This window comes from Phenylobacterium sp., assembly GCF_041920015.1.
Classification (GTDB): domain Bacteria; phylum Pseudomonadota; class Alphaproteobacteria; order Caulobacterales; family Caulobacteraceae; genus Phenylobacterium.
Genome location: NZ_JAYRST010000017.1, coordinates 1 through 50,221, shown reverse-complemented (window position 1 = coordinate 50,221; position 50,221 = coordinate 1). Strand labels below are relative to the sequence as shown.

49 protein-coding genes are annotated in these 50,221 nt (G+C 69.4%); 27 read left to right on the top strand and 22 right to left on the bottom strand.

Going from position 1 to position 50,221, the window contains the following annotated elements; genetic code table 11:
• Positions 1-399 precede the first annotated feature (399 nt).
• Together tldD and ACE3TL_RS05840 are read left to right on the top strand one after the other, a co-directional pair.
• Positions 400-1,830, top strand: a complete 1,431-nt coding sequence (gene tldD / locus ACE3TL_RS05845) for a metalloprotease TldD (RefSeq protein ID WP_374577784.1) — start codon at positions 400-402, stop codon at positions 1,828-1,830.
• 130 nt (positions 1,831-1,960) lie between these two features.
• Positions 1,961-4,012 (top strand): TonB-dependent receptor plug domain-containing protein, encoded by a 2,052-nt coding sequence (locus tag ACE3TL_RS05840; RefSeq protein WP_374577783.1) that lies wholly within the window; start codon positions 1,961-1,963, stop codon positions 4,010-4,012.
• A gap of 97 nt (positions 4,013-4,109) precedes the next feature.
• On the opposite strand, the gene ACE3TL_RS05835 is transcribed toward ACE3TL_RS05840, so the two are convergent.
• The gene (locus ACE3TL_RS05835) at positions 4,110-5,912 is read right to left on the bottom strand and encodes a peptide MFS transporter (protein WP_374577782.1); all 1,803 of its coding nucleotides are present in this window, start codon (positions 5,910-5,912) and stop codon (positions 4,110-4,112) included.
• 214 nt (positions 5,913-6,126) lie between these two features.
• Here ACE3TL_RS05835 and ACE3TL_RS05830 point away from each other — a divergent pair, with 214 nt between their 5' ends.
• The gene (locus ACE3TL_RS05830) at positions 6,127-6,624 is read left to right on the top strand and encodes a DUF427 domain-containing protein (protein WP_374577781.1); all 498 of its coding nucleotides are present in this window, start codon (positions 6,127-6,129) and stop codon (positions 6,622-6,624) included.
• Between the two features lie 33 nt (positions 6,625-6,657).
• Here ACE3TL_RS05830 and ACE3TL_RS05825 read toward each other — a convergent pair whose 3' ends face one another.
• Complete coding sequence (locus ACE3TL_RS05825) at positions 6,658-8,016, bottom strand: glutamate--cysteine ligase (protein ID WP_374577780.1); 1,359 nt, start codon at positions 8,014-8,016, stop codon at positions 6,658-6,660.
• Between the two features lie 101 nt (positions 8,017-8,117).
• A complete protein-coding gene (locus tag ACE3TL_RS05820) occupies positions 8,118-8,843 on the bottom strand; it encodes a 16S rRNA (uracil(1498)-N(3))-methyltransferase (RefSeq protein ID WP_374577779.1) in 726 nt (241 codons plus the stop codon).
• Between the two features lie 47 nt (positions 8,844-8,890).
• Here ACE3TL_RS05820 and ppk2 point away from each other — a divergent pair, with 47 nt between their 5' ends.
• Together ppk2 and ACE3TL_RS05810 are read left to right on the top strand one after the other, a co-directional pair.
• Complete coding sequence (ppk2, locus tag ACE3TL_RS05815; protein ID WP_374577778.1) at positions 8,891-9,661, top strand: polyphosphate kinase 2; 771 nt, start codon at positions 8,891-8,893, stop codon at positions 9,659-9,661.
• A gap of 1 nt (position 9,662) precedes the next feature.
• Positions 9,663-10,862, top strand: a complete 1,200-nt coding sequence (locus ACE3TL_RS05810) for a winged helix-turn-helix domain-containing protein (protein WP_374577777.1) — start codon at positions 9,663-9,665, stop codon at positions 10,860-10,862.
• On the opposite strand, the gene ACE3TL_RS05805 is transcribed toward ACE3TL_RS05810, so the two are convergent.
• From ACE3TL_RS05805 to ACE3TL_RS05790, 4 genes are all read right to left on the bottom strand, one after another.
• The gene (locus ACE3TL_RS05805; protein ID WP_374577776.1) at positions 10,859-11,659 is read right to left on the bottom strand and encodes a hypothetical protein; all 801 of its coding nucleotides are present in this window, start codon (positions 11,657-11,659) and stop codon (positions 10,859-10,861) included. The genes ACE3TL_RS05810 and ACE3TL_RS05805 overlap by 4 nt on opposite strands.
• Before the next feature lie 105 nt (positions 11,660-11,764).
• Positions 11,765-13,552 carry an ABC transporter ATP-binding protein gene (locus ACE3TL_RS05800; RefSeq protein ID WP_374577775.1) on the bottom strand — a complete coding sequence of 596 codons (1,788 nt, stop codon included), beginning with the start codon at positions 13,550-13,552 and terminating at the stop codon, positions 11,765-11,767.
• A complete protein-coding gene (locus tag ACE3TL_RS05795; RefSeq protein ID WP_374577774.1) occupies positions 13,549-15,342 on the bottom strand; it encodes an ABC transporter ATP-binding protein in 1,794 nt (597 codons plus the stop codon). Before ACE3TL_RS05795 ends, ACE3TL_RS05800 begins: the two co-directional genes overlap by 4 nt.
• Positions 15,343-15,447: 105 nt before the next feature.
• Entirely contained in the window at positions 15,448-16,245 is a 798-nt protein-coding gene (locus tag ACE3TL_RS05790) for a class I SAM-dependent methyltransferase (protein WP_374577773.1), read from the bottom strand.
• Between the two features lie 406 nt (positions 16,246-16,651).
• Here ACE3TL_RS05790 and ubiA point away from each other — a divergent pair, with 406 nt between their 5' ends.
• Positions 16,652-17,581 carry a 4-hydroxybenzoate octaprenyltransferase gene (gene ubiA / locus ACE3TL_RS05785; protein ID WP_374577772.1) on the top strand — a complete coding sequence of 310 codons (930 nt, stop codon included), beginning with the start codon at positions 16,652-16,654 and terminating at the stop codon, positions 17,579-17,581.
• A gap of 281 nt (positions 17,582-17,862) precedes the next feature.
• Here ubiA and ACE3TL_RS05780 read toward each other — a convergent pair whose 3' ends face one another.
• Complete coding sequence (locus ACE3TL_RS05780) at positions 17,863-18,279, bottom strand: MerR family DNA-binding transcriptional regulator (protein WP_374577771.1); 417 nt, start codon at positions 18,277-18,279, stop codon at positions 17,863-17,865.
• Positions 18,280-18,430: 151 nt separating this feature from the next.
• Between ACE3TL_RS05780 and ACE3TL_RS05775 the strand changes: the two genes are divergently transcribed.
• The 4 genes from ACE3TL_RS05775 (at position 18,431) to ACE3TL_RS05760 (ending at position 21,509) form a co-directional block, all read left to right on the top strand.
• The gene (locus tag ACE3TL_RS05775) at positions 18,431-19,168 is read left to right on the top strand and encodes an SDR family NAD(P)-dependent oxidoreductase (RefSeq protein ID WP_374577770.1); all 738 of its coding nucleotides are present in this window, start codon (positions 18,431-18,433) and stop codon (positions 19,166-19,168) included.
• On the top strand, positions 19,165-19,935 hold the full coding sequence (locus tag ACE3TL_RS05770) for an SDR family NAD(P)-dependent oxidoreductase (RefSeq protein ID WP_374577769.1): 771 nt from the start codon (positions 19,165-19,167) through the stop codon (positions 19,933-19,935). Before ACE3TL_RS05775 ends, ACE3TL_RS05770 begins: the two co-directional genes overlap by 4 nt.
• 96 nt (positions 19,936-20,031) lie before the next feature.
• Positions 20,032-20,580: a TetR/AcrR family transcriptional regulator C-terminal domain-containing protein gene (locus ACE3TL_RS05765; protein ID WP_374577768.1), complete on the top strand. Its 549-nt coding sequence runs from the start codon at positions 20,032-20,034 to the stop codon at positions 20,578-20,580.
• Positions 20,580-21,509, top strand: coding sequence for a fatty acid desaturase family protein (locus ACE3TL_RS05760; protein WP_374577767.1), 930 nt, complete (start codon positions 20,580-20,582; stop codon positions 21,507-21,509). Before ACE3TL_RS05765 ends, ACE3TL_RS05760 begins: the two co-directional genes overlap by 1 nt.
• A 105-nt stretch (positions 21,510-21,614) precedes the next feature.
• On the opposite strand, the gene ACE3TL_RS05755 is transcribed toward ACE3TL_RS05760, so the two are convergent.
• Positions 21,615-22,199: an HdeD family acid-resistance protein gene (locus ACE3TL_RS05755; RefSeq protein ID WP_374577766.1), complete on the bottom strand. Its 585-nt coding sequence runs from the start codon at positions 22,197-22,199 to the stop codon at positions 21,615-21,617.
• Positions 22,200-22,285: 86 nt separating this feature from the next.
• On the opposite strand from ACE3TL_RS05755, the gene ACE3TL_RS05750 reads away from it, so the two are divergent.
• Positions 22,286-22,948, top strand: a complete 663-nt coding sequence (locus ACE3TL_RS05750; RefSeq protein WP_374577765.1) for a methyltransferase — start codon at positions 22,286-22,288, stop codon at positions 22,946-22,948.
• Positions 22,949-22,964: 16 nt separating this feature from the next.
• Here ACE3TL_RS05750 and ACE3TL_RS05745 read toward each other — a convergent pair whose 3' ends face one another.
• Positions 22,965-23,249, bottom strand: coding sequence for a hypothetical protein (locus ACE3TL_RS05745; RefSeq protein WP_374577764.1), 285 nt, complete (start codon positions 23,247-23,249; stop codon positions 22,965-22,967).
• Positions 23,250-23,368: 119 nt separating this feature from the next.
• Here ACE3TL_RS05745 and ACE3TL_RS05740 point away from each other — a divergent pair, with 119 nt between their 5' ends.
• Both ACE3TL_RS05740 and ACE3TL_RS05735 read left to right on the top strand, forming a co-directional pair.
• Positions 23,369-23,716: an MmcQ/YjbR family DNA-binding protein gene (locus tag ACE3TL_RS05740; RefSeq protein ID WP_374577763.1), complete on the top strand. Its 348-nt coding sequence runs from the start codon at positions 23,369-23,371 to the stop codon at positions 23,714-23,716.
• Between the two features lie 88 nt (positions 23,717-23,804).
• Complete coding sequence (locus tag ACE3TL_RS05735; RefSeq protein WP_374577762.1) at positions 23,805-23,996, top strand: hypothetical protein; 192 nt, start codon at positions 23,805-23,807, stop codon at positions 23,994-23,996.
• On the opposite strand, the gene ACE3TL_RS05730 is transcribed toward ACE3TL_RS05735, so the two are convergent.
• Complete coding sequence (locus ACE3TL_RS05730) at positions 23,993-24,214, bottom strand: hypothetical protein (RefSeq protein ID WP_374577761.1); 222 nt, start codon at positions 24,212-24,214, stop codon at positions 23,993-23,995. The genes ACE3TL_RS05735 and ACE3TL_RS05730 overlap by 4 nt on opposite strands.
• 82 nt (positions 24,215-24,296) lie before the next feature.
• Between ACE3TL_RS05730 and ACE3TL_RS05725 the strand changes: the two genes are divergently transcribed.
• From ACE3TL_RS05725 to ACE3TL_RS05700, 6 genes are all read left to right on the top strand, one after another.
• Entirely contained in the window at positions 24,297-25,820 is a 1,524-nt protein-coding gene (locus tag ACE3TL_RS05725; protein ID WP_374577760.1) for a UbiD family decarboxylase, read from the top strand.
• Between the two features lie 31 nt (positions 25,821-25,851).
• Positions 25,852-26,868, top strand: coding sequence for a M23 family metallopeptidase (locus tag ACE3TL_RS05720; protein ID WP_374577759.1), 1,017 nt, complete (start codon positions 25,852-25,854; stop codon positions 26,866-26,868).
• Between the two features lie 89 nt (positions 26,869-26,957).
• Positions 26,958-27,353, top strand: coding sequence for an MAPEG family protein (locus ACE3TL_RS05715; protein ID WP_374577758.1), 396 nt, complete (start codon positions 26,958-26,960; stop codon positions 27,351-27,353).
• Positions 27,354-27,463: 110 nt separating this feature from the next.
• Positions 27,464-28,795: a TldD/PmbA family protein gene (locus ACE3TL_RS05710; RefSeq protein WP_374577787.1), complete on the top strand. Its 1,332-nt coding sequence runs from the start codon at positions 27,464-27,466 to the stop codon at positions 28,793-28,795.
• The gene (locus tag ACE3TL_RS05705; RefSeq protein WP_374577757.1) at positions 28,795-29,589 is read left to right on the top strand and encodes a 3'(2'),5'-bisphosphate nucleotidase CysQ; all 795 of its coding nucleotides are present in this window, start codon (positions 28,795-28,797) and stop codon (positions 29,587-29,589) included. Before ACE3TL_RS05710 ends, ACE3TL_RS05705 begins: the two co-directional genes overlap by 1 nt.
• 17 nt (positions 29,590-29,606) lie before the next feature.
• Positions 29,607-29,843 (top strand): DUF4170 domain-containing protein, encoded by a 237-nt coding sequence (locus ACE3TL_RS05700; protein WP_374532968.1) that lies wholly within the window; start codon positions 29,607-29,609, stop codon positions 29,841-29,843.
• Between the two features lie 127 nt (positions 29,844-29,970).
• Here the strand turns inward: ACE3TL_RS05700 and ACE3TL_RS05695 are convergent, their stop codons facing one another.
• Positions 29,971-30,636 carry a protein tyrosine phosphatase gene (locus ACE3TL_RS05695; protein ID WP_374577756.1) on the bottom strand — a complete coding sequence of 222 codons (666 nt, stop codon included), beginning with the start codon at positions 30,634-30,636 and terminating at the stop codon, positions 29,971-29,973.
• 86 nt (positions 30,637-30,722) lie between these two features.
• The gene (locus tag ACE3TL_RS05690; RefSeq protein ID WP_374577755.1) at positions 30,723-31,133 is read right to left on the bottom strand and encodes a hypothetical protein; all 411 of its coding nucleotides are present in this window, start codon (positions 31,131-31,133) and stop codon (positions 30,723-30,725) included.
• Between the two features lie 126 nt (positions 31,134-31,259).
• Between ACE3TL_RS05690 and ACE3TL_RS05685 the strand changes: the two genes are divergently transcribed.
• From ACE3TL_RS05685 to lpxK, 5 genes are read left to right on the top strand one after another with little or no spacing between them, the layout of a single operon-like run.
• Positions 31,260-33,032: an ABC transporter ATP-binding protein gene (locus ACE3TL_RS05685; RefSeq protein WP_374577754.1), complete on the top strand. Its 1,773-nt coding sequence runs from the start codon at positions 31,260-31,262 to the stop codon at positions 33,030-33,032.
• Positions 33,029-33,730, top strand: a complete 702-nt coding sequence (locus ACE3TL_RS05680; protein WP_374577753.1) for a lysophospholipid acyltransferase family protein — start codon at positions 33,029-33,031, stop codon at positions 33,728-33,730. The genes ACE3TL_RS05685 and ACE3TL_RS05680 overlap by 4 nt, the downstream gene beginning before the upstream one ends.
• A 31-nt stretch (positions 33,731-33,761) precedes the next feature.
• Positions 33,762-34,766, top strand: a complete 1,005-nt coding sequence (locus tag ACE3TL_RS05675; protein WP_374577752.1) for a cation diffusion facilitator family transporter — start codon at positions 33,762-33,764, stop codon at positions 34,764-34,766.
• Between the two features lie 8 nt (positions 34,767-34,774).
• Complete coding sequence (locus ACE3TL_RS05670; protein ID WP_374577751.1) at positions 34,775-36,031, top strand: 3-deoxy-D-manno-octulosonic acid transferase; 1,257 nt, start codon at positions 34,775-34,777, stop codon at positions 36,029-36,031.
• Positions 36,028-37,020 carry a tetraacyldisaccharide 4'-kinase gene (gene lpxK, locus ACE3TL_RS05665; RefSeq protein ID WP_374577750.1) on the top strand — a complete coding sequence of 331 codons (993 nt, stop codon included), beginning with the start codon at positions 36,028-36,030 and terminating at the stop codon, positions 37,018-37,020. The genes ACE3TL_RS05670 and lpxK overlap by 4 nt, the downstream gene beginning before the upstream one ends.
• On the opposite strand, the gene ACE3TL_RS05660 is transcribed toward lpxK, so the two are convergent.
• From ACE3TL_RS05660 to ACE3TL_RS05645, 4 genes are all read right to left on the bottom strand, one after another.
• Positions 37,017-38,960 (bottom strand): transglycosylase domain-containing protein, encoded by a 1,944-nt coding sequence (locus ACE3TL_RS05660; protein WP_374577749.1) that lies wholly within the window; start codon positions 38,958-38,960, stop codon positions 37,017-37,019. The two genes, lpxK and ACE3TL_RS05660, sit on opposite strands and share 4 nt — an antisense overlap.
• A gap of 77 nt (positions 38,961-39,037) precedes the next feature.
• A complete protein-coding gene (locus ACE3TL_RS05655) occupies positions 39,038-40,105 on the bottom strand; it encodes a phosphotransferase family protein (protein WP_374577748.1) in 1,068 nt (355 codons plus the stop codon).
• A gap of 97 nt (positions 40,106-40,202) precedes the next feature.
• Positions 40,203-41,477, bottom strand: a complete 1,275-nt coding sequence (gene purD / locus ACE3TL_RS05650; protein WP_374577747.1) for a phosphoribosylamine--glycine ligase — start codon at positions 41,475-41,477, stop codon at positions 40,203-40,205.
• Positions 41,478-41,535: 58 nt separating this feature from the next.
• Entirely contained in the window at positions 41,536-42,546 is a 1,011-nt protein-coding gene (locus ACE3TL_RS05645) for a 2'-deoxycytidine 5'-triphosphate deaminase (RefSeq protein ID WP_374577746.1), read from the bottom strand.
• 142 nt (positions 42,547-42,688) lie between these two features.
• Between ACE3TL_RS05645 and metZ the strand changes: the two genes are divergently transcribed.
• Positions 42,689-43,873, top strand: coding sequence for an O-succinylhomoserine sulfhydrylase (gene metZ / locus ACE3TL_RS05640; RefSeq protein ID WP_374577745.1), 1,185 nt, complete (start codon positions 42,689-42,691; stop codon positions 43,871-43,873).
• Here the strand turns inward: metZ and ACE3TL_RS05635 are convergent.
• The 4 genes from ACE3TL_RS05635 to ACE3TL_RS05620 all read right to left on the bottom strand — a co-directional run bounded on the left by ACE3TL_RS05635 (position 43,848) and on the right by ACE3TL_RS05620 (position 48,315).
• On the bottom strand, positions 43,848-44,933 hold the full coding sequence (locus tag ACE3TL_RS05635; protein ID WP_374577744.1) for a hypothetical protein: 1,086 nt from the start codon (positions 44,931-44,933) through the stop codon (positions 43,848-43,850). The genes metZ and ACE3TL_RS05635 overlap by 26 nt on opposite strands.
• A 41-nt stretch (positions 44,934-44,974) precedes the next feature.
• On the bottom strand, positions 44,975-45,883 hold the full coding sequence (locus tag ACE3TL_RS05630; RefSeq protein WP_374577743.1) for an Hsp33 family molecular chaperone: 909 nt from the start codon (positions 45,881-45,883) through the stop codon (positions 44,975-44,977).
• A 194-nt stretch (positions 45,884-46,077) separates the two neighbouring features.
• Positions 46,078-47,013 (bottom strand): ornithine carbamoyltransferase, encoded by a 936-nt coding sequence (gene argF, locus ACE3TL_RS05625; RefSeq protein WP_374577742.1) that lies wholly within the window; start codon positions 47,011-47,013, stop codon positions 46,078-46,080.
• 123 nt (positions 47,014-47,136) lie between these two features.
• A complete protein-coding gene (locus ACE3TL_RS05620; RefSeq protein ID WP_374577786.1) occupies positions 47,137-48,315 on the bottom strand; it encodes an aspartate aminotransferase family protein in 1,179 nt (392 codons plus the stop codon).
• Positions 48,316-48,539: 224 nt separating this feature from the next.
• On the opposite strand from ACE3TL_RS05620, the gene ACE3TL_RS05615 reads away from it, so the two are divergent.
• Entirely contained in the window at positions 48,540-48,941 is a 402-nt protein-coding gene (locus tag ACE3TL_RS05615; protein ID WP_374577741.1) for a YbaY family lipoprotein, read from the top strand.
• A 3-nt stretch (positions 48,942-48,944) separates the two neighbouring features.
• On the opposite strand, the gene ACE3TL_RS05610 is transcribed toward ACE3TL_RS05615, so the two are convergent.
• Entirely contained in the window at positions 48,945-49,766 is an 822-nt protein-coding gene (locus ACE3TL_RS05610) for an ABC transporter permease (RefSeq protein WP_374577785.1), read from the bottom strand.
• A 243-nt stretch (positions 49,767-50,009) separates the two neighbouring features.
• On the opposite strand from ACE3TL_RS05610, the gene ACE3TL_RS05605 reads away from it, so the two are divergent.
• Positions 50,010-50,221, top strand: a 212-nt coding sequence (locus ACE3TL_RS05605) for a GcrA family cell cycle regulator (protein ID WP_374577740.1), incomplete at its 3' end; no start/stop codon positions are given.

Genomic DNA, 50,221 nt, shown 5'->3' with positions numbered 1-50,221 from the left:
GCGCCCGCCGCGGCGGCCGCCGCCCACGTCCGCATGCCCTGAACCCTAGACTTCATGTCCCCTCGGTCTGCTTGGCCGGCCGCGCCTCGCGAAAGACGATCGCCCCCGCCGACTGGAATCGAGGCGGCGCCCCGCAAACTTGCGAGACCCCGCCCTTAAGTCGGGGTCCATACGCGCTCTCCCGAGGCTTGCCAAGACGCCAAGCCCCCCTATGGCGCAATGTCTCGGCGTCAACTGCGCGTCATGGGACCGCGGGGGACGGAAAATGGCGTAATCGGCCGATCTGTCGGCAGGTTGCCGACCTGGGCTCGCAACAACCTGCCGCATGGCCCGGCATGGGGTGACGTTTGCCCGCCAAGCCCCTATTTCTGTGGGCTCGTATCGCGAAAGCCCGAAGTGATGAACGCCCTGACCTCCGCCCCCTCGATCCTCGACTCCGCCGGCGTCGCTCCAGAACGGGCGCGCGAGATCCTCGGCGAAGCCCTGGCCGGCGCCGACGATGGCGAACTGTTCGTCGAGCGCTCGGAGAGCGAAGCCTTTTTGTTCGACGACGGACGGCTGAAGTCGGCCTCATATGATTCGTCGGAAGGGTTCGGCCTGCGGGTGGTGGCGGGCGAGACTGCCGGCTACTCGCATTCGAGCGAAGTGTCGGAGGCGGCGCTGAAGCGGGCGGGACAATCCTCGGCCCTGGCCAAGCGGGGCTATTCCGGCGTCTCGGCCGAAGGTCCGCGCGCGACCAACGCCAAGCTCTATGGCGAGGACGACCCGACCGCCTCGCCGGCTTTCTCGGACAAGGTCTCCCTGTTGCAGGAGATCGACGCCTGGATGCGCGCGCGCGATCCGCGCGTGGTGCAGGTGATGGCCAGCCTGGCGGGCGAGCGGCGGACGGTGGAGATCCTGCGCGCCGACGGCAGGCTGATCCGCGACGTGCGCCCGCTCTGCCGGATCAATGTGCAGGTGACGGTCGAAAAGGACGGCCGGCGCGAGAACGGCTTCGCCGGCGCCGGCGGCCGGGCCGGCTTCGACGCCTGGATCACGCCGGAGAAGTGGCAGGAGCAGGCCGAGGAAGCCCTGCGCCAGGCATTGGTCAATCTGGACGCCGTCCCCTGCCCGGCCGGCGAGATGGATGTGGTGCTGGGCCCCGGCTGGAACGGGGTGCTGCTGCACGAAGCCGTCGGCCATGGCCTGGAGGGCGACTTCAACCGCAAGGGCACCTCGGCCTTCTCGGGCCGCATCGGCGAGCGAGTGGCCGCGCCGGGCGTGACCGTCTTCGATGACGGCGCCCTGCCGGGCCGGCGCGGTTCGCTGACCGTCGACGACGAGGGCACGCCCACCGAACGCACCGTGCTGATCGAGGATGGCGTGCTGGTCGGCTACATGCACGACCGGATGAGCGCACGCCTGATGGGCATGGCCGCCACGGGCAACGGGCGGCGCCAGTCCTACGCCCACATGCCCATGCCGCGGATGACCAACACCGCCATGCTGGGCGGGAACCACAAGCGCGAGGAGATGATCGCCTCGACCAAGCGCGGGCTCTACTGCGCCAATTTCGGCGGCGGCCAGGTGGACATCACCAACGGCAAGTTCGTCTTCCAGTGCACCGAGGCCTATCTGATCGAGAACGGCAAGATCACCGCGCCGGTGAAGGGCGCGACCCTGATCGGCGATGGTCCGTCGGCCCTGACCCGCGTCACCATGATCGGCGACGATTTCGATTTCGATCCCGGGGTCGGGGTGTGCGGAAAGTCGGGCCAGAGCGTGCCGGTCGGCGTCGGCCAGCCCTCCCTGAAGATCACGGGACTGACGGTCGGCGGCACCAACATCTGAGGCCTGGCAAGGGATTTCGATCCCTAACCGGCTGATACATTTCGGATCTTTAATCCACCTTTCCTGGATTTAATTAGCGTCTCCCCCGGCGCGCGGGTCACTTGCGAGCGACCTTTGGGGAGTTCGTCACATGCTTGTTCCGGCCATGGCCTCGGCCCTCGCCCTGACCGCCGCCGCACAGGGCGAAGCGGCCGGGCCCGTCGCGGCCGAAGCGCCGACGTCCGCGCAGGCCGAAGGGGTCATCAGCTACCCGGCCGCCTATTTCGCCGGCGCCCAGGCGGGCAACGCCTGGGAGATGCTGCTGCGCCTGCCGGGCTTTGCGCTCGACACCGGCGATACCATCCGCGGCTTCGAGGGCGGCGGCGGCAACGCCCTGGTCGACGGCCAACGCCCCACCAGCAAGACCGACCCGCTGGACGAACTCCTGCGCCGCATCCCGGCCGCCCGAATCCAACGCATCGACCTGATCCGCGGCGGGGCGCCGGGGATCGACATGCAGGGCAAGACCGTGGTCGCCAATGTCGTGCGCAAGCCCGGAGGCGGACTGCGCGGCCTGGTCGCGGTCGCCAACAACGCGATCTACGATGGGCGCAACCACCACGGCGTCCGGCTGGAGCTGTCCGGCGGCAAGGACGGCCGCAACTGGGAAGGCTCGGCCCGCTACGGCTACGGGGCCGACGACGGCGGCGACGACGGCCCCGGCGTGAAGATCGGCCCGAACGGCGCGATCATCGAGCGGTCGCAGATCGAGTCCGAGAGCGATGGCCTGCAGAAGACCCTGACCGGCGCGTACGAACAGCCGCTGCTGGGCGGCAAGGCGCGGATCGACGGGCGCATGTTCTGGGACCACTGGAAGTTCGAGGAAGATCGCCAGATCACCGACCCGGTCTTCGAACTGCACACCACCGACGACGTCTATCTGCGCAAGGACACCGAACTGGGCGGCCGCTTCACCCGCAGTTTCGGCCCCAGGACCGACCTGGAATTCATCGGGATTCGCCAGACCCGCGACCAGGACATCACCTCCGCCTTCGCCTCGCCCGCCGAGACCGGCCGCTTCAACCTGCTGCGAGAGTCCAGCGAGACCATCGGCCGGGCGGTTGTGAAACGCCAGGTGTCCCCGGCCCTCAGCCTGGAGGTCGGCGGCGAAGGCGCGTTCAACAAGCTGGACAGCCACACCCACCTGGCCCTGGGCGGGGCGGAGGTCGAGCTGCCGGCGGCCAATGTCACGGTCGAGGAAACCCGCAACGAGGTCTTCGCCAAGGGGACCTGGCGGCCGGCCCAGGCGGTGACGCTGGAAGCCAGCCTGCGCTACGAAAGCTCTTCGATCTCGTCGGCGGGAGACGTCCAGCTCGAGAAGTCGCTGCATTTCGCCAAGCCGCGACTGGCGGCGACCTGGCAGGCCCTGCCGGACACCCAGCTTCGCCTGCGCGTCGAGCGCGTGGTCGGCCAGCTCGATTTCGACGATTTCGTCGCCGATTCCTCGCTGAACAAGGGGACGGTCACGGCGGGCAACCCCGACCTCAATCCCGAACAGGCCTGGGTGACGGAGGCGGCGGTCGAGCAGCGATTCTGGACCGATGGGGTCATCGTGGTCACCTACCGCCGCTCGGCGCTCGACGACGTGATCGACCGCGCGCTGATCTTCACCAGCGCCGGCGTCTTCGACGCGCCCAGCAACATCGGCGCGGGGACCAAGGACGAGCTGATCGTCAACCTGACCGTGCCGTTGTCGCGGCTGGGGCTTCCTGGCGCGCAGATCAAGGGCGAGGCGACCCGCCGCTGGTCGGAAGTGATCGATCCCACGACCGGGCGGGCGCGCGAAATCTCCGACCTGCGGCCGCTGGAGTGGGAGGCGACCTTCAGCCAGGACCTGCCGCGCTGGAAGGCCACCTGGGGGATCGACGTCTTCGGCGGGTGGCGCGAGACCTCCTATCAGTTCGACCGCGTCGCGACGGTGAAGCTGGAATCGGCCTGGGTTAAGCCGTTCGTGGAAATCCGGCTGCAACCGGACCTGATGCTGCGGATGGAGCTGAACAACCTGGTCGAACGCGGCATCCGCACGACCCGGAACATCTATTCCGGACCGCGGGACGTCAGCCCCCTGGCGTTCACCGACGACCGCGACCTGACATTCGGCCGGACCTTCTACGTCCGCCTGCGCAAGACGTTCGGCGCCTAGGTCGTGGAGACGATTTAGAGTCCTCGTAACCTAGTCAATGAAAGGCGGCCAGACGCTCGCGCATCCGGCCGCCTTTGGCTCCAGGCTCGCCCGGCCGTCAGGCCGTGCGGTCGGCGCTGAGGCTTTCCGGCTCGGGCCGGGCATGACCTTCGGCGGTGTTGGCGCCGTGCGCCCAGTGCTTGATGAAGAAGCTGAGCACGACGAAGACGACGCCGACGCCGACGCCGGCCCAGCCTAGCTTGTTGAAGCCGTCCATCGAGGTGGCCAGGGCCGCGGCCGGGTCCAGCACCTGGCCGCCGACCGTCTCGGCCCCCATGGCGCCGGCGATCAGTCCGCCGACGAACTGGGCGATGGAGGAAGCCAGGAACCACACCGCCATCATGAACGACACCACCGAGGCGACCGACAGCTTGGTCACTTCGGAAAGGCCGACGGGCGAGAGGAAGAGCTCGCCGGTGGTGTGCAGCATGTAGAGCAGGGCCAGTATGATGAGCGGCAGGCGATAGTTCTCGTCGGCCATGCCCTGGGCCCAGACCACGACCAGGAAGCCGAGGCCGACCTGCAACAGGCCGAAGCCGAACTTCAGCACCGGGTTCGGGTCCTTGCCGCGCGCGCCGAGCCAGGCCCAGAGGGCGGCGAAGATCGGGGCGAAGATCAGGATGAAGCCGGCGTTGAACGACTGGGTCTGGGCCGCCGAGACGCCCATCAGGTCGACGTTGCGGGCCGCGAACAGGTTGAGCGAGGTGCCGGCCTGTTCGAACAGGGTGAAGAACACCACCGAGCCCAGCACCAGCACCATGGCCAGCATCATCCGCTCGCGCTCGATCTTGTTGCACTTGGTCGCCAGGAAATAGGCGATGAAGATCAGCGACAGGACCGTGGAGATGGCCAGGGCGTAGCCGACGAGCTGGTTGTTCTGGACCAGGAACCACACCGGCAGGACGCCGAGAATCCCGCCGAGATAGATCAGCCATTCGCGGTTGATCGGACCGGCGACGCGGGCCTTGAGCAGTTCGGGATTGGGCGGTTCGCCCTTGCCTTCGAGGTAGCGCTTGCCGAACACGAAGACGACCCAGCCCAGCGCCATGCCGACGCCGGCGAGGCCGAAGCCCGCCCACCAGCCGACCGTCTGGCCGAGCAGGCCGCAGAGCACCGAGGCCCAGAAGGCGCCGAGATTGATGCCGTAATAGTAGAGGGTGAAGCCGGAATCCCGGCGTGGATCGCCCTGCGGATAGAGCTGGCCGACGATGGTCGAGATGTTCGGCTTGAGGAACCCGACCCCCATGATGATGAGCGAGACCGCCAGGTAGAAGGCGTTCTTGCCGAGGGGATCGACCTGCTTCTCCATCGTGAAGCTGCCTTCCGGCAACACGGTCGGCAAGGCGCCGCCGGCAGGAAGCCCCTTGATCTCCAGACCGCCGTTGGCGGCGGGGCCGAAGTCGTAGGCCTTGTCGCCGACCATCAGCTTGACGCTGCGCGACTCCATCCGGCCCTCGGCCGCCACCTCGTACCTCTGACCGCCATAGACCAGTTGCTGGGTGGCGGGCGTTCCCTCGACCGCCATGGTCAGGTGGCCGGCGACCAGCAGCAGGGCGCCGAAGGCCACCGCCTTGCGGGTGCCCAGATAGCGGTCGGCCACCAGGCCGCCAAGCAGCGGCAGGAGATAGACGAGGCTGGTGTAGGAGCCGTACTGCGCCCCGGCGGTGGCGTCGTCGAACAGCAGGTGCTGAGTCAGGTAGAAAATCAGGATGCCCCGCATCCCGTAGTAGGAAAACCGCTCCCACATCTCGGCGAAGAACAGGATGATCAATCCGCGCGGATGCTGTTTCAGCAACTGCAGGAGCACGGGGATGCCGGTCGCCAAGGTGATGACGATCCCCAGAAGGACTACGATGTTCATGAGGGCCTGGTGTTCCGATTGCTTGGGCGGGCCGGCGTCATATCGGGGTCGTTTCCTCCCAGCCGGGCCGATTTGGCGCGAGAAGATCACGCCGATGAAACAAGCACAAGCAATCCGCCGCCCCTGGAGCGCCACGCCCAAGCCGAAAATGGTCTAGCCAAACGGGAGCCCCGGGCCCATGTCAGGCGTTGGTTCCGGCGAAGGAGGAGCGTCCATGCTGACACCCGGCCCCGACCACCCGATCGACATCGCCCCCGCCAAGACGCGCTGGCGCGCCATGTATGGCGAGCATGTGATCGCCGATACGGGCGATGCGCTGATCCTGACCGAGGCCAGCTATGCGCCGGTGGTCTATTTTCCGCGCGCCGACGTCTCGATGGAGTATTTCTCGCGCACCGACCGGCACACGCACTGCCCCTACAAGGGCGATGCGGCCTATTACACGATCCTGATGGACGGACGATTCGCCGAGAACGCGGTCTGGACCTATGAGGAGCCCTATCCGGCCATGGAGTCGATCCGCGGGCGGCTGGCCTTCTATCCAGACAAGGTCGAGGTCTATGCGGTCGAGGACATGCTGGTCGACCCCAAGCATCCGCACGCGGCGGTGGACGAGATCGTGCAGCACACCGACAGCGGCTCGGGCGTCAGCCAGGGCGAACACTGGCCGCCCAATGTCGAGAGTCCGCCCCGCGACGGCGGGGTGGTCTAGCGGCCGGCTACCGGCCGACGACGAGCCTCGGCGTCAGTAGGCGAAGTCTTCGAAGACGTGGCGCACGTCGCCCTTCCACGGGCCGTTGTAGAGCTCCAGCAGGCGTTCGGCCGGGGTGATCCCGCGGCCCGCGATCTCTTCCAGCTCGGCGAGATGGACGGTTTCGTCGACCATGGCGGCGTTGAGGCGAGCCCGATTCTTCAGGCCCTGCTTGGCGATGGCGACCATGTCCCTGGCCACGTCCTGGACGCTGCGGCCGCCGACCTGCGCCTTGAGGCCCAGGCGGGCGACGTCGGCGCGCAGGCGCTCGTGGTCCTCGACCCGCCAGTCCTTGCAGAGATCCCAGGCGGCCGCGAGCGCGGCCTGGTCGTAGAAGACGCCCGCCCACAGGGCCGGCAGGGCGCAGAGGCGGCCCAGGGGCGCCGAATCGGCGCCGCGCATCTCCAAGTATTGCTTGAGGCGCACCTCCGGGAAGGCGGTGGTGGTGTGGTCGGCCCAGTCCTTGATCGAGGGGCGATCGCCGGGAAGCTCGTCGAGCTGGCCGTCCATGAACTTGCGGAACGAGCGGCCCGAGAGGTCGACGTACTGGCCGCCGCGCTTGGCGAAGTACATCGGCACGTCGAGCGCATAGTTGGCGTAGGTCTCGTAGCCGAAGCCGTCGGCGAAGACGAAGTCCAGCATGCCGGTCCGGTCGGGGTCGGTGTCGGTCCACACATTGGCGCGCGCGGAAAGGAAGCCGCTGGGCTTGCCCTCGACGAAGGGCGAATTTGCGAACAGCGCCGTGGCGATCGGCTGCAGGGCCAGGCTGGTGCGGAACTTGGCCACCATGTCAGCTTCGGAGCTGAAGTCGAGATTGGCCTGCACCGTGCAGGTGCGGAACATCATGTCGAGGCCGAGATTGCCGACCTTCGGCATATAGGCCCGCATGATCTTGTAGCGGCCCTTGGGCATGACCGGGATTTCGTCGCGCCGCCAGACCGGCGTGAAACCGAGGCCGAGGAAACCGAGGCCGAGCTCGCCGGCGACGGTCTTCACCTCCTCCAGGTGCTGACTGGTCTCCTCGCAGATATCGTGCATGGTCTCCAGCGGCGCGCCGGAGAGCTCGAACTGGCCGCCCGGCTCCAGGCTGACATTGGCCTTGCCACGTTCCAGGCCGATGAGGGTTTCGCCCTCGTAGACGCCTTCCCAGCCGAAGCGCATCAGGCCCTGGAGCAGGGCGTGGATGCCGGCCGGGCCTTCGTAAGGGATCGTCTCGTACGTGCCGAGCCGGAACACGAACTTCTCGTGCTCTGCGCCCACGCGCCAGGCGTCGGCGGGTTTCTCGCCGGCCTCGAACCAGCGGACAAGGTCCTCAAACGTGAGAGGTCGTTCGTCGGTCACGACGTCGGCCATCTGGTTCTCCCCTGCCCCTGGACTCCAAAACGGGCGCGATCTTTACGCCGTTCAGACAGGTGCGCGCAATTCAGGAAACCTCAAGGCGCCGCCAATCGCCCTCACGCCGCCCCCCAGTCCCCCTGGACGGCCTGCCAGAGGGTGAGCGCGCTGATCGCGGCGGTGTCGGCCCGGAGGATCCTCGGTCCCAGGGTAGCGGGCGTCGCATAGGGAAGGTTCCGCAGGGCTTCCCGCTCGGCCGGGGAAAAGCCGCCCTCGGGGCCGATCAGGATCGCCCAGGGGCCGGGCGGAGCGTCACGAAGCGCATGCAGCGCGGGCTTGGCGTCGCCCGCCTCGTCGCAGAACAACAGGCGGCGCGCGGGGTCCCAATCCTCGATCAGCCTGGAAAGCTTCACCGGTTCGAAGATGTGCGGCACGTCCAGGCGGCCGGTCTGCTCGGCGGCCTCGGCGGCGATGGCGGCCAGGCGGTCGAGGCGCGTGCGCTCGGCGTTGGTCCGCTCGGTGATCACCAGGCGCACGCGGCGCGCGCCAAGCTCGGCGGCCTTCTCGACGATGGTCTCGACCCGGGCGCGCTTGACCAGGGCGACGACGAGATCGAGGTCGGGCCCGAGGGCTTGGGAGCGCTCCTGCACGGTCGGGCGGACGATGACACCGCGCTTGCCCAGCACCTCGATCGGGGCGCGCCATTCGCCGTCACGGCCGTTGAAGACCAGCACCTCGTCGCCGACCGCGCGCCGCATGACGGAGGCGAGATAGTGGCTCTGCCCGTGGTCGAGCGCCACGGCGACGCCGGGGGCGAGGTCTGCGGTCACGTAGAGTCGGATCATGCAGGAGGTTCTAGCCCTGCGCGCACGATCAGGACTAGGTTCGTCCCATGGGAAAACCCGACAACGACAAAGACGACGCCTACGAGGCCGATCTGGCGCGGCTGCAACTGGCCCTGGTCCGCTATCAGCAAGGGGCGATGAAGAGCGGCGAGAAGGCGCTGATCATCTTCGAAGGGCGCGATGCGGCCGGCAAGGACGGCGCGATCAGCCGGATGACCGAGCACCTGTCGATCCGCGCGACCCGCGTGGTCGCCCTGCCCAAGCCGACCGAGCTGGAGACCAGCCAGTGGTACTTCCAGCGGTATGTGCCGCACCTGCCCTCCGCCGGCCAGGTCGTGATCTTCAACCGCTCCTGGTACAACCGGGCGGGCGTGGAACGGGTGATGGGCTTTTCCACCCCGGCCCAGCAGGAGACCTTCCTGCGCGACGTGCCGCATTTCGAGGAGATGCTGGTCGAGAGCGGGCTGAAGCTGGTGAAGATCTGGCTCGACATCAGCCGCAAGGAGCAGGAGCAGCGGCTGAAGGAACGCCGCGAAGACCCGCTGAAGGCCCTGAAAACCAGCCCGATGGACGACGTCGCCCAGGAGAAGTGGGACGACTACAGCGCCGCGCGCAACGACATGCTGACGCGCACCCACACGCCGATCGCGCCCTGGACCTGCGTGGTGACCGACAAGAAGAAGCAGGCGCGGCTCAACGTCATGCGCCACGTCATCAAGACCATCGCGCCCGAGGAGATCGCCGCAGAAGTGGAAGCGCCGGACCCGGACATCCTCTTCCCGTTCCAGATCGACGCCGTCGGACGGCTTAATCCCTAGGGTGGGGACGGAAACGCTCTCGGCGCGCGAGGCGCGGCGCATCGCGCTGGCGGCGCAGGGCTTCGCCGACCGGCGGCCCACCGCGCCGGGCCGGCGGCATCTGCTGAAGACCATCGAGCGGCTGGGGGTGATCCAGATCGATTCGGTGAACGTGGTGTCGCGCACCCACTACCTGCCGGCCTTCTCCCGCCTGGGCGCCTATCCACGGCCGCTGCTGGAGGAGATCGCCTGGGGCAAGCGGCGGACGCTGGTCGAATACTGGGCGCACGAGGCCTCGCTGCTGCCGGCGGCCACGCACCGGCTGCTGCGCTGGCGGATGGAGGATGCGCGGCAGGGCGTGGGGATCTGGAGGGGCGTGGCGCGCTTCCTGGGCAGTCACGGCGAGTTCATCGACCAGTGCCTGGCCGAGATCGCGGCCAGGGGACCGATGCCGGCCTCCGAACTGAGCCTGGGGGCCAAGGGCGCCGGAAGCTGGTGGGGCTGGAGCGAGGGCAAGCGGGCGCTGGAGTGCCTGTTCTGGGTCGGCGACCTGACCACCGCCACGCGGCGCGGGACGTTCGAGCGGGTCTACGGCCTGCCCGGCGAGGTGCTGCCCGAGGCGGCCAGAGGCGAGCCGCCGCCGCGTGAGGACGCGCAGCGCGAACTGATCCGCATCGCCGCCCGCGCCCAGGGGATCGCGACGGAGCGCGACCTGCGCGACTATTTCCGCATGGGCGTGGTCGAGACCAAGGCGCGGATCGCCGAACTGGTCGAGGCGGGCGACCTGACGCCGGCCAGCGTCAAGGGCTGGGAGCAGCCGGCCTATCTGCACCCCGAAGCGCGGCGACCGCGGAAGATCGCCGCCAACGCCCTGCTTTCGCCGTTCGACAACCTGATCTGGTTCCGCGAGCGGACCGAGCGACTGTTCGGAACACGGGTGCGACTGGAAATCTACACCCCGGCGCACAAGCGCGTGCACGGCTACTATGTGCTGCCCTTCCTGCAGGGCGAGGCGATCACTGCGCGGGTCGACCTGAAGGCCGAGCGCAAGAGCGGCGTGCTGAAGGTCCAGGCCGCGCACGCCGAGCCGGACGCCAACGCCGAGACGCCCGCGCGCCTCGCCGCCGAACTGCGGCTGATGGCCGGCTGGCTGGGGCTGGACCGCGTGGAGGCCGCGCCCAAGGGCGACCTCTCCGAGGCGCTGGCGGCGGCGCTGACCTAACCCTTCGGGGTCATCACCAGCCAGGGGGTGGCGGCGAGGCGGAACTCCCAGACGGCCAGGAGTTGGTCCAGGTGGCCGGCGCCCTTCAGGAAGGCGGGCAGCGGCAGGGTCTTGGGCTGGGGATCGAGGCGCACGATGTCGTGGGTGGGCGAGAAGCGCTGGACCAGCCGATCCAGCACGCGCTTGCGATAGACGTCGTGGGTTTCGACGATCAGGTTCATGCCGGCCAGGGCGGGCGAGAGATCGGGGCGCAGCAGGTCGTCCTCCGCGCCCTCGATATCGACCAGCACCAGGCAGCGGCGGTCCTTGAAGGCCTCGAAACCGTCCGGCTCGAACCGCTCGCCGATGACGACGCGATCGGCGACGCCGTTGCGGGCCGCAAGCTCGGCGCAGGCGGCGCGGGCCTTGGCCTGGATGTCGAAGGCGTGGACGGTGACGCCCGGCATCATCCGCGCCAGGCCGACGGCGTAATAGCCCTCGGCGCAGCCGACATCGATCACGCAGTCGGGCGGGTCCTGGGCGAAGCGGGCGAGGTAGGGGTGCAGCTCCGATTCGTAGGTCCCGATCAGGCGCGGCGTCAGGGCGCCTTCGGTCGCGACGGTCAGGTAGTCCATGCCGGCGAACGGCCCCTGCATGATCTTCGCGCCATGGTGGCGGACATAGGCCTCGCCGATGGCGCGCGAGCGCCAGATGGCCAGCACCCGCAGGACGAGGTTCAGTTCGCGCGGATCGGCCAGGGGCGGATCGCGCGCCAACCGGTCACGCAGCCACTGAACCACCTGCTCGACATACGACATGAACATCCCCCTGGGCCCGAAGCCCTGGGGGATGTCTAACACGGGGCGCCATCCCCGTGTCAGCGGTCAGAGACGACGGGCCGGCGCCCGGCGCTCCAACATGTCCTAGACCGCGCCCTCGGTGACGGCGTGCAGGCGGGCGTAGGCGCCGCCCTTGCTCACCAGTTCGGCGTGGCGGCCCTCCTCGACGATGCGGCCGTGGTCGAAGACCAGGATGCGGTCGGCCCCGCGGATCGTCGAAAGCCGGTGGGCGATGACGATGGTCGTGCGCCCGACCATCAGTTCCTCCATCGCCGCCTGGACCTGGCGCTCGGTCTCGACATCGAGGGACGAGGTGGCCTCGTCCAGCACCAAGATCGGCGCATCGGCCAGGAAGGCGCGGGCGATGGCCACGCGCTGGCGCTCGCCGCCCGACAGCTTCACGCCGCGTTCGCCGACCAGGGTGCGATAGCCGCCGGGCAGGCGAGCGATGAAGTCGTGGGCCCGCGCCCGCCGCGCCGCCAGCTCGATCTCGTCCTGCGTCGCACCGGGCCGCGCATAGGCGATGTTGTCGGCGATGGAGCGGTGGAACAGGGCCGGGTCCTGCGGCACCACGGCGATGGCGCGCCGCAAGGAGCCCTGGTCGACCTGGGTGATGTCCTGGCCGTCGATCAGGACGCGGCCGCCCTCCAAGTCATAGAGCCGCTGGACCAGCTTGACGAAGGTCGACTTGCCAGCGCCGGTCGGCCCGACCAGGGCGATCTTTTCGCCGGGCGCGATCCGCAGGGAGAAGTCGCGATAGAGCGGCTCCTGCGCCGACTTGTAGCGGAAGGTCGCGCGGTCGAAGACGATCTCGCCCAGGTCGCCGGCGAAGGAAGCGGCGTTCGCCGCGTCCTGGACCTCGGCCTCGGTGCGGCTGTAGCGGGCCATGTCCTCGACGTCGTCCATGCCCTTCTGCAGCATGCGGATGTTCTCGCCCACATTGCGCAGATAGCCGCTCATCAACATGAACGAGGTGATGACGAAGGCGACGTCACCGGCGCTGGCCTGACCCTGTGCCCAAAGGCGCAGGAGCAGGCCGGTGAGCCCCGCCTGGAGCCCGACCAGCAGCAGGTTGTGCCAGAGCCAGACATTGACCCCGCGCGTCCAGGTGGTCAGCGTCAGGCGCCGCCAGAGGCTGGTGATCTCTTCCATGCGCGCCTGCTCGCGGGCCTCGGCCCCGAACGCCTTGACGGTCGGGTTGGAGGTCAGGGAGTCGGCCAGGGCGCCGCCGATGCGGCTGTCCAGCGCCACCGACTTCAGGTTGGCCGGGCGGATGTACCTGGCCGAGAGCAGGATGTTCGAGGCGACATAGACGATCACCACCGCCAGGGAGAACAGGCCGACCATCGGCCAGCGCGCGATCATCACGCCCGACAGGCCCACCAGCACCAGCAGGGCCGGCCCCAGCCACATCACCAGGGCGTCGGACGCCAGGTCGTAGCCCCACATGGCGCGGCTGAGCCGGCGGACAGTGGCGCCGGCGAAGGTGTCGGCGTGCCAGTCGGCCGAGAAGGACTGGACGCGCGCGAAGCCCTCGTCGGTCATCTCCTTCATGTTGCCGGCGGCCAGCGGGTTCCAGAACCGGTTGGCGGCGTTCCGCACCAGGGCGAAGACGAGGTAGACCCCGACGAACAACGCCCAGGCCCGCCAGGCGAGGTCGGCCTGGGACGGCCCGGCCGCCACCGCGTCCACCAGCCGCCCGGCGGCCCACGGCAGGGCGAGATCGAACCCCACCGCCGCCAGGGTCAGGACCATGCAGGCCGTAAGCAGCCAGGGCCGCCGCAGCCAGAAGCTGCCGATGAAGCCGAGCACCTTGCCGTTGGAAAGGACGCGGGCCTTGGTGTCTTCGGTGTCTTCGTAATGTTCCGTCACGTGGCGGTTCCTTCGGTCACGGCATGGAGGCGCGCATAGGCGCCGCCGCGCGCGATCAGTTCGCTGTGGCCGCCCTCCTCGACGATCCGGCCCCGGTCGAAGACCAGGATGCGGTCGGCCCCGCGGATGGTGGAGAGGCGGTGGGCGATAACGATAGTGGTGCGGCCGACCATCAATTCCTCCATCGCCGCCTGGACCTGACGCTCGGTCTCGACGTCGAGGGAGGAGGTGGCTTCGTCCAGCACCAGGATCGGGGCGTCGGCCAGGAAGGCGCGGGCGATGGCCACACGCTGGCGCTCGCCGCCCGACAGCTTCACGCCGCGCTCGCCGACCGGCGTGTCGTAGCCATTGGGCAGGCGTTCGATGAAGTCGTGCGCACGGGCGCGCCGGGCGGCCAGCATCACCTCCTCCGCCGTCGCGCCGGGACGGGCGTAGGCGATGTTCTCGGCGATCGAGCGGTGGAACAGGGCCGGGTCCTGCGGCACCACGGCGATGGCCTGACGCAGGCTGGTCTGGTCGACATGGGCGACGTCCTGGCCGTCGATCAGGATGCGCCCCTCCTGCACGTCGTAGAGGCGCTGGACCAGCTTGACGAAGGTCGACTTGCCCGAGCCGGTCGGCCCGACCAGGGCGATCCGCTCGCCAGGCGCCACCACCAGGGTGAAGCGCTCGTAGAGCGGCCGCGGCTGGCTTTCGTAGCCGAAGGTGACGCGGTCGAAGACGATCTCGCCCAGCTCGCCGCGGAACGGCCTGGCGTCCGGAGCGTCCTTCAACTGCGGCTCGGTGCGCATGTAGGCGGCGACGTCGAGCATGTCGTCGAGGCCCTTCTGCAGCATCTGGGTGATCTCGCTGAAGTTGCGCATGTAGCCGGCCATGACGATGAACGAGGTGATGGCGAAGGCGACGTCGCCCGGCGAGGCGCGCCCCTGCGACCAGGCATGGACCAGGAAGCCGGTCAGGCCCGCCTGCAGAACGATCAGCAGGAGGTTCTGGCCGAAGCCGACCACGTTGAAGCGGTCCCAGGTCTTGTTCACCGCCCAGCGCCAGGCGTCGACGGTGCAGGCGAAGCGGGCCTCCTCGCGCGCCTCGGCGCCGAAGCTCTTGACCGTCGGATTGGCGCCGATGGCGTCGGCCAGGGCCGCGCCGATGTGGGAGTCGAGCGCGGTCGACCTCAGGTTCGCCGGCCGCACGTAGCGCACCGACATCAGGACGTTGTAGGCCGCGAAGGCGACGATCACGACGGCGACGAACAGGCCCGCGACCGGCCAGCGCAGGCCGAGCGAGATCGCAAGCCCGCCCAGCACCAGCACGGTCGGGATCAGCATGCCGATCAGGGCGTCCGAAGCGCTGTCATAGCCCCACATGGCGCGGCTGACCCGCCGCACGGTGGCGCCGGCGAAGTTCGAGGCGTGCCAGTCGGCCGAGAAGGCCTGGACGCGGGCGAAGCCCTCCTTGACCATCCGCGACATGATGCGGGCGTAGAAGCCGTTCATGACCCGGAACATGCTGGTCCGCGACATGTAGAAGATCAGGTAGAGCACCGAGAGGCTGGCCCAGGCGGCCCAGGCCGCCTGCGTCACCTTCTCGGGCGCGGAGACGGCGTTGATCAGGCCGCGGGTCGCCCAGGGGATCGACAGGTCGCAGACCGTCGCCACCAGGCCAAGGGCGATGATCGCCGCGAACTTGCGCGGTTCGCGCAGCCAGTGGCCGGCCATGAAGCCCAGCACCTGGCGGTTGGTCAGACTTCGGGGACGGTTGTCGTCGTCTTCGTCGTCGAAAAATTCGGTCATGGCGGAAACTCAAGGTCCGGCGCGGAGCCGGGAATGAACGGAAGAACGAGGGTGGGCGCCGGGATCGGGTGGGGAGCCCCGTCCCGGCGCCGCTGCCGCGCCCCGTCAGGCGGGTCGCAGGGCCTCGAAGTTGAGGATGCGGCTGGATCGGCCCGGCCGTTTGCCCGGCTGGTGGTCGGCGCCGACGGAGATCTGAGAAAAGCCCGCCATGGCGAGCGCCATCTCGAACTCCTTCAGGCCCCAGACACGGAAGGCCATGATCTCCAACTCGGACTCCACCAGCCGGCCGTCGCGCCAGCGTTCGTAGCGGTCGTGGGTGACGCGGCGCTGACGGACGAGGTCGATATCCACGGCCCGCCCCTCGATCCGCAGGAGGTCGCCGCTGGGCGTCGTCCAGGTGCGGATGTCGGGGCGTTCGCCCGTCAGGTAGCCGGGCGGCAGCAGGTCGATCATCAGCCGCCCGCCGGGCGCCAGGTGATCGAAGAACCGCCGCAGGACGCCCAGCGCCTCGGCGAAGTCGTCGATCAGGTTGAAGGTCCCGACCGGCACGAGAATGGCCGCGAAGCTGTGGTCGTAGGCGAAGTCCTGGAACCTGGCCTGGCGGAGCGCGGGCGACAGGCCGCGCCCGGCGCAGTGGCGGTCGCAGGCGGCGAGCATGTCGGGCGAGCCGTCGAAGCCCTCCACCTGGAAGCCGGCCTCCAGCAGGGGAATCAGCAGGCGGCCGGTTCCCACGCCCGCCTCCAGGATCGGGCCGTCGGTTCCCGCCAACCGGTCGATCCAGAAGGGAACGTCGGGGAGACTGCCCGGCGGTTTGTCGAGGTCGTAGATTTCCGTGCACATCGCCCCGTAGCGATTGGGAAGGGGCGCGTTGGGCCGGGCGTAAGCCGTATCGGCAAGGGTCATTTGGTCGTCTTTCGAGACGGACGGATTCCGCGCTCACGCGGTCGGGAATCCGAAAAGTCGGGAAACGCCAGGGAAGCGCGAAGCTTCGTGCGGTCAGGCTGGCGATGAGGGTGCAGATCGGCCCGGAAAGCGGGCCGCGGGCGACTTAGTCGCGGAACCTGCCTGCGTAGGCGATCTGGGCGACAAGCGGCATCTGCGGTCGATGATTGAATGCTGTCACGCTGATCACCTCCCCTCGCAGATGGTTGTGGCCCTCGCAAGACTTGCGGGCCGAAAGGACGACGAGAGGGACCTTGGGCGCATGATTTCACCCTGTCAATGCCGATGACCGGCGTTATTTCATCCACATCGCTCGGTTGCGCGCCGAGAGTGGCCGCGGAGCCACAGCCGGGGTAAAGCCTGCCGCATGACCGCCCAGCTTCCCGACGCCGCACCCAGCAACTGGGTGGACCGTTACGCGCCGCCGGCCCTGCAGCCATGGCTGAAACTCGGCCGCTTCGACCGGCCGGCCGGGATTTGGCTGCTGATGCTGCCCGGCTGGCAGGGGGCGGCCCTGGCTGCGGCGATGGCCGGGTCCCTGCCCGATCCCTGGCTGCTGGCCAAGGTGCTGGCGGGGGCGGCGCTGATGCGGGCGGCGGGCTGCGCCTTCAACGACGTGGTCGACCGCGACATCGACGCCAAGGTGGCGCGCACGGCCATGCGGCCGGTGGCCAGCGGCCAGATCAGCGTCAAACAGGCCTTTGCGTTCATGGCCTTGTGCGGCCTGGCCTCGCTGGCGATCCTGCTGACCATGGGGCCGCTGGCCATCGGGCTGGGCGTCGCCTCGCTCGCCCTGGTCGGCGCCTATCCGTTCATGAAGCGGATCACCTGGTGGCCGCAGGCCTGGCTGGGCCTGACCTTCAACTGGGGCGCGCTGCTGGCCTATGCGGCCGCGACCGGCCGGGTCGACCTGCCCGCCCTGCTGCTCTACGCCTCTGGGATATTCTGGACGCTCGGCTACGACACGATCTACGCGATCCAGGACCTGGAGGACGACGCCCTGGTCGGGGTGAAGTCGTCGACGCGGCGGCTGGGGGCGGGCGTGCAGAAGGGCGTGCTGATCTTCTACGTGCTGTGCTTCGCCCTGGCCCTGGCGACGGCCTGGGCCGGGAAGCTGGGGCCGCTGTTCCTGCCGCCGGCGGCGCTCTATGGAATGCACCTGTCGCGCCAGGCCGCCCGCGTCGACATCGCCAACGGCCCGCTGGCCCTGGCGCTCTTCAAGTCCAACAGCCTGGCCGGACTGCTGCTGTTCCTGGCGCTGGCCGCCGGGATGTGGAAGGGCGCCGGCCTGGCCTAGATGCTCCCGCAAAATCCTTCCTGACTGGCCGGACGATCGCCTATGGCGAAGATGTCACCAGTCCTTCTCCCCTTGCGGGAGAAGGTGGGCCCGCGGAGCGGGGTCGGATGAGGGGTCAGCGGCGCTTGCCGGCTCAGAACGGCCGAGATTGCTCCTGATGGAGAGGCTGAACACCCCTCATCCGTCAGGCTTCGCCTGCCACCTTCTCCCGCAAGGGGAGAAGGAAGCTTCGCTCGGGAACTCCATATGCGATAGCCTTGCCCGAAGGGGAGGAACGGGGTCTAGCCGAAGGCGGCCTTGCCGGCCTGGGCGGCGAGCTGTTCTTCCAGGCGGGCGCTGGCCGTGTGCAGTTCGGCGATCGCCTGGTCGATCTCCTGGCGCTGGGCTTCGAAGGCGGCGATCCGCTCGCGGTACTTGCGCAGGGCGTGGGTGTTCTGCGCCACCAGGCCGTCGTCACGGTCGTAGAGGTCGAAGATGTCGCGGATCTCGGCGAGCGACAGGCCCACGCGCTTGCCGCGCAGGATCAGCACCAGCCGCGCGCGGTCGCGATAGGAATAGACCCGCGCCTGGCCGTCGCGCGCCGGAGAGAGCAGTCCCTGCTCCTCGTAATAGCGCAGGGCGCGCGGCGTGGTGGAGAACTCGCGGCAAAGCTGGGTGATGGTGAAGGTGCTCGCCGGACGGCGAAGCTTCTGAAGCATCGTTTCCTCCCGAGGTTCCGGCGGGCGTCTGTTTACGCGCCCGTCACCCTGCAACCCAACGCCTGGCTTACGTGCGCGTCAAGTGTGACGTGGGGTCAGCCTTGTGGCCCGGCGGCGCCCGCGGAAGGATGCCGGAAAACGGGAGGCAGGCGTGGCGGGAGACCTGGATTTCAGCGGCAAGACCGTACTGGTCGTCGGCGGCTCCAGCGGGATCGGCAACGGGATCGCGCACGGCTTCCGGGAGCGCGGCGCGCAGGTGCATGTCTGGGGCACGCGGAGCGATCCGGCCGACTACGACCCGGCCGAGGGCTCGGACCTGGCGGGCCTGGTCTACGCGAAAGTGAACGTGGCCGACCGCGGGGAGATCGAGGCCCATGTCCCGCCGTTCGACCGCCTCGACGTGCTGGTGCTGTGCCAGGGGACGGTGATCTACAAACGCGGCGAGTTCGCGCCGGAGGGCTGGGACCGCGTCATGGCGGTCAATCTCGACAGCCTGATGGCCTGCGCCGCCAAGTTCCACGACATGCTGGCCGTCGCCCAGGGATCGATCGTCATCGTCAGTTCGGTTTCGGGCTTCCAGGCCAACCGCGGCAACCCGGCCTATGCCGCCTCCAAGGCCGGGGCGGTCAGCCTGACCAAGACCCTGGGCCAGGCCTGGGCGGGAGACGGCATAAGGGTCAACGGCCTGGCGCCGGGGCTGGTCGACACCAAACTGACCACGGTCACCACCGAACATCCGGACCGCCTGCGCGGGGCGATGGCGCGCATCCCGGCCCGCCGCCTGGGCCAGCCGTCGGACATGGCCGGAGCGGCGCTGTTCCTGGCCTCGCCCCTGGCGGCCTATGTGGTCGGCCAGACCCTGGTCGTGGACGGAGGGCTCAGCCTGTGAGCCGGTTCAGCCGATCCCTGAAGGGCAGCCGCGTCCTGGTCACCGGCGCAGCCTCCGGCATGGGGCTGGCCACCGCGCGGGCCTTCGCCGAGGAAGGCGCGCATGTCGCTCTCACCGACCACCTGATCGAGCCGGTCGAGGAAGCCGCCGACGCCCTGCGCGACCAGGGCCTCTCGGCGCGGGCCTGGAAGCTCGACGTCGCCGACGCCGCAGAGATCGCCGCCACGGTCAGGAAGATCGGCGAGGCACTGGGCGGGCTGGACGCGGTGGTCAACAACGCCGGCGTATCGGCTTTCTCGCCCATCGATTCCGACAGCTACGAGGCGGTGTGGGACCGGGCGATAGCGGTGCTGCTGACCGCGCATCAGCGGGTGATCCGCGCGGCCCTGCCGTTCCTGCGCGCCTCGGCCGCGCCGCGCATCGTCAACATCGCCTCGACGGAGGCCCTGGGCGCGACGGCGATGGACAGCCCCTATGCGGCCGCCAAGGCGGGCGTCACCGGCCTGACCCGCGCGCTGGCGGTCGAGCTGGGCCGCGAGGGGATCACCGTCAACTGCATCTGCCCCGGCCCGATCTCCACCGGCATGACCGCCGGCATCGCCGACGACCAGAAGGCGGTGTTCGCCAGGCGACGCACCGCCCTGCTCCGCTATGGCGAGCCGGAGGAGGTGGCGCACATGACCTTGAGCCTCTGCCTGCCGGCGGCCTCCTACATCACCGGCGCGACGATCCCGGTCGACGGAGGCCTGATGGCCCGCAACGCCTGAGGCATTGACGCTCATATTTGTATGACATACAAACAGCGCATGACAAATGTGCGCTCCCTGGCTGACATACGTCCGGCGCGCGAACCGGGCCGACGGATGCGCTCGCGGCTGCTGGACGCGGCGGTCGAGCTGTTCAAGGACAAGGGACCGGCCGGGGTTTCGGTGGCGGACATCGCCGCGGCGGCCGGGGCCTATCCCAGCCAGATCACCTATTATTTCCGCACCAAGGAGGCGCTGTTCGTCGAGGCGGCCTGCCGCGAGGTGCTCTATGTCGCCCGCCGCGCCGAGGAGGCTGCGGCCGGCGCCGCCACCGGCCGCGACTACAACCGCCGGCTGGTCGAGGCGGTGGTGGGCGCGCCGGGCCTGGCGCTGTTCGTCGAAGCGCTGTCGCTGGTGCGCCGCCGCCAGGATCTGGCCCCGCTGATCGAACGCACCTTCGAGCGCCTGCACGCCCAGGGCGAGCGCGCCTATGCCGAGACGCGAGCCCGGCGCGGCTGGAGCGGCCATGCCGACACCGCCGCCACCGCGCGCCGGTTCTGGACCCTGGCTCTGGGCCTGGCCTTGCGCGAAGGCGCCACCGGGGCGACCACCGCCGAGGAGGTCGAGGAGATGCTGAGGCTGCTGCAGCACGGGGAGACCGCCTGATGGCCGCCGCCGCCCGCCTGGACCCCAAGGACTATTTCACGCCGGAGGAATGGGCGCCGATCTCCACACGCTCGTGGTGGAAAGGCCCGGCGATGATCACCCACGCCTGGGCGACCATCATCGCGGCCGGCGCGATGGTGGTGGTCTGGCCGCTGACCCTGCCGCTGGCGGTGATGATCATCGGCGCGCGGCAACTGGGCCTGGCGATCCTGATGCACGACGCCGCCCACGGCGCTTTGCACAAGAACCTGAAGCTCAACGATTTCATGGGCGAGTGGCTGACGCCGGGCGGGCTCCGTCGCTATCGCCCCTATCACCTGTCGCACCACAGGTTCGCCCAGCAGTCGGAGGACCCCGACCTGGTGCTGTCGGCGCCCTTCCCGATCACGCGGCTCTCCCTGCGTCGCAAGATGATCCGCGACCTGACCGGCCAGACCTTCTTCAAGCAGCGCTTCGGATCGTTCGTCGCCAGGCTGAAGGCGCGTAAGGCCGGCGAACCGCTGGCGCCGATCGTCTTTGCGGAGATCAAGGCCAAGCGCCGCTGGCTGGCCTTCGGCGCGCTGGTCACCGCCGCCGGCGCCCCCTTCGGCCTGTGGTGGCTGTGGCCGGTGCTGTGGGTGCTGCCCCAGGCGACCTGGCTGCCGCTGGTCACGCGCCTGCGCAACATCGCCGAACATGCCTGCATCGCGGTGAACGAGCCCGATCCGATGCGCCAGGCGCGCACCACCCGGGCCGGCGTCATCGAGCGCCTGCTGATCGCGCCCTACTATGTGAACTATCACTGCGAGCATCACATGTTCATGCACGTGCCTTGCTACAACCTGCCCCGGGCCCATCGCATCCTGGCGCGCAAGGGCTATGCCGAACGGATGCTGATCGAGCCGAAGGGCTACCGGCAGGTGCTGGCCCTGGCCTCGTCCAAGGCCTAGAGCCCTTTAGGGTTTGGTGGAATCACCAAACCCTAAAGGGCTCTAAATCAAGCATGTAGAGCGCGTTCGGGCGGGCGAACCGCCCACACTTCGCCCTAACGCGCTCTAGCCGGCGCGCTTGCGCAGGGCGCGGACCTGGAGGCCGAGCGCCAGCAGGGCCGCGCCGAAGACGATCGCATAGACCCCGAGCCACCAGGTCAGCACCACCGCGCCGATCAGCGGGGCGAGGAGCAGCGCCAGGCCGAACAGCAGCGAAATCAGGGCCGAGGCGATCAGCCAGCCGCGGCCGGCCACCGGCTCGCGCCGCATGGCGACGGCCAGCTTCACCCCGCCGGCGAACAGCGACCAGACGGCGAGGATCACCGCGAACACCGCCATGCCCAGGCCCGGATAGACGAAGATCGCCACGCTGGCGGCGATGCTGGCCAGGCCCTCCAGGGCGACAAGGCCCCAGGCGTGACGCTGGCGCGAGGCCTTGAAGGCGCTGACGATGGCCAGCAGGCCGTCGGCCATCAGATAGATCGAGAAGACGATGACCAGGGACAGCGCCGTGGTCACCGGCGAGAACACCGCCAGGAGACCGAACCCGACCCCGATCAGGCCGCGCAGCACGATGGCCTGCCAGGCCACTCCGGCGATGCGGGCGGCGAACAGCGGGTTCGGCGCCTTCAATCCCTGGTCGACGCTCATGGTCCGGGCCTCCGTTTCCGGAGTAATGGCCGCACCGCGCCTATGGTTCCGCTTTGCCCGCGCGGCGGCCATGCTATGGGTCGGCGGTGATCATCCAGTCCCTGGAAGGCCGCCAGGCCTTCATCCTTGAAAACACCCGCGTCCAGTCCCCGCCCCATACGCCGGAACTCTCGCTGCACCTCGCCGACGAGGTGACGCCGATCTGGCGCATGACCGAGGAGGCCCTGGCCGAGATCGGCCTGCCGCCGCCGTTCTGGGCCTTCGCCTGGGCCGGCGGCCAGGCCCTGGCGCGCTACATCCTCGACCACCCGCAGGAGGTCGCCGGCAAGCGGGTGATCGACTTCGCCTCCGGCTCGGCCATCGTGGCGATCGCCGCCCTGAAGGCCGGGGCCGGGCACGTGCTGGCCGCCGACATCGATCCGTTCTGCGGCGCGGCGGCGGCGGTGAACAGCGAGCTGAACGGCGTGCGGCTGGACTTTACCGACCAGGACCTGCTGGACGCTCCGCCGCCGGAGGTCGACGTGATCCTGGCCGGCGACATCTGCTACGAAAAGCCGCTGGCGCAGAAGGTCATGGACTGGCTGGCCGCGGCGCACGTACGCGGAACCCGCGTGCTGATCGGCGATCCGGGGCGCAGCTATTTTCCGCGGGTGGGGCTGGAGAAGCTGGCCGAATACCAGGTGCCGACCACGCGCGAGCTGGAGGACCAGGAGGTCAAGAAGACGGCGGTCTGGACCCTGCCGTCCTGACGCGCGGCGCCCCGGGTCAGGCCAGTTGGGCGATGGTGGTCGGATCGCAGGAAGCGGCCAGGATCAAGCCGGCCCGCTGCTGGGCCATGCCCATCAGGCTCTCGCCGGCCCTCGGCTCCAGGGCCGTGGCGTAGCAGGCCTCAGCCGGGCGGCTCATGACCCCGAGCAGGCCGATGACGTCCTGTTCCAGGATCCAGGTTTCGGCGGCGATTTCGTCCGGCGAGGGCTGGACGCCGAGCTGGCCGATCGCAAGGGCTGCGATCACGGCCAACGACACCGCCATGGCGTCGATGGTTCGCATGTCTAGTATCCCCTGCCGCCGATATAGCGAGACCTTGGGTGCAGTGCAACATGGGCGGGCGCACGAACCACGATTGACCTGCCCGCATTGGGGCGCAAGCTGTCGCGAAGGGAGCCGCCATGACCCAGGACGAGATGCGCGCGATCATCCTGAGCTTCCCCGGCGTGGAGGAAGGGACCTCCTATGGCCGTCCCGCCTTCAAGGTGAAGGGCAAGTTCTTCACCCGGCTGCGGGCCGAGGACGAGAGCCTGGTGCTGATGGAGGTCGGCCCCGACGAGCGCGAGATGCTGATGGAGGCCGAGCCGGCGATCTTCCACATCACCCCGCACTACAAGGACTATCCCAGCGTGCTGGCGAGGATCGAGACCCTGCATCCCGGCTCGCTCTACGGCCTGCTCGAGCGCCGCTGGCGCAAGATCGCGCCCAAGGCGGCGGTCAAGGCGTTCCAGCCTGCGAAGATATCTTGAAACGGAGATGGCGCGGACCGGCGCCCCGGGCGATGGTCCGTGCGTTCGATACAGCAAGACCTCGAAAGCCCCCTCGCAGGAGATCGCCATGACCGCCGCCGCCAAGCCGCTCGCCCTCTTCGAGTTCGAGGAGACGGAGGAGGCCTATCTGCTGACGGTCGCGGCCGAAGGCGGCCAGCCGCTGGTGCTGGAGGTCACGCCCGACCAGATGGACGCGATCATCGACGCCCTGAACGAGGTGCTGGGCGGCGACGACGAGGACTTCGACGAAGACGACTAGAACTCGTCTTCCATGGCCGAGCGGAACTGCTCGAATATCTCAGCCGCGCGCTCCTGCGGCAAAGGTTCGGCTTCGGGTTCGGCCTGAGGCGGGGAAGCGCCGACGACTCGGCCTGCCACCGCGCCGCCCTGCACCAGCAGCAGTTCCTCGCCCGCCTCCAGACCGGCGAGCAGTTGGGCGATGCGGGGCGGAAGGTCGTCGAGGTCGATGCGTTTCATGGCGCCCCGAAATTACAGGGCCGGCGCAGGTGACACCAGCCCGGCCCCGCCCTAGACCAGCCTTCAGACGAATGGAGCGCGCATGGCCTATCGGTCGCTGAGGGATTTCATCGCCAAGCTGGAGACCGCCGGCGAACTGGTGCGGGTGAGCGAGCCGGTCTCCAGCGTGCTGGAGATGACCGAGATCCAGCGCCGGCTGCTGGCCCAGGGCGGGCCGGCGGTGCTGTTCGAAAACGTGATCCGCGCCGATGGCGAACGCTCGTCCATGCCCTGCCTGGTCAACCTGTTCGGAACGGTCAAGCGCGTGGCCATGGGCGTGACCCTGGAAGGCCAGGAGCGGACCACGGCCTCCGAACTGCGCGAGGTCGGCGAACTGCTGGCCTTCCTGCGCAGCCCCGAACCGCCGCGCGGCCTGAAGGACGCCTTCGACATGCTGCCGCTGGCCAAGACGGTGATGTCGATGCGGCCGGCCACGGTGAAGAAGGCCCCCGTGCAGGAGGTGGTCTGGACCGGCGACCAGATCGACCTTTCCAAGCTGCCGATCCAGACCTGCTGGCCGGGCGAACCGGCGCCGCTGATCACCTGGCCGCTGGTGGTGACCAAGGGGCCGTCCGAGGAGCGCGAGGACGACTACAACCTCGGCATCTACCGCATGCAGGTCCTGGGCAAGGACCGGACGATCATGCGCTGGCTGGCCCATCGCGGCGGCGCCCAGCATCATCGGCGCTGGAAGGCGGCCGGCAAGCCCGACGCCCTGCCCGCCTGTGCGGTGATCGGGGCCGATCCCGGCACCATCCTGGCGGCGGTGACGCCGGTGCCCGAGACCTTGTCGGAGTATCAGTTCGCCGGGCTGATGCGCGGCGCCAAGGTCGATCTCGTGCCCGCCAAGACCGTGCCGCTGCTGGTGCCGGCCCAGGCCGAGATCGTCATCGAAGGCCACGTCATGCTGGACGAGTACGCCGACGAGGGGCCCTATGGTGACCACACCGGCTATTACAACTCGGTCGAGCCGTTCCCGGTGTTCAAGGTCAGCGCCATCACCATGCGCAGGGACCCGATCTACCTGACCACCTTCACCGGCCGTCCGCCGGATGAGCCGAGCGTGCTGGGCGAGGCGCTGAACGAGGTGTTCATCCCGCTGATCCGCCAGCAGTTCCCGGAGATCGTCGACTTCTGGCTGCCGCCGGAGGGCTGTTCCTACCGGATCGCCGTGGTCTCGATGAAGAAGGCCTATCCGGGCCACGCCAAGCGCGTGATGATGGGCGTCTGGAGCTATCTGCGCCAGTTCATGTACACCAAGTGGGTGATCGTCGTGGACGACGACATCGACGCCCGCGACTGGAAGGACGTCATGTGGGCGCTGTCGACCCGCATGGACCCGGCCCGCGACATCACCCTCGTCGAGGGCACTCCCATCGACTACCTCGACTTCGCCTCGCCCGAGAGCGGGCTGGGATCGAAGATTGGCCTGGACGCCACCAACAAGTGGCCGCCCGAAACCCATCGCGAATGGGGCCAGAAGCTGGGCATGGACGAGGCGACGGTCGCGGCGGTCACGGAAAAGTGGTCTCGCCTGGGCCTGCCGGGCGACGGCGAGCCGGTATAGCCGTGCGGCGGGGGGCGATAAGGAGACGCGCTTGAAGTTCGCCCCGATCCTGCTGGCCGGCCTCGCCGCCGCCTGCGCTCCACCCGCTTCCCAAGCCCAGAACCCGCAGCCCGCGGCGACCGCGAAGGCCCCCGCCGGGCTGCAACTGGACTTCCCAGTCGCGTGCCAGATCGGCGCGACCTGCGAGGTGCAGAACTATGTCGACCGCGACCCAGGCCCAGGCGTTCAGGACTATCGCTGCGGCTCGAACACCTACGAGGCGCACGGCGGGGTCGATATCCGCGTGCCCGACATGGCCGCCCAGGCGGCGGGCGTCGAGGTGCTGGCCGCCGCCCCCGGCCGGGTCGCGCGGCTGCGCGACGGCGTGCCCGACATCTCGGTGACCGTCCGCGGAAAGGCGGCCCTGCAAGGCCAGGACTGCGGCAACGGGATCGTCATCGACCACGGAAACGCCTGGGAGACCCAGTACTGCCACCTGGCCCAGGGCAGCCTGAAGGTGAAGGTCGGCGACCAGGTCGCGGCGGGGACGCCGATCGCGCGCATCGGCCTGTCGGGCAACACCGAATACCCGCACCTGCATCTGACCGTGCGCAAGGACGGGGCGATGGTCGATCCCTCCGCGCCCGAAGGCGCCTGCGATCCGGCCCGCAACGGCCCTGGCCTGTGGTCGCCGCCGGCGGCCCAGGCGATGGCCTACAAGAGCGGCGCGGTGCTCAATACAGGCTTCGCCGGCGCGCCGGTCGGCATGGCCGCCATCGAGGCGGGCGGCGTGGCCGGGCCGACCTCGGCGAGCGCGCTGGTCGCCTACGTCCGCGCGATCAACCTGCATGGCGGCGACGTTCAGGAACTGACCCTGAAGGGCCCTGGCGGCGAGGAGCTGGTTTCGAGCACGCAGCCGGCCCTGGACCGCGCCAAGGCGCAGTACTTCATGATGGCCGGCAAGAAGGCCCAGGCGAACGGCTGGCCCCCGGGCCGGTACGTGGCGACCTATACCGTCAGGCGCGGCGGCAAGGTCGTCATCTCCAGAACCTTCGAAACCACGCTCTGAACGCAGGGGCCAAGCCCGCCCTTGCCCTTTTTGACAAAACCAAGTCCAACTGCGCCTCTTCGCCGGGGGGCGACGAGGGACAACTGAGCATGGACGCCGCCGGCCACGCCGCGGCCCTTTGGGTCGGGCTGCATCTGATCCTGTTGCTGGTGCTGTCGCTGCTGGTGGTGCGCCAACGGCAGAGGCACAAGGTCGCCCTGGGCGACGGCGGCGTGCCGGAACTGGCCCAGGCGATCCGGGCCTTCGGCAACGCCACCGAATACGTGCCGGCCGCCATGATCGGGATCGCGGTGCTGGCCCTGGTCCAGGCCCCGCCGCTGGCCATCCACCTGACCGGAGTGCTGCTGTTTGCGGGCCGACTGCTGCACGGTTTCGGCCTGTCGCGCAGCGGCGGATCGTCCTTCGCGCGGTCGATCGGCGTCACCCTGACCTGGCTGGCCTATGTGTTCGCCAGCGCCGCCCTGCTCTTCTACGCCATCACCTAGAGCCCCCTGAGTTCAAAGAATCGACCCTGTTCATCCCAGTCGGCTTGATTCAAGCCAACCGGGACAGGGTCTGGCTTGCCGCGGGCCGCGCATCCCGCCATATGGTCATGATGGAAGAGAGCCTGTTAGCCGATGTGGTCGCCGCCGCGCTGAAGGCCGGCGCCGACGCCGCCGAAGCCGTGGGCGCGCAACGCGCCGCCCTGGGGATCAATGTCCGTCTGGGCGAACTGGAGGAGGTCGAGCGCGAGGAAAGCCGCGACCTCGGCCTGCGGGTGTTCATCGGCCAGCGCCAGGCGACCGTCTCCGGGTCGGACATTTCGCCCGAAGCCCGCGCCAAGCTGGTCGAGCGCGCCGTCGCCATGGCGCGGCTGGCGCCGGAGGACCCGTTCGCCGGGCTCGCCCCGCAGGATCGGCTGGCCAAGGGGCCCTTCCCCGAGCTCGACCTCTACGATCCGCACGAGGCCACGCCGGAGTCGCTCGAGGACGTCGCCCGCGCCGCCGAGGATGCGGCCCGCGCCAACCCCAAGGTGACCAATTCCGAAGGCGGGTCGGCCTCTGCCTCCTCCTCGCACTGGCGGCTGGTCACCTCGACCGGGTTCTCGGGGGTTTACCAGGCCTCGGCCTTCTCGATCATGGCCTCGGTCGTGGCCGGCGACGGCGAGGTCATGGAAAGCGGCTATGACGGCCGTTCGGCCCGTTGGCGCGCCGACCTGCCGGCGCCGCAGTCGATCGGCGAGGAGGCCGCCCGCCGCGCGGCCCAACGGCTGGGCGCGCGCAAGATCGACTCCACCACCGCGCCGGTGATCTTCGAGAACCGCGTGGCCATGTCGCTGGTCGGCCCGCTGATCGGCGCCATCTCCGGCCCGTCGATCGCCCGCGGCACCTCGTTCCTCAAGGACAAGCTGAACACCCAGGTGTTCGCCAAGGGCGTGAACGTGGTCGACGACCCGCACAAGGTCCGCGGCCTCGGCTCCTCGCCCTTCGACGACGAGGGGGTGACGAACCGGCGCTGGGCGTTGATCGAGGACGGAGTGCTGACCACCTGGCTGATGAACTCGGCCTCGGCCCGCCAGCTCGGGTTGGAGACCACCGGCCACGCCTCGCGCGGGTTGGCCGGCGCGCCGGGGGTGTCGACCAGCAACCTCACCCTGGAGCCGGGTTCGCGCTCCCAGGCCGAACTGATCAAGGACGCCGGGAGCGGCCTGCTGATCACCTCGATGTTCGGCCCGTCGCTGAACGGCAACACCGGCGACTGGTCGGTCGGCTGCTCGGGCTTCTGGTTCGAGAACGGCGAACTGGCCTATCCGGTCACCGAGATCACCGTGGCCGGCAACCTGATCGACATCTATAGCCGCCTGATCCCAGGGTCGGACCTGGAGATCCGCGGCTCGGCCAACGCCCCGTCGCTGCTGGTGGACGGCTTGGCGATCGCCGGTCGCTGATGACGGACGCCGCCGAGGACCTCGCCCTCATCGTCCAGGCGGCGCACGCAGCCGGCGAACTGGCCCTGAAGCTGCGGCGCGCCGGCCTGACGACGGCGTATAAGGAAGGCGATTCGCCGGTCACCAACGCGGACCTGGCGACCGACGAGCAGATCAAGGCGACGTTGCGGGCCGCGCGCCCCGACTACGGCTGGCTGTCGGAAGAGACGCACGACGATCCCGCCCGCCGCGCTCGGCGACGGCTGTTCGTGGTCGACCCCATCGACGGCACCCGCGCCTTCATCAAGGACCGCCCCTGGTGGGCGGTGTCGGTCGCGGTGGTGGAGGATCAGCAGCCGCTCGCCGGCGTCGTCTTCGCGCCCGATCTGGACGACACCTACGCCGCGCGAGCCGGAGGCGGCGCCACCCTGAACGGGACGGCGATCAGCGCCTCGCAGCAGGACACCGTCGAGGGTTGCGGCATGGTCGGAGACCCGCGGATGTTCGCCCATCCGGCCTGGCCGACGCCCTGGCCGCCGATGCGGATCGAGCCGCGCAACTCCACGGCCCTGCGCATGTGCCTGATCGCCGCCGGCGCCTTCGATGCGACCCTGGCCCTGGCGCCGAAATTCGACTGGGACCTGGCGGCCGCCGACCTCATCGCGCGTGAGGCCGGCGCCTTCGTCGGCGACCATCGGGGCCGCGGATTTGCCTATAATGGCCGCAAACCCGCGCAGCCGAGCCTTGTCTGCGCCGCCCCGCGCCTCGCCCCATTGATCCTGGAGCGCGTCCGGCATATCGAACTGCCGAACTGACCGGATTGGGGAACACCATGCCCGAAAAACAGCTTCTTCACCTGGTGATCGGCGGCGAACTGGAGGATTTGGAGCACAACAGGTTCCGCGACCTCTCAAAGATCGACCTGGTCGGCGCCTACGCCAGCCACGCCGAAGCCCTCGCCGCCTGGCGGCGCAAGGCCCAGGAGACGGTCGACAACGCCCTGATGCGCTATTTCATCATCCACGCCCACAAGCTGCTCGATCCGGGCAAGGACGGCGAAGCAGGCTAAATGCCGTCAGACGCTCCCCGTCTGGGGGAGCTGTCCGCAAAGCGGGCTAAGGGGGCTTCCAGCTTAGCAGTCCCCCTCCGTCTCGGCGCTGCGCGCCGATCCACCTCCCCCAGCGGGGGAGGATCTGTTATTCGCGTTTCAGGATGCCTTCGGTCAGCAGGCGGCCCCACATCTGGGCGCGGAAGTCGGCCTTGATGGCGGCTTCGTCATAGGCGTCGCTGTCGACCCATTCGAGGAAGCCCTGCCCCTTCGGCTCGCCCTCGGCCAGGTAGCGCTCGAAGGTGTAGTCGAGCACGCCGGTCTTGCCCTGCTTCACATGCAGGTAGCGGATGTGGAGCTGGTCCATCGCCTCGCGGATCGGCACGCCCTTTCGGAAGTGCATGTAGAACACACTCATGATGCCCGCCCGGTCAGCACCAGACTTGCAGTGCATCAGGGCCGGATATTCGATGGTCTCGAACAGTTCCTTGGCGCCGTGCACGCGCGCGCGGCTCGGCACCTCGCGCGAGGTGATGGTGAAGTCGACCATGGTCAGGCCCAGGCGCCTGCAGGCGTCCTTCTCCAGCGCGTGGAAACTGGCGTCGAAGCCCCCGCGCAGGTTGATGACCGTCTTGATCCCGCGCCGCTTCCATTCGGCGAGCTGGTGCGGCCAGGGCTGGTTGGTGCGCACCAGCTCATCGCTGATCCAGTGGGCGTTGGAAAAGCCCAGGCGCAGATAGGCGTGGTCCTTCCAGAGATAGTCCAGATAGGCCGCGGTGCGCCCCTTGGGCGTGGAGAGGTCGAAATCGGCCAAGGGCGCTTCCTGCATCAGGCGGCCTAGATAGTGGCTTGTCCGCGCAGGTGGAAGACGGCGCGGCGAGCGGCCTCAAACCACGAGCTTCAGGCCGCGGGCTTCAGAACCGCCGTAAAGCCCGCCACCTTGCCGCTGGAGGGCGTCAGGGCGCAGGTGAAGGTGAAGTCGCGCCAGGCCGCGCCCGAGCGCACCTGTCCCACGCCCGTCAGGCTGCGCTTGCTGACCAAGGTGAGGGTCGTCGGATCGTCCGTGCCCAGGAACACCTTGTCCGCGCCAGGGGACTGGCGCCGCAGCGCCGGCAGGGCGGCCGGACGGCAGATGAATTCGGCGACCTTCTTGGCGTTGCTCCAGCCGCTGGCGAGGTTGCGCTCCTCCGGGCTTTTCAGGCGCGAGATCACCTTTTCGACCACCGCCTTCTGCGCTGGCGACAGCGGCGGTTCGGCCGGCGTCGCCGGTGCGGTGCCCGCCATGGCCAGGGCAAGAGCGACTGCCAACATGATCTCGCCTCCTATCTGCAAGGCAGGCTTACCATATTCATCGCGGCCGTGGGACGCCCGCAGCCCGCCGGCCGGGCCAAGACGCCCGCTTGACTTCCCCCGCCCGACAGCCGACCCCAAGGACCGATGGACGAACCCGCCGAACAGCTTTCCACACGCGCCGTGATCGGCCGCATCGCGCGCATCTATATGGCGCCGCGGTGGAAGGGCTGGACGGTGGCGATGATCGCCGCTGTGGCCGTCGCCTATCTGTCCGCCGCCCTGATCCAGATCCTCGAGCCGGCGATCAACGACCTGCTGGTCAACCACAAGCCCGGAACCCTGCTGGCCATCCCGCTGACCATCGCGGCCCTGGCCATCGGCCGGGGCCTGGCCCAGGTGATCCAGGCCAGCCAGGTCAACCGCATCGGCAACGAGGTGGTCGGCCAGGTACAGGTGCAGTTGTTCGGCAAGCTGGTCCGCGCCGACCTCGCGCGCCTGCGCGCCGGGCACACCGGCTCGTTCGTCTCCTCGGTGCTCTACGACGCCGGCCTGATCCGCGAGGCGGCGACCGCCGGCATCATCAACTACACCCAGCACCTGCTGACCGTGATCGGCGCGGTGGTGGTCATGGTCGGCAACGACCCGTGGCTGTCGCTGGCCCTGGTGGTCGCCGCCCCGCTTTCGACCGCGATCATGCGGCGCTTCTCCAAGCGCACGGTCAAGGCGACCAAGGGGGCGATGGCCGAGACCTCCGCCCTCTCCACCGCCATCATGGAAAGCCTGGACGGCGTGCGGGTGGTGAAGATCGAGAACCGCGAGGCCTATGAGGAAGACCGCGTCGCCGAGGTGGTGAGGCGCCGGCAGAAATTCCTGGTCAAGGGCGCCAACGCCCGCGCCCGCGCCGCGCCCGCGACCGAGACGCTGATGACCCTGATCACCGCCGCGGTCATCGCCTATGCCGGCTGGCGCTCGCAGTCGGGCGGGATGAACGTCGGGGCCTTCGTCGCCTTCATCGGCGCGCTCGGCCTGGCCTCGCAGTCGCTGCGCCAGATCGCCAACCTGCAGACCGTGATGGCCGAGGGCGTCTCGGCCGCCCGCCGGCTGTTCGCCGCCCTGGACGTCGAGCCGGAAGTGCGCGAGCGCGAAGGCGCGGCCGACCTCGTCATCACCGAAGGCGCCATCGCCTTTCAAAATGTCGGCTTCGCCTACGGCCAGGAGGACCGCCCGGCCCTGCAAGGGGTGAACCTGGTGGTCCGCAAGGGCGAGACCGTCGCCCTGGTCGGCCCGTCGGGCGGCGGCAAGACCACGATCCTCAATCTCATTCCCCGCTTCTATGACGCCAGCGCTGGGGCGGTGACCATCGACGGCGTCGATGTCCGCGACGTCACCCTGGCCTCGCTGCGCGACCACGTCGCCCTGGTGACCCAGGAGCCGTTCCTGTTCGACGACACCATCCGCGCCAACATCGCCTATGCCCGGCCGGACGCCAGCGAGGCGCAGATCGTCGAAGCAGCCAAGGCGGCCGCCGCGCACGAGTTCATCGAGGCGCTGCCCGAGGGCTATGCGACCCTGGTGGGCGAGGCCGGCGCACGCCTCTCAGGCGGCCAGCGCCAGCGCATCGCCATCGCCCGCGCCTTCCTGAAGAACGCGCCGATCCTGCTGCTCGACGAGGCCACCAGCGCGCTGGACACCGAGAGCGAGGAAAAGGTGCAGGCGGCGCTGGCGCGGCTGATGGCCGGGCGCGCCACCATCCTGATCGCCCATCGCCTGTCGACCGTACGCGGCGCCGACCGCATCTATGTCATCGACAAGGGCAGGGTGGTCGAGTGCGGCGACCATGCGGGCCTGATGAAGCAGCAAGGCCTCTACGCCCGCCTGGCCAAGAGCCAGGACCTGGATCTGGAACCCGCGCTTTGAAGAAGCTTCTGCGAAACCCCGGCGTCCAGGCGTTTCTCGGCTGGATGCTCTGGCTCCACCTGGTCGTGACCTTGAAGTCGCGGCGCTGGACGCACGACAACCTGGCCTGTGTCGAGCCGGTGCTCGAAACCGGCAAGCCCGCGGTCGCCCTGTTCTGGCACGGCTCGATCCCGCTTTGCCTGGGGCTGGCCCCGATCTGGTGGCGACGCGAGAAGGTGCGCTGCATGGTCTCGCCCTCGGCGGACGGCGAGTTCATCGCCCAGGCCCTGTCGCGGGCGGGCTTCCCCGCCATTCGCACCTCCTCAGCCAAGAAGGGCGACAGCAACAAGGCCCGGGCGGCGGTGGCGGCGATCCGCGAGGCGATGAACTGGATCAACGAGGGCGGGGTGCTGATCGTCACCCCGGACGGTCCGCGCGGACCGGCCGAGATCATCGCCCCCGGGTCGTTGCAGATCGCCCGCAAGACCGGGGCGCCGATCTATCTGATGGGCCTGGCCGTCTCGCCGGCCATCACCCTCGACACCTGGGACAAGATCACCTTCGCCTGGCCGTTCGGGCGCGGGGCGACCGCGTGGGATGGTCCCTACTATGTGCCGACCGACGCCGACGAGGCCGTCATGAGCGCCCTGACCGCGGACCTCTCGGCCAAGCTGACAGCGACCCGCGCCCGCGCCGAAGCCCTCGTCGCACGCCGTTGATCCTCGCCGCGCAGGGTGACACATAGAAGGCATGGCGCACGACCATCACGGGCATCGGCACGACGACCATGATCACGATCATGGCCACCATCATCATGACCATGGGCATGGGCATGGGCATTCGCACGGCCACAGCCACGGCCCCGGCGGCCATAGCCACGCCCCCAAGGATTTCGGCCGCGCCTTCGCCATCGGCGTCGGGCTGAACTTCGCCTTCGTGCTGGCCGAGGCCGGAGCTGGCCTGTGGTCCGGGTCTCTGGCCCTGTTGGCCGACGCCGGCCACAACCTCTCCGACGTGCTCAGCCTGCTGCTGGCCTGGGGCGCGACGATCCTGGCCAAATCCGCCCCGACCGCGCGCCGCACCTATGGCCTGCGCAAGGCCACGGTGCTGGCCTCGCTCGCCAACGCCGTGCTGCTGCTGGTGGCGGTGGGGGTGATCGTCTCCGAAGCGATCCATCGCTTCACCGAGCCAGCGCCCATCGCCACCTGGCCCGTCATGGCGGTCGCCGCCATCGGCGTGGTCATCAACACCGCCACGGCCCTGATGTTCATGAAGGGGCACGACGACCTCAATGTCCGCGGGGCCTTCCTGCACATGGCCGCCGACGCGGCTGTGTCGCTGGCCGTGGTGGTCGGGGCGGGGCTGATCGCCCTGACCGGGCTGTTCTGGATCGACCCGCTGCTCAGCCTGCTGATCGCCGCCGTGATCGTCATCGGCACCTGGGGCCTGCTGCGGGAATCGGTGGACCTGGCCCTGGACGCCGCGCCCCGCGGCATGGACGTGCAGGCGGTCAAGGGTTGGCTGCTGTCGCGTCCGGGCGTCACCGAAGTCCACGACCTGCACGTCTGGGCGATGAGCACGACGGAAACGGCCCTCACCGCCCACGTGACCCGCCCCGACAACGCCGACGGCGACGACTTCCTGCATGCGACCTGCGAAGGCCTGGCCGGGAAGTTCGGCATCGGCCATGCGACCTTGCAGGTCGAGACCGGCCACGCCGACGCCTGCCGCCTGGCCAGCGTCCACGCGATCTGAGCCGCCGCTTGCGCCCGCCGCCCCTCGCGCTCTATGCCGCCGCCGTGGCGGCGGCCGAGCCCCTGGCCCCGATGCTGCTGCGCCGCCGCGCTGCGCGCGGCAAGGAAGACCCCGCGCGCCTGGGCGAGCGCCTGGGCCGCTCCTCCGTCCCGCGGCCGGCCGGGCCCCTGGTCTGGCTGCATGGCGTCAGCGTCGGGGAAAGCCTGTCGCTCCTGCCGTTGGTGGAGGCCCTGGCGAGGCCCGGGCGCACCCTGCTGGTCACCTCGGGCACCCGCACCTCGGCCGAGCTCCTGGCCAAGCGGCTGCCCGCGGGCGTTATCCACCAGTACGCCCCCATCGACACGCCCGGCGCGGCCCGCCGGTTCCTGGACCATTGGCGGCCGGACGCCGCCTTGCAGGTCGAGAGCGAGCTCTGGCCCAACCTGATCCTGGCGGCCCGCGCCCGCGGCGCGCGCATGGCGCTGGTCTCGGCCCGGATGACGGCCAAGAGCGCCGAGGATTGGGCCCGCGTCCCGGCCTCCGCCCGGGCCGTGCTCGGCGCCTTCGACCTCGTCCTGCCCCAGGACGCCGAGACCGACGCGCGGCTGCGCGGTCTCGGCGCGGCCCCCGGACCGCTGCTGAACCTCAAGACGGTCGGCGCCCCCCTGCCCTGCGACCCCGCCGAACTCGAAGCGCTGAAAGCGCAGATCGGCGCGCGCAAGGTGATCCTGGCGGCCAGCACCCACCCCGGCGAGGAGGAGATCATCGCCCGCGCGGTCCAGGCCGCCGACACCGGCGCCCTGCTGATCGTCGCGCCCCGCCATCCCGACCGCGGCGAAGCGGTCGCCGCCCTGCTCGGCCAGATGGGCTTTGCGGTCGCGCGGCGCTCGGCAGGCCAGCCGCTCACGCCGGCCGTCACCGCCTATGTCGCCGATACCCTCGGCGAGATGGGGCTCTTCTTCCGCGCCTGCGATGTCGCGGTGATGGGCGGCAGCTTCGTTCCGGGCGTCGGCGGCCACAACCCGCTCGAGCCGGCGCGACTGGGCGTGACGCTCGTCAGCGGGCCGCATGTCTTCAACGCCGCCGCCACCTATGCCGAGATGTTCGAGCGGGTCGCCGCGCTCGAATGCGCCGACGAGGCGATCCTGGCCCGCGACCTGCGCGGCCTGCTGACCCAGCCGTTGATCGCCCCGCGGATCGGCCGCGCCGCCCTCTCCTACGCCAACCGCCAGGGCAAGGCGTTCGACGAGGCCCTGGCCCTGATCGAGCCGCTGCTGCCGGCATGAAGCTCTCCACGCCCCGCTGGTGGTATGTGCGCGAAGGCGCGCCGGCGCCGGTCATGCGCGCGCTGCTGAAGCCGGTCTCTTGGATCTGGGCGGCGGCCACCGCGCGCCGCATCGCCAAGGCCCAGCCGGTCGATCCGGGCGCGCCGGTCATCTGCGTCGGCAACCTGACGGTGGGCGGCGCCGGCAAGACGCCGGTAGTGCGCGAGTTGCTGCGTCGCCTGCCCGGCGCCCACGGCCTGTCGCGCGGCTATGGCGGATCGGAGGCTGGGCCGCTGCGCGTCGATCCCGAGAGGCACACCGCCGCGCAGGTGGGCGACGAACCGCTGATGATGGCGCGCGATGCGCCGATCTGGGTCGCCCGCGACCGCGCGGCCGGCGCCAAGGCCGCCGTGGCCGCCGGCGCGCAGGCCGTCGTCATGGACGACGGGCACCAGAACCCTTCGCTGAAGAAGACGCTGTCGCTGGCGGTGGTCGACGGCGAGACGCGCGATGGCGTCTGGCCGCTGGGCGACGGCTCAGTGTTTCCGGCCGGCCCGTTGCGCGAGCCGCTGGCCGTCGGGCTCGCGCGCGCCGACGCCGTGGTGCTGATGCTGCCGGCCGACCTCGCCGAACCGGACCCCGATCTGGTGCGCGCCTTGGCGGGAAAGCCCTTGCTGGTCGCGCGGCTGGAGCCGGCCGCGCCGCCGCCGCCCGGCCCGCAGGTCGGCTTCGCCGGGATCGCCATGCCCTGGAAGGTCGAGCGGGCCTTGAAGGCGGCCGGCTGCGAACTGGCGGACTTCGTCCCCTTTCCCGACCACTTCGCCTATGACGCCGCGGCGCTGAAGCTGTTGGAGCAGCGGGCCGAACTGTTCGAGGCGGGCCTGGTGACCACCGAGAAGGACTGGGTGCGCCTGCCGACCGCCTGGCGCGAGAAAGCCGCCGCCTGGCCGGTTCGCGCGGTCTTCGAGGACGAGGCCGCGCTCGCGCGCCTGTTGGCGCCCTTCGCCTAAAAGGGCGGCTGGACCGGCTGGGGCGCGGCCGGTTGCGACGCAGGCGCCGTCGGCGCCGGTTGGGCCGGGCCTGGCGTCACAGCGGCTTCGACCGGGGCCTCGCCCTCGGCCGGAACCTCCTCGGGCGCGATCTCCTCGACCCGCGGAGGCGGCGGCGGCAGACCGATCTGCTTGCCGTTCACCCGCACCACGCCCTTGCTCATCGCAAAGCGCGCGAACTCGCGCCAGATTTCCGAGGGCAGGCCCGCGCCCGCCACGCCGTTCATCGGGCTGTTGTCGTCGTTGCCGACCCACACGCCGATGACCATGTCGCCCACGAAGCCGAGATAGAGCGCGTCGCGATAGTCCTGGGTCGTGCCGGTCTTGCCATAGGCGTATTGCGAGACGTTGCCGCCGTTGGCCGTGCCGAACACCACCGCCGCGCGCAGCAGGTCGAGCAACCCTTCCCGCTCCTTGGCCGGCATGGCGCGCGGGGCCGGAACCCGCGCCTGGATCACGCCATAGGGCGTCACCGGATAGCGGCCGCCCGCCACGGCGGCGTAGGCGGCGGTCATGTCCAGCAAAGTGCTGGGCGCAGTGCCCAGCGCCAGGGTCAGGTCGGGCGGGAACTTCGAGTGGACGCCCATATCCTCAGCCGCCTTGATGATCGCGCCACGCCCGACCTGCTGGGCCAGGCGCGCGGCCGCCACGTTGGACGAGCCGGCGAAGGCGTTGCGCAGGTGGATCTCGCGGTTGGCGTAGCGGCCCTCGTGGTTCTTGGGCGACCAGTCGGCGATGGTCACCGGGGCGTCCAGCACCAGGCTGTCGGGCGTCTGGCCCTGGCGCAGGGCCGCCTGGTAGACGAACAGCTTGAAGGCCGAGCCCGGCTGGCGCTCGGCGTCGGTGACGCGGTTGAACTGGCTGGTCTTGTAGTCCTCGCCGCCGACCATCGCGAGCACGCGGCCGTCGGGCCGCATGGCGACCAGGGCCGCCTGGCTGGCGTGCAGATAGCCGCCATGGCGCTGAAGCGCTCTGCGGACGATCTCCTCGGCCTTGTCCTGCAGCACCGAGTCGAGCGTGGTCGGAACCTGGACCTCGCCATAGGCCGCCTCGAAGGCGCGGCGGGCCTGGGGCGAGACCCAATCGGCGAAGTAGGAGCCGACCGGCAGCTTCTCGCGCCCCTCACGGACGCGGACATTGTGGGCGCCTCTGGCCTCGGCCTGCGTGATGACCCCGGTGTCGACCATGGTGGCCAGCACCACGTCGGCCCGCTCGCGCGCGGCGGGCAGGTTCTCGGTGGGCGCCAGGCGGGAGGGCGCCTTGACCATGCCGGCCAGCATGGCCGCCTCTCCGATGCTGAGCGTCTCGGGCGTCTTGTCGAAATAGTGCCGCGCGGCGGCCCGCAGGCCGAACACGCCGTCGCCGAAATAGACGGTCGAGAGATAGCGCGAGAGGATCTCGTCCTTGGAGAGCCGAGCTTCGAGATAGAGGGCGATCAGGGCTTCCTGCGCCTTTCGCCGCAGGCTGCGCTGGCTGGTCAGGAAGGCGTTCTTGGCCAACTGCTGGGTGATGGTGGAGCCGCCCTCCTGGACCTCGCCCGCCTGCACGTTGCGTTGCAGGGCGCGAGTCAGGGCGCGCAGATCGACCCCCCAATGGCTGTAGAACCGGCGGTCCTCGATGGCCACGAAGGCGCCCGGCACGTATTTCGGCAGCCTGGTCACATCGACCGGCTGTTCCTTGTAGGAACCCCGGCGGGCGAAGGGCTTGCCGTCCGCCGTCACCAGCACAAGCGTAGGATTTTGCAGGGGTTCCAGCGCCCGGCCCAGGGGCAGCGACCAGAGCATGAAGACCACGAGCGCAGCCAGCAGGAGCGCGAGCCCCCCTGCCGCCTGCCATGAGCGACGCCTCCAGAACGGGCGTCGCTCGCGCACGACCTCGGGCGCGCTGGTGGTGTCGGTCATGTGGCTCCGGGCTCGGACGATCAGTTGTCTGCCGGACGCCCTATTCGCACGCGGCGATGGCGCTTGCTAGAGCCCGCTCAGACGCCGGCCTTCTGGGCGTAGGTCCAGGCCGACTTGGCCAGCAGCGGCACCCGCTCGGCCATGGCCGCGGCCTGCGGGCTGTTGGCCGTGCCGTCGCGCACGCGCCCGACGATGCCCTGGCAGATCCCGGCCAGCCGGAACATGTTGTAGGACAGGAACCAGTCGAGGTGATGCAGGCCCGAACGGCCGGTGCGGGCGCAATAGGCCTCGACCGCCTCCTCGATGGTGGGGATGCCGTGGGCCTTGAGGTCCGGGATCTGCGAGATCGAGCCGTTGACCCAGTTCATGAGCAGATAGGTGAAATCGGCCAGCGGTTCGCCCAGCGTGCCGAGTTCCCAGTCCAGCACCGCGATCACGCGCGGCTCGGTCGGGTGGATGACCATGTTGTCGAGGCGATAGTCGCCATGGACGATCGAGGTGCGCTCCTGCTCGGGCAAGGTGCGGGGCAGCCACTCGATCAACCGCTCCATCTCCTCGATGTGAACGGTCTCGGAGGCCTTGTACTGCTTGGTCCAGCGGTCGACCTGACGGCCCATATAGTTGCCGGGCTTGCCGTAATCGCCGAGGCCGATGGCCTGGTAGTCGGTGTTGTGCAGATCGGCCAGGGTGTTGATCTTGGCCATGAAGATCGCGTGGCGCTCGGCCGGCGCGTATTGCGGAAGCTGTTGGTCCCACAGGATGCGGCCTTCGACCATGTCCATCACGTAGAACATGGTGCCGATGACGCTATCGTCGGTGCAGAGGCCATAGGAGCGCGCCACCGGGAAACCGGTCGGATAGAGCGCGGTGATCACCTTGTATTCGCGGTCGACCGCATGGGCCGAGGGCAGCAGCTTGCCCGGCGGCTTGCGCCGCATGACGTACTTCTTGCCCGGAGTGATGAGCTGATAGGTCGGGTTCGACTGGCCGCCCTTGAACTGGCGCACTTCCAGCGGGCCCTGGTAGCCCTCGACGTTCGCCTCCATCCAGGCGGCCAGGGCCGCTTCGTCGAAGCGATGGCTTTCCGCGACCTCCTTGGTGCCCGTGTTCAGCTGTTCGCGCTGTTGCTCGGCGGCGTCGGCCATGGCGTTTCCTCGGAGTCGTACACGTGTTTGAACCACCATACCGACCCACCGACGCCAGGAGCAAGCGGCGAGGCGGCCATGCCAGGACTTCCGGAGGCTAGCGGGGCCCCAGGGCCCGCCAGCCGATGTCGGTGCGGTGGAAACCGCCTGGCCAGTCGATCCGGGCGATCGCCGCATAGGCCTTGTCCCGCGCCTCCTGCAGCGTCGCGCCGAGGGCGCAGACATTGAGCACCCGGCCGCCCGAGGCTCGCAAGGTTCCGTCCTCGTCGCGCGAGGTCCCGGCGTGGAAGACCACCACGTCCGGCCCGAAGTCCTGCTCGGCGCCGCGGATGATCGACCCGGTCACCGGGCTCTCCGGATAGCCGTCGGCGGCCAGCACCACGCAGATCGCCGCCTCGTCGCGCCAGATCGGCGCCGGCGCCCGGGCCAGCGTCCCATGGGCGCAGGCGAGGAGATAGGGAACCAGGTCGCTTTCCAGCCGCAGCATCAGCACCTGGCATTCCGGGTCGCCGAAGCGGACGTTGAACTCCACCAGCTTGGGGCCGTCCGCGGTGGCCATCAGCTCCACGAACAGCACGCCCTTGTAGGGCGCGCCCTCGGCCGCGATGCCGGCGAAGGCGGGCTCGGCCAGGCGCGTACGGACCTGCTCGACCAGGTCATCGGTGAAGACGGGCGCCGGGGAATAGGCGCCCATGCCGCCAGTGTTGGGGCCCATATCGCCGTCATAGGCGCGCTTGTGGTCCTGGGCCGAACCGAAGACGATGGAATCCTTGCCGTCGCAGAGGGCGAACAGCGAGCCGATCTCGCCTTCCAGAAACTCCTCGATCACCACCCGCGCGCCGGCCGCCCCGAAACGCCCGCCCAGGGCGTCGTCGATGGCCGCCTCCGCCGCCGCGCGGTCCTGGGCGATCACCACGCCCTTGCCGGCGGCCAGACCGTCGGCCTTGATGACATAGGGCGGCGAAAAGCCATCCAGGGCCGCCTTGGCCGAGGCTGCGTCGTCACAGGTCCGATAGCGTGCGGTCGGCAGGCCGTGACGGTCGGTGAACGCCTTGGTGAAGGCCTTGGACGATTCCAGGCGGCCGGCGGCCGCGACCGGGCCGAAGCACGGGATTCCCGCCTTGGCCGCGGCGTCCGCCAGGCCGGCCTCCACCGCGATCTCCGGGCCGATGACGATCAGGTCGGCGGCGATCTCCTGGGCCAGGGCGATCAGGCCCGGCGCATCGGTGACCTTCAGCGGGCGCAACTCGCCCAGCGCGGCCATGCCGGGATTCCCAGGCGCCATGACCAGACGCTTCACCAGCGGCGAGGCCGCGATCTTCCAGGCCAGGGCGTGTTCGCGCCCGCCCGATCCGACGAGGAGAATGTTCATGGCGCGAGCCTTTGGCGCGGGCCGGGCCAGCGGTCAAGGACGGGCCGCGCGGCGGGCGTCACCACACCCGGAAATGCTTGGAGAGCTTGAGGCCCTGGCGCTGGTAGTGAGAGCCGCCTTCGCCGTAGAGACGGGCAGGTTTAGCGGTCAGGGGCTCATAAACCAGCCGAGCGACGGTCTGGCCGTCCTCGAGCAGGAAGGGCGTCTCGTGACTGCGCACCTCCAGCACCCCGCGCGAGCCGACGCCGCCCGCCTCCGCCGTGCCGAATCCCGGATCGAAGAAGCCGGCGTAGTGGACGCGGAACTCGCCGACCGAAGGGTCGATCGGCGTCATCTCGGCGGCCTGCAACACCGGGATCTCCACCGCCTCCTTGGAGGCCAGGATGTAGAACTCGCCCGGATCGAGCAGCAATTCGCCGTGGCGCGGGATCAGGGGCTCCCAGAAGTCCTTGGGATCGTGGCCGTCGACATGATCCATGTCGACCACGCCGGCGTGGCGGCGGGCGCGGAAGCCGGCGATCTCCTGCGTCAGATCGACGCCGACGCTGCGGATCTGGAGCTTCGGCGGCTCGCCACGTTTCAGGCGGAGCTGGTTGAGGCGCGTGGACGAGCGAACGAGGATCGAGAAGGTCTGCGGGGCGATCTCGATATAGGTCGGGCCGCTATAGCCCTCGGCCACGTCGTCGAAGGCGACCGAATTGTCGGTCAGCAGGCGCACGAAGACGTCGACCCGGCCGGTGGAGCTCTTCGGATTGGCGCGGGCCGAGACGCCCTTGGGCAGGGCCAGGCTCTCCTGCAGTTCGGCGATATAGACGCATCCCCGCTCCAGCACCGCGCCCCGGCTCAGATCGAGCTCGTGCATGGCGAGGTTCGCAAGGCGCTGGGGCACGGTGCGGCCGAGGCCCGGCAGGAAGGACGCGCGCACACGCCAGGCCCGCGCGCCCAGACGCAGGTCGAGGCTGGCCGGCTGCACCTGGTCGGGGTCGAACGGGCGCGAGGCGCCGATCGCACCGTCGGCGATCAGGTCTTCGATGGATTGGGAAGGCAGGATGCCGGGGGCGTCGTTCATCGGCGCGACACTCGCCGCCCGCCACGAGTCTGGCAAGGCTCGCCGCGTCCTTCCTGCAAGCGGCGGCAGATTTTCCACGGTGGCGGAGGCGAAGCGCGAGCGCTAGAAGGCCGCAGCTTTTGAAAGTGCAAGGAATTCCGTGATGGCCGAGGACACCCGCGACTGGGAGCTGGAAACCAAGCTGGTGCGCGGCGGCCTGACCCGAACGCCTTATGGCGAAATCTCCGAGGCGCTGTTCCTGACCCAGAGCTTCTCCTACGAGAGCGCCGGGGCGGCCGACAAGCGGTTCTCCGGCGAGGATCCGGGCTTCATCTACCAGCGCTTCGGCAACCCGACGACGGCGATGTTCGAAGACCGCCTGGCCCTGCTCGAAGGCGCCGAGGTCTGCCGCGCCACCGCCTCGGGCATGGCGGCGGTGCATGTGGCGCTGATGGGCCTGGTGCGGGCGGGCGACCATATCGTGGCGGGCCGCGCGCTGTTCGGCTCCTGCCGCTGGATCCTGTCGGACTGGATGCCGCGGTTCGGCGTCGAGGTGACCTATGTGGACGCCACCGACCTCTCGGCCTGGAAGAACGCGGTCCGCCCCAACACCAAGGCCTTCCTGGTCGAAAGCCCGGCCAACCCGCTGTTGGAAGTGACCGCCATCGGCGCGGTCGCCGAGATCGCCCACGCCGCCGGCGCCAAGCTGGTGGTGGACAACGTGTTCGCCACGCCGGTCTTCCAGAAGCCGCTGGCCCTGGGCGCCGACGTCGTCGTCTATTCGGCCACCAAGCACATCGACGGCCAGGGCCGGGTGCTGGGCGGCGCGATCCTGGGCGACGAGCCGCTGATGACCGAGGCGTACAAGGACATCCTGCGCCACACCGGACCGGCCCTGTCGCCGTTCAACGCCTGGGTGCTGCTGAAAGGCCTGGAGACCCTGGACCTGCGCGTGCGCCGCCAGGCCGAGAACGCCGCCAGCATCGCCGGGGCGATCGCCGCCAGCTCCAAGGTGGCGAAGGTGCTCTATCCGACCCGGCCGGACCACCCGCAGGCGGCGCTGATCGCCAACCAGATGAGCGGCGGCGGCAATGTGGTGGCCTTCGACCTGGGCAGCCGCGAGGCGGCCTGGCGGTTCCTGGACGCGCTGGAGATCTTCGACATCTCCAACAACCTGGGCGACGCCAAGTCGATGGCCACACACCCCTGCACCACCACCCACCGATCGATGCCCGAGGCCGAGCGGCTGGAGATCGGCCTGACCGAAGGCTGGGTGCGGATGAGCGTCGGGCTGGAAGGGATCGGCGACCTGACCCGCGACGTCAGCCGGGCGCTGGACGCGGCGTAGCCTCCAGCCAGGCCAGCAGGTCGGCGCTCATTTCCGAGGGGAAGGTGTGCGCCAGGTCGGGAATCTCGCGGTAGGTCACGTCCGCGCCGGCGTCTTGCAGGGTGCTGGCGGCCTCGCGCGCCATGTCGACCGGGAACATCCAGTCGAGCGCGCCGTGGATGATGTGGATCGGCAGGCCGCCCAGGCGCTCGCGATCGGCCATCTGGGCCAGCATCGGGTGGAAGGCGGCGGCGACCGGCGCCAGATGCGTGAACGGAGAGCCCGGCTCCAGCCCACTGACATAGCTGAAGGTGCCGCCATCGCTGAGCCCTGTGAGCAGCAGCCTCTGCGGATCGAGGCGCCAGCGTGCGCCGACCTCATCCAGAATGCCGATCAGGTTGGGGGTGTCGTGGTCGGGGCCGGTCAGCGCCCAGGTCCGGCCGATCGCTGTCGGGGCGACGACGATGGCGCCGTGGGTCCTGGCCGCGCGCAGCCAGCTCCACAGGAAGGCGCGGCCATCGCCCGATCCGCCGTGCAGAGCCACGACCAGCGGCCAGTCTCGATCAGGTGAGTAGTATTCGGGCACATAGAGCGAGAAGGCGCCGCGCGCGCCAGGCTCGGCGCCGCCGTGCATGACGCCGGTCCTTGCGGCGGGCTCCCGAAAGCGCGCCTGGAGCACCAGGTCGCCCCGCTGTTCAGGCTCCAGGAAGAAACGGCTGACGGGCGGCAACAGGCCCGCGAGCGGATAAAGCGCCTCCAGCGCGATAGGCCGCTGGCGCAAGGCGCGGAAAGCTCTGGAGAGGTCGACAGCCTGCGCGCCGGCGCGCAGATCGGCGAAGCCCGCGATCACCGCTTCGGCCGAGGCGGCCAGCGGCTCCCTCAGAACGGCGGCCTGGCCGCGCCAGCCGGCGGCCCGCGCCAGCGCCTCGGCAAGCGGCTCGTCCGGCGCGCCGACCGCTTCGACCAAGGCCGGCAGGTCGGGCGGATTGAGCCGCCGCGCGGCGAAGGCGAAGGCCTCGAGCGCCGCCAGCAGGGCGCCGGTCAGGCTGGCCAGTTCGTCGAATTCCCGGTCGTCGTCCATGGCGCGTCTCCCTCAGCGGCGCCGCCCGCGCCCGATGCGCCTCAGGCGAGGGAGGCCGGGTCGATCGCGTAGACCTTGGAGCAGTATTCGCAGGTCACGCGGATCTGGCCATCATCCTCGACCATATCCGCGCGCTCATCGGCGCCGAACGACTTGAGCACCGTCTCTATGCGGTCGCGCGAGCAGCGGCAGAAGGCCTGGAGCGCCTTGGGTTCGAAGACGCGCACGCCGTCCTCGTGGAACAGGCGGAAGAGCAGGGTCTCGGCCGAGATGGTCGGGTCGAGCAGTTCGTCCTCGCCGATAGTCTCGAAGAAGGCCTGGGTGCGGGTCCAAGCTTCCTCCGTCGAGCCGCGGGCCTCGTCGGCGGCGATGTTCTGGATCAGCATGCCGCCCGCGCGCCAATGGGGGCCTTCGCCGATGTCGGCCTGGCCGACCGCCAGGCGCACGCGGGTCGGGGTCTGCTCGGACTGGGCGAAATACTGCTCGGCGCAGAGCGCCAGGGTCTCGCCCTCGATGGCGGTGACGCCCTGGTAGCGATCCATGTCCGGCCCCTGGTCGACCGTCATGATGAAGACGCCGCCGCCCAGCAGGGTCTTCGCGCCAGGACGGGTGAAGCCGGCGCTCGCCCTGGCGACCTCGTCCGCATCGAAGCGGCAATAGCCGCGCAGGGCGCCGCTGGTGTCGTAGTCGGCCACCACGTAGCGCACCGGCCCGTCGCCCTGGGCCTGGACGATCAGGCGGCCCTCGAACTTCAGGCTGGAGCCGACCAGGGCGGCCAGGGCGCAGGCCTCGCCCAGCAGGTCGGCCACCGGCCCAGGATAGGCGTGGCCGGAGATGATCTGGTCGATGGCCGGCCCCAGGCGGACCACGCGGCCGCGCACGGCCTCACGCTCGATCTGGAACGGGGCGACGATGTCGTCGGGATGGGTGAGCGGCGCGATGTCGGACATGGGGGCGGCATATAGGGCGGCCGGACGTGGTTTGCGAGCTTCAGGACGTCGCGGACGCTCGATGCGGCCCCATCTGACTGGGCAATCGCATATGCGATCCAGCTTTCTTTTCCTCCTCTGCGAAGCGGGGGAGGAAAATCACGCCGGCGCCGCATGCGACAGCCCTGCCCCAGCGGGGGAGGACTTAGAGGCGATCAGATCGCGCCGAAGCACCAGGCGAGGATCGACTTCTGGGCGTGGATGCGGTTTTCCGCCTCGTCCCAGATCAGCGATTGGGGGCCGTCGATCACGTCGTCGGTCACCTCCTCGCCGCGGTGGGCGGGCAGGCAGTGCAGGAACACCGCGTCCTTGTCGGCCAGCGCCATCAAGTGGGAGTCGACCTGGTAGGGCTCCAGGGCCTCCAGGCGCTCGTCGTGGTCGGTGTCGCCCATCGAGACCCAGGTGTCGGTGATCACGCAGTCGGCGCCGCGCACCGCCTCGCGCGGGTCGTCGGTGGTGAACACCTGGCCCTGCTGTTCGGCCGCGCGGGCCAGGTCCATCAGATCGGGGTGGTAGATGGCCGGGCTGGCGATGTTCAGCTTGAAGCCGAACTTCGATGCGGCGTGGATGAAGCTGGAGCAGACGTTGTTGCCGTCGCCCACCCAGGCCAGGGTCCGGCCGCGCACCGGGCCGCGATGTTCCTCATAGGCCTGGAGGTCGGCGATGATCTGGCAGGGGTGGCCCTTGTCCGACAGGCCGTTGATGACCGGCACGGTGGATGCGTAGGCCAGCCGTTCGACATCCTCGTGGCTGTTGGCGCGCAGCATGATCGCATCGACCATGCGCGAGAGCACCTTGGCGGTGTCCTCGACGGTCTCGCCGCGGCCGAGCTGCATATCGTTGGCGGTGGAGATGATGACGTCGCCGCCGAGCTGGCGCATGGCCGCGTCGAACGAGAAGCGGGTGCGGGTGGAGTTCTTCTGGAAGATCATCGCCAGGGTGCGCTCGCGCGCCGGGGCGTCGCCATCGACCCGGCCCTGGGGCCAGCCGCGGCGGGCGGCCTTGCGGGCGTGGGCGTCATCGAGGATGGCGCGCAGGTCGGCCGACTCCATCTTCCAGAGGTCGACGAAATGTCTGACGGGTTGGGTCATGGCGGGGATCCTAAATCCGCTCATCCCCGCGGAGGCGGGGACCCAAGCTGCCTTGCCGAACGGCGATGTCTTGGGAGTCTGCTTGGGTTCCCGCCTTCGCGGGAATGAGCGGTGGAATGGGGGTCAGGCGGCGGACTTGGCCTTGGCGCGGGCGGCTTCGCAGGCGCGTTCGATCTTCTCCACCGCCTCGCGGGCCTCATCGAGCGTGAGGTTGAGCGGGGGCAGCAGGCGCACGCAGTTGTCGCCGCCGCCGGCCAGCAGCAGGTGCTGGTCGCGGGCGTGCTGCATGAACTCGCGATTGTTGGTGGCGAGCTTCAGCCCGATCAGCAGGCCCTTGCCGCGGATGTCGAGGACGACATCCGGATAGCGGTCCTTCAGGCCGTTGAACTGCTGGGTCAGGTAGCCGCTGATCTCGCGGACATGGTCCATCAGCTCGGGCTTGATCAGCTCTTCCATCGAGGCCAGGGCCACGGCCATGGCCAGCGGATTGCCGCCATAGGTCGAACCGTGCGCGCCGACGGTCATGCCGGCGCCAGCGGCCGCGGAGGTGACGCAGGCGCCGACCGGGAAGCCGCCGCCCAGCGCCTTGGCGATCGCCACGATGTCGGGCTTCACGCCGGGCGCCCATTCCCAGGCGAAGAGCTTGCCGGTGCGGCCGAGGCCGCACTGGATCTCGTCCAGGATCAGCAGGGTTCCGGTCTCGTCGCAGAGGGCGCGCATCTCCTGGAGCTGCTGCTCGCTCAGGGCGCGGGCCCCGCCTTCGCCCTGCACCGGCTCGACGATGATCGCCGCGGTGGTCGGGCCGACGGCGGCCCTCAGGGCCTCCATGTCGCCGAACGGGAGCTGGACGAAGCCGGGCATGCGCGGGCCGAAGCCTTCGAGATAGGCCTTGTTGCCCGAGGCGTTGACCGCCGCAAGGGTGCGGCCGTGGAACGACCCCTCGAAACCGATGATGTCGATCCGCTCGGGCGCGCCATTGGCCCAGTGATGCTTGCGCGCCGTCTTCAGCGCGCACTCGATCGCCTCGGCGCCGGAATTGGTGAAGAACACCTCGTCCAGGCCGGTCAGGTCGCAGAGCAGCCTGGCCAGCTTTTCCTGGCCGGGAATCTTGAAGACGTTGGAGACGTGCCAGAGCTTCTCGGCCTGGTCCTTCACCGCCTGCACCAGCTTGGGGTGCGAATGGCCGAGCGCATTGACCGCGATGCCGGCCATGCAGTCGAGATAGGCCTCTCCGTCCGTGGTGAACAGGCGCGCGCCCTCGCCTCGCTCGAACGCCAGCGGGGCGCGGTTGTAGACGCCCATGATGTGGTCGCTGGGAACGGTCGCGGCTTGATGCGCGGTCTTTTCAGTCACGGGGAAGCCCTCCGAAAACGTAAGCGTCCCCGCGGCATGGGCTGCGGGGACTGGAAGGCTTGGCGTTTTCCGCTGGGAACGGCGTCATGTCAATGTCCGGTTCCATGACAGCCGATGGACGCAGCCGGTCGGAAGGTGCAGCCTCGACCGCCAAGTCTTGCGAGGAGCCCCGGATGAAACCTGTTCTGACGCTCGTTGCGCTCGCCGCCCTGATCCTCGCCGGCTGCGCCTCGCCCGCGCCGCGGGAGACGGCGGAGGTGACCGGCCAGGTCATCTATCGCGAGCGCATGCTGCTGCCGCCGAACGCCAGGGTGACGGTCGTGCTGGCCGACACCTCGCTGATGGACGCCCCGGCCCGGACGCTGGCCAGCCAGGTGATCGAGGGACAGACCGCCCCGCCCTTCAAGTTCGCCCTGGCCTATGATCCGGCGGCGATCGACCCGCGCAACGTCTATTCGGTGTCGGCCCGCATCGAGGTGGACGGCAAGCTGCGCTTCATCACCGACACCCACACGCCGGTCATCACCCACGGCGCGCCGACCCGTGTGGAGATGATCGCTGTGGGCGTTCCGTAGGCCTCAGGACTTCAGCTTGTAGCCGCTCTCGAACATCCAGAGGCAGGTGAAGGCCAGGGCGATCACCAGGCCGGCGGTCATGCCGACGCCGGCTATCAGCGAGCCTTCGGCATGGCCGATGAAGCCGTAGCGGAAGCCGTCGATCAGATAGAAGAACGGATTGTAGTGGCTGGCCGAGCGGAACGGCTCGGGCAGGCGGTCGACCAGGTAGAAGGTTCCAGACAGGAAGGTCAGGGGCATGATGACGAAGTTGGTCACCACCGCCATGTGGTCGAACTTCTCGGCCCACAGGCCGGCCATGATGCCGACCATGCCGAGGATCAAGGCCGCGCTGATCCCGAAATAGAGGATCGCCCAGACATGGACGACCGGCAGGGCGGTGAACGGCAGGATCGCCGCCATGGTGACGGCGCCGACCGCAACCCCGCGGGTCGCCGCCCCCAGCGAAAAGGCCAGCACCTGCTCCAGGGGCGAAAGCGGCGGGGTCATGAAGTCGCCGATCAGGCCGTTGAACTTGGCCTGCAGCAGGGATGACGACGAGTTGGCGAAGGCGTTGTTCAGGATCTGCATCATGATCAGGCCCGGCGCGACGAACACCGCGAACGGGGTCCCGTCGACCGGCGGGCTGGCGCCGCGCACGGCCACCACGAAGACCATCATATAGAGCAGCGCCGTCACCACCGGCGCGGCCAGGGTCTGCAGGCCCACCTTCCAGAACCGGCGCACCTCGCGCAGGTAGAGGGTGACGAACCCGGCCCAGTTGAACCCGTGGTAGTCGCGGGGCTGAGGCGGGATGACGGCGTCGGCGGCGGGCATGTCCTTCATGGCCTCGATTTGCGCCCGCCCGCCCGGCGGCGCAAGGCGCCCCGCGCCCGAGGCGAAGCCTGTGGACAGAATCAACATCTGGTTTCTGTGGACGAAGGAGAGGGCGCCTATTGTGGCCATTAAGGAAGTGGTTACGATATCTAGTGGTTGATGGCGGTAGCGAGTTGAGACCGCCACAAGATGTTGATCCCGGTGCCGCGGGGGCGGCCGCCGGGTGATTGAATCAGCGGGTGGAGGCCAGACATGGGTTGGACTGACGAGCGCGTCGAGAGTCTGAAGAAACTCTGGCAAGACGGCCTTTCGGCCAGCCAGATCGCGAAACAACTGGGCGGGGTGACCCGCAATGCGGTGATCGGCAAGGTTCACCGGCTGGGCCTTTCGGGCCGCGCCGCGCCGTCCAAGCCGGCCCGACCGGCCTTCAAGGCGCCGCGGGCCGCGCGCCCGGCCGCCGCGGC

Excerpts from the sequence above, each read along its gene's own strand:
- ACE3TL_RS05615 (WP_374577741.1), top strand. The coding sequence starts at position 48,540 with ATGAAACCTGTTCTGACGCTCGTTGCGCTCGCCGCCCTGATCCTCGCC.
- ACE3TL_RS05820 (WP_374577779.1), bottom strand. The coding sequence starts at position 8,843 with ATGATCCGACTCTACGTGACCGCAGACCTCGCCCCCGGCGTCGCCGTG.
- ACE3TL_RS05645 (WP_374577746.1), bottom strand. The coding sequence starts at position 42,546 with ATGAACGACGCCCCCGGCATCCTGCCTTCCCAATCCATCGAAGACCTG.
- ubiA (WP_374577772.1), top strand. The coding sequence starts at position 16,652 with ATGACCGCCCAGCTTCCCGACGCCGCACCCAGCAACTGGGTGGACCGT.
- ACE3TL_RS05780 (WP_374577771.1), bottom strand. The coding sequence starts at position 18,279 with ATGCTTCAGAAGCTTCGCCGTCCGGCGAGCACCTTCACCATCACCCAG.
- tldD (WP_374577784.1), top strand. The coding sequence starts at position 400 with ATGAACGCCCTGACCTCCGCCCCCTCGATCCTCGACTCCGCCGGCGTC.
- ACE3TL_RS05620 (WP_374577786.1), bottom strand. The coding sequence starts at position 48,315 with ATGGGCGTCTACAACCGCGCCCCGCTGGCGTTCGAGCGAGGCGAGGGC.
- ACE3TL_RS05830 (WP_374577781.1), top strand. The coding sequence starts at position 6,127 with ATGCTGACACCCGGCCCCGACCACCCGATCGACATCGCCCCCGCCAAG.
- argF (WP_374577742.1), bottom strand. The coding sequence starts at position 47,013 with ATGACCCAACCCGTCAGACATTTCGTCGACCTCTGGAAGATGGAGTCG.
- ACE3TL_RS05715 (WP_374577758.1), top strand. The coding sequence starts at position 26,958 with ATGGACGCCGCCGGCCACGCCGCGGCCCTTTGGGTCGGGCTGCATCTG.
- ppk2 (WP_374577778.1), top strand. The coding sequence starts at position 8,891 with ATGGGAAAACCCGACAACGACAAAGACGACGCCTACGAGGCCGATCTG.
- ACE3TL_RS05735 (WP_374577762.1), top strand. The coding sequence starts at position 23,805 with ATGACCGCCGCCGCCAAGCCGCTCGCCCTCTTCGAGTTCGAGGAGACG.
- ACE3TL_RS05705 (WP_374577757.1), top strand. The coding sequence starts at position 28,795 with ATGACGGACGCCGCCGAGGACCTCGCCCTCATCGTCCAGGCGGCGCAC.
- ACE3TL_RS05710 (WP_374577787.1), top strand. The coding sequence starts at position 27,464 with ATGGAAGAGAGCCTGTTAGCCGATGTGGTCGCCGCCGCGCTGAAGGCC.
- ACE3TL_RS05795 (WP_374577774.1), bottom strand. The coding sequence starts at position 15,342 with ATGACCGAATTTTTCGACGACGAAGACGACGACAACCGTCCCCGAAGT.
- ACE3TL_RS05700 (WP_374532968.1), top strand. The coding sequence starts at position 29,607 with ATGCCCGAAAAACAGCTTCTTCACCTGGTGATCGGCGGCGAACTGGAG.
- ACE3TL_RS05805 (WP_374577776.1), bottom strand. The coding sequence starts at position 11,659 with ATGTCGTATGTCGAGCAGGTGGTTCAGTGGCTGCGTGACCGGTTGGCG.
- ACE3TL_RS05675 (WP_374577752.1), top strand. The coding sequence starts at position 33,762 with ATGGCGCACGACCATCACGGGCATCGGCACGACGACCATGATCACGAT.
- ACE3TL_RS05790 (WP_374577773.1), bottom strand. The coding sequence starts at position 16,245 with ATGACCCTTGCCGATACGGCTTACGCCCGGCCCAACGCGCCCCTTCCC.
- metZ (WP_374577745.1), top strand. The coding sequence starts at position 42,689 with ATGGCCGAGGACACCCGCGACTGGGAGCTGGAAACCAAGCTGGTGCGC.
- ACE3TL_RS05840 (WP_374577783.1), top strand. The coding sequence starts at position 1,961 with ATGCTTGTTCCGGCCATGGCCTCGGCCCTCGCCCTGACCGCCGCCGCA.
- ACE3TL_RS05755 (WP_374577766.1), bottom strand. The coding sequence starts at position 22,199 with ATGAGCGTCGACCAGGGATTGAAGGCGCCGAACCCGCTGTTCGCCGCC.
- ACE3TL_RS05745 (WP_374577764.1), bottom strand. The coding sequence starts at position 23,249 with ATGCGAACCATCGACGCCATGGCGGTGTCGTTGGCCGTGATCGCAGCC.
- ACE3TL_RS05730 (WP_374577761.1), bottom strand. The coding sequence starts at position 24,214 with ATGAAACGCATCGACCTCGACGACCTTCCGCCCCGCATCGCCCAACTG.
- ACE3TL_RS05630 (WP_374577743.1), bottom strand. The coding sequence starts at position 45,883 with ATGTCCGACATCGCGCCGCTCACCCATCCCGACGACATCGTCGCCCCG.
- ACE3TL_RS05685 (WP_374577754.1), top strand. The coding sequence starts at position 31,260 with ATGGACGAACCCGCCGAACAGCTTTCCACACGCGCCGTGATCGGCCGC.
- purD (WP_374577747.1), bottom strand. The coding sequence starts at position 41,477 with ATGAACATTCTCCTCGTCGGATCGGGCGGGCGCGAACACGCCCTGGCC.
- ACE3TL_RS05835 (WP_374577782.1), bottom strand. The coding sequence starts at position 5,912 with ATGAACATCGTAGTCCTTCTGGGGATCGTCATCACCTTGGCGACCGGC.
- ACE3TL_RS05740 (WP_374577763.1), top strand. The coding sequence starts at position 23,369 with ATGACCCAGGACGAGATGCGCGCGATCATCCTGAGCTTCCCCGGCGTG.
- ACE3TL_RS05760 (WP_374577767.1), top strand. The coding sequence starts at position 20,580 with ATGGCCGCCGCCGCCCGCCTGGACCCCAAGGACTATTTCACGCCGGAG.
- ACE3TL_RS05725 (WP_374577760.1), top strand. The coding sequence starts at position 24,297 with ATGGCCTATCGGTCGCTGAGGGATTTCATCGCCAAGCTGGAGACCGCC.
- ACE3TL_RS05655 (WP_374577748.1), bottom strand. The coding sequence starts at position 40,105 with ATGGCCGACGCCGCCGAGCAACAGCGCGAACAGCTGAACACGGGCACC.
- ACE3TL_RS05610 (WP_374577785.1), bottom strand. The coding sequence starts at position 49,766 with ATGAAGGACATGCCCGCCGCCGACGCCGTCATCCCGCCTCAGCCCCGC.
- ACE3TL_RS05660 (WP_374577749.1), bottom strand. The coding sequence starts at position 38,960 with ATGACCGACACCACCAGCGCGCCCGAGGTCGTGCGCGAGCGACGCCCG.
- ACE3TL_RS05765 (WP_374577768.1), top strand. The coding sequence starts at position 20,032 with ATGCGCTCGCGGCTGCTGGACGCGGCGGTCGAGCTGTTCAAGGACAAG.
- ACE3TL_RS05635 (WP_374577744.1), bottom strand. The coding sequence starts at position 44,933 with ATGGACGACGACCGGGAATTCGACGAACTGGCCAGCCTGACCGGCGCC.
- lpxK (WP_374577750.1), top strand. The coding sequence starts at position 36,028 with ATGAAGCTCTCCACGCCCCGCTGGTGGTATGTGCGCGAAGGCGCGCCG.
- ACE3TL_RS05825 (WP_374577780.1), bottom strand. The coding sequence starts at position 8,016 with ATGGCCGACGTCGTGACCGACGAACGACCTCTCACGTTTGAGGACCTT.
- ACE3TL_RS05690 (WP_374577755.1), bottom strand. The coding sequence starts at position 31,133 with ATGTTGGCAGTCGCTCTTGCCCTGGCCATGGCGGGCACCGCACCGGCG.